Source organism: Treponema vincentii F0403 (genome assembly GCF_000412995.1).
In the GTDB taxonomy this organism is placed as follows: Bacteria; Spirochaetota; Spirochaetia; order Treponematales; family Treponemataceae; genus Treponema; species Treponema vincentii.
On record NZ_KE332512.1, the window covers coordinates 608,040 to 665,710 of the forward strand.

At 45.9% G+C, this 57,671-nt stretch carries 57 protein-coding genes and 1 tRNA gene (2 of these 58 cut by a window edge); 34 read left to right on the plus strand and 24 right to left on the minus strand.

Translation table 11 applies throughout. From position 1 onward, the window contains the following. Positions 1-360, minus strand: the 5' portion of a protein-coding gene (locus tag HMPREF1222_RS02770; RefSeq protein ID WP_016518120.1) for a YkgJ family cysteine cluster protein. It extends 117 nt beyond the left edge of the window; only the first 360 of its 477 coding nucleotides appear in the window; the start codon lies at positions 358-360; its stop codon lies off the left edge, out of view. Positions 361-715: 355 nt separating this feature from the next. Here HMPREF1222_RS02770 and HMPREF1222_RS02775 point away from each other — a divergent pair, with 355 nt between their 5' ends. From HMPREF1222_RS02775 to HMPREF1222_RS02795, 5 genes are read left to right on the plus strand one after another with little or no spacing between them, the layout of a single operon-like run. Next, positions 716-1,666, plus strand: a complete 951-nt coding sequence (locus HMPREF1222_RS02775; RefSeq protein ID WP_006189282.1) for a metal ABC transporter substrate-binding protein — start codon at positions 716-718, stop codon at positions 1,664-1,666. Beyond that, positions 1,663-1,848, plus strand: a complete 186-nt coding sequence (locus tag HMPREF1222_RS13030) for a hypothetical protein (RefSeq protein WP_215904682.1) — start codon at positions 1,663-1,665, stop codon at positions 1,846-1,848. The genes HMPREF1222_RS02775 and HMPREF1222_RS13030 overlap by 4 nt, the downstream gene beginning before the upstream one ends. A 22-nt stretch (positions 1,849-1,870) precedes the next feature. Then, complete coding sequence (locus HMPREF1222_RS02785) at positions 1,871-2,830, plus strand: manganese/iron ABC transporter ATP-binding protein (protein ID WP_016518122.1); 960 nt, start codon at positions 1,871-1,873, stop codon at positions 2,828-2,830. 3 nt (positions 2,831-2,833) lie between these two features. Beyond that, positions 2,834-3,712, plus strand: a complete 879-nt coding sequence (locus HMPREF1222_RS02790) for a metal ABC transporter permease (RefSeq protein WP_006189279.1) — start codon at positions 2,834-2,836, stop codon at positions 3,710-3,712. 4 nt (positions 3,713-3,716) lie between these two features. Beyond that, positions 3,717-4,586, plus strand: coding sequence for a metal ABC transporter permease (locus HMPREF1222_RS02795; RefSeq protein ID WP_016518123.1), 870 nt, complete (start codon positions 3,717-3,719; stop codon positions 4,584-4,586). Positions 4,587-4,604: 18 nt separating this feature from the next. Here HMPREF1222_RS02795 and HMPREF1222_RS02800 read toward each other — a convergent pair whose 3' ends face one another. The 4 genes from HMPREF1222_RS02800 to HMPREF1222_RS02815 form a co-directional block, all read right to left on the minus strand. Continuing rightward, on the minus strand, positions 4,605-5,015 hold the full coding sequence (locus HMPREF1222_RS02800) for a 2-thiouracil desulfurase family protein (RefSeq protein WP_016518124.1): 411 nt from the start codon (positions 5,013-5,015) through the stop codon (positions 4,605-4,607). Between the two features lie 80 nt (positions 5,016-5,095). Beyond that, a complete protein-coding gene (locus HMPREF1222_RS02805) occupies positions 5,096-7,582 on the minus strand; it encodes an ATP-dependent Clp protease ATP-binding subunit (protein ID WP_016518125.1) in 2,487 nt (828 codons plus the stop codon). A 14-nt stretch (positions 7,583-7,596) separates the two neighbouring features. After that, positions 7,597-8,691: a hypothetical protein gene (locus tag HMPREF1222_RS02810; protein ID WP_016518126.1), complete on the minus strand. Its 1,095-nt coding sequence runs from the start codon at positions 8,689-8,691 to the stop codon at positions 7,597-7,599. Between the two features lies 1 nt (position 8,692). Further along, positions 8,693-9,223 (minus strand): UvrB/UvrC motif-containing protein, encoded by a 531-nt coding sequence (locus tag HMPREF1222_RS02815; RefSeq protein ID WP_155997547.1) that lies wholly within the window; start codon positions 9,221-9,223, stop codon positions 8,693-8,695. A gap of 192 nt (positions 9,224-9,415) precedes the next feature. Between HMPREF1222_RS02815 and HMPREF1222_RS02820 the strand changes: the two genes are divergently transcribed. Together HMPREF1222_RS02820 and HMPREF1222_RS02825 are read left to right on the plus strand one after the other, a co-directional pair. After that, entirely contained in the window at positions 9,416-10,474 is a 1,059-nt protein-coding gene (locus tag HMPREF1222_RS02820; RefSeq protein WP_196799947.1) for a phospho-N-acetylmuramoyl-pentapeptide-transferase, read from the plus strand. Positions 10,475-10,501: 27 nt separating this feature from the next. Next, positions 10,502-11,233, plus strand: coding sequence for a tRNA threonylcarbamoyladenosine dehydratase (locus HMPREF1222_RS02825; RefSeq protein WP_016518129.1), 732 nt, complete (start codon positions 10,502-10,504; stop codon positions 11,231-11,233). Positions 11,234-11,261: 28 nt separating this feature from the next. On the opposite strand, the gene HMPREF1222_RS02830 is transcribed toward HMPREF1222_RS02825, so the two are convergent. Further along, positions 11,262-12,566 carry an OmpA family protein gene (locus HMPREF1222_RS02830; protein ID WP_016518130.1) on the minus strand — a complete coding sequence of 435 codons (1,305 nt, stop codon included), beginning with the start codon at positions 12,564-12,566 and terminating at the stop codon, positions 11,262-11,264. A 450-nt stretch (positions 12,567-13,016) separates the two neighbouring features. Between HMPREF1222_RS02830 and tpiA the strand changes: the two genes are divergently transcribed. The 7 genes from tpiA to HMPREF1222_RS02865 all read left to right on the plus strand — a co-directional run bounded on the left by tpiA (position 13,017) and on the right by HMPREF1222_RS02865 (position 18,249). Continuing rightward, a complete protein-coding gene (tpiA, locus tag HMPREF1222_RS02835) occupies positions 13,017-13,766 on the plus strand; it encodes a triose-phosphate isomerase (RefSeq protein ID WP_016518131.1) in 750 nt (249 codons plus the stop codon). A 318-nt stretch (positions 13,767-14,084) separates the two neighbouring features. After that, positions 14,085-14,444 carry a hypothetical protein gene (locus tag HMPREF1222_RS02840; RefSeq protein WP_006189267.1) on the plus strand — a complete coding sequence of 120 codons (360 nt, stop codon included), beginning with the start codon at positions 14,085-14,087 and terminating at the stop codon, positions 14,442-14,444. A gap of 133 nt (positions 14,445-14,577) precedes the next feature. Next, positions 14,578-15,495 (plus strand): nucleotidyltransferase family protein, encoded by a 918-nt coding sequence (locus tag HMPREF1222_RS02845; RefSeq protein WP_006189266.1) that lies wholly within the window; start codon positions 14,578-14,580, stop codon positions 15,493-15,495. Between the two features lie 298 nt (positions 15,496-15,793). Then, the gene (locus tag HMPREF1222_RS13035) at positions 15,794-15,937 is read left to right on the plus strand and encodes a methionine ABC transporter ATP-binding protein (RefSeq protein WP_244870103.1); all 144 of its coding nucleotides are present in this window, start codon (positions 15,794-15,796) and stop codon (positions 15,935-15,937) included. An 18-nt stretch (positions 15,938-15,955) separates the two neighbouring features. Further along, positions 15,956-16,135 (plus strand): MetQ/NlpA family ABC transporter substrate-binding protein, encoded by a 180-nt coding sequence (locus HMPREF1222_RS02855; protein ID WP_016518132.1) that lies wholly within the window; start codon positions 15,956-15,958, stop codon positions 16,133-16,135. Further along, entirely contained in the window at positions 16,132-17,016 is an 885-nt protein-coding gene (locus tag HMPREF1222_RS02860; protein WP_016518133.1) for a M20 metallopeptidase family protein, read from the plus strand. Before HMPREF1222_RS02855 ends, HMPREF1222_RS02860 begins: the two co-directional genes overlap by 4 nt. 78 nt (positions 17,017-17,094) lie before the next feature. Further along, on the plus strand, positions 17,095-18,249 hold the full coding sequence (locus HMPREF1222_RS02865; protein WP_016518134.1) for a lipid II:glycine glycyltransferase FemX: 1,155 nt from the start codon (positions 17,095-17,097) through the stop codon (positions 18,247-18,249). Positions 18,250-18,293: 44 nt separating this feature from the next. On the opposite strand, the gene HMPREF1222_RS02870 is transcribed toward HMPREF1222_RS02865, so the two are convergent. Further along, positions 18,294-19,184, minus strand: coding sequence for a metallophosphoesterase family protein (locus HMPREF1222_RS02870; RefSeq protein WP_016518135.1), 891 nt, complete (start codon positions 19,182-19,184; stop codon positions 18,294-18,296). Next, a complete protein-coding gene (locus tag HMPREF1222_RS02875; RefSeq protein WP_155997549.1) occupies positions 19,184-19,831 on the minus strand; it encodes a hypothetical protein in 648 nt (215 codons plus the stop codon). Before HMPREF1222_RS02875 ends, HMPREF1222_RS02870 begins: the two co-directional genes overlap by 1 nt. A gap of 296 nt (positions 19,832-20,127) precedes the next feature. Between HMPREF1222_RS02875 and HMPREF1222_RS02880 the strand changes: the two genes are divergently transcribed. The 4 genes from HMPREF1222_RS02880 (at position 20,128) to uraA (ending at position 23,093) form a co-directional block, all read left to right on the plus strand. Continuing rightward, positions 20,128-20,991: a hypothetical protein gene (locus HMPREF1222_RS02880; RefSeq protein ID WP_155997668.1), complete on the plus strand. Its 864-nt coding sequence runs from the start codon at positions 20,128-20,130 to the stop codon at positions 20,989-20,991. Positions 20,992-21,049: 58 nt separating this feature from the next. After that, on the plus strand, positions 21,050-21,361 hold the full coding sequence (locus HMPREF1222_RS02885) for an FmdB family zinc ribbon protein (RefSeq protein WP_016518138.1): 312 nt from the start codon (positions 21,050-21,052) through the stop codon (positions 21,359-21,361). Between the two features lie 4 nt (positions 21,362-21,365). After that, complete coding sequence (locus HMPREF1222_RS02890) at positions 21,366-21,722, plus strand: double zinc ribbon domain-containing protein (RefSeq protein ID WP_006189257.1); 357 nt, start codon at positions 21,366-21,368, stop codon at positions 21,720-21,722. 114 nt (positions 21,723-21,836) lie between these two features. After that, positions 21,837-23,093, plus strand: coding sequence for a uracil permease (gene uraA / locus HMPREF1222_RS02895; RefSeq protein ID WP_016518139.1), 1,257 nt, complete (start codon positions 21,837-21,839; stop codon positions 23,091-23,093). A 68-nt stretch (positions 23,094-23,161) separates the two neighbouring features. Here the strand turns inward: uraA and rpsD are convergent, their stop codons facing one another. After that, entirely contained in the window at positions 23,162-23,776 is a 615-nt protein-coding gene (gene rpsD / locus HMPREF1222_RS02900) for a 30S ribosomal protein S4 (RefSeq protein WP_006189255.1), read from the minus strand. Between the two features lie 367 nt (positions 23,777-24,143). On the opposite strand from rpsD, the gene HMPREF1222_RS02905 reads away from it, so the two are divergent. After that, positions 24,144-24,225: transfer RNA gene (locus HMPREF1222_RS02905), tRNA-Leu, on the plus strand. A gap of 87 nt (positions 24,226-24,312) precedes the next feature. On the opposite strand, the gene HMPREF1222_RS02910 is transcribed toward HMPREF1222_RS02905, so the two are convergent. From HMPREF1222_RS02910 to queA, 5 genes are all read right to left on the minus strand, one after another. Next, on the minus strand, positions 24,313-25,035 hold the full coding sequence (locus tag HMPREF1222_RS02910; RefSeq protein ID WP_006189253.1) for a hypothetical protein: 723 nt from the start codon (positions 25,033-25,035) through the stop codon (positions 24,313-24,315). A 51-nt stretch (positions 25,036-25,086) separates the two neighbouring features. After that, complete coding sequence (locus HMPREF1222_RS02915) at positions 25,087-25,809, minus strand: YggS family pyridoxal phosphate-dependent enzyme (RefSeq protein ID WP_016518140.1); 723 nt, start codon at positions 25,807-25,809, stop codon at positions 25,087-25,089. 78 nt (positions 25,810-25,887) lie between these two features. Beyond that, positions 25,888-27,348: a hypothetical protein gene (locus HMPREF1222_RS02920; RefSeq protein ID WP_244870104.1), complete on the minus strand. Its 1,461-nt coding sequence runs from the start codon at positions 27,346-27,348 to the stop codon at positions 25,888-25,890. A gap of 158 nt (positions 27,349-27,506) precedes the next feature. Further along, positions 27,507-27,980, minus strand: a complete 474-nt coding sequence (locus HMPREF1222_RS02925; protein WP_006189250.1) for an arginine repressor — start codon at positions 27,978-27,980, stop codon at positions 27,507-27,509. Between the two features lie 295 nt (positions 27,981-28,275). Continuing rightward, complete coding sequence (gene queA, locus HMPREF1222_RS02930) at positions 28,276-29,316, minus strand: tRNA preQ1(34) S-adenosylmethionine ribosyltransferase-isomerase QueA (RefSeq protein WP_016518142.1); 1,041 nt, start codon at positions 29,314-29,316, stop codon at positions 28,276-28,278. Positions 29,317-29,563: 247 nt separating this feature from the next. Here queA and HMPREF1222_RS02935 point away from each other — a divergent pair, with 247 nt between their 5' ends. Together HMPREF1222_RS02935 and HMPREF1222_RS02940 are read left to right on the plus strand one after the other, a co-directional pair. Then, positions 29,564-29,980 (plus strand): hypothetical protein, encoded by a 417-nt coding sequence (locus HMPREF1222_RS02935; protein ID WP_006189247.1) that lies wholly within the window; start codon positions 29,564-29,566, stop codon positions 29,978-29,980. Between the two features lie 180 nt (positions 29,981-30,160). After that, positions 30,161-31,159 (plus strand): DHH family phosphoesterase, encoded by a 999-nt coding sequence (locus HMPREF1222_RS02940; RefSeq protein ID WP_016518143.1) that lies wholly within the window; start codon positions 30,161-30,163, stop codon positions 31,157-31,159. Between the two features lie 220 nt (positions 31,160-31,379). On the opposite strand, the gene HMPREF1222_RS02950 is transcribed toward HMPREF1222_RS02940, so the two are convergent. After that, positions 31,380-34,994 (minus strand): hypothetical protein, encoded by a 3,615-nt coding sequence (locus HMPREF1222_RS02950; protein WP_016518144.1) that lies wholly within the window; start codon positions 34,992-34,994, stop codon positions 31,380-31,382. A gap of 331 nt (positions 34,995-35,325) precedes the next feature. Here HMPREF1222_RS02950 and aspS point away from each other — a divergent pair, with 331 nt between their 5' ends. The 6 genes from aspS to vapC all read left to right on the plus strand — a co-directional run bounded on the left by aspS (position 35,326) and on the right by vapC (position 39,724). Further along, on the plus strand, positions 35,326-37,086 hold the full coding sequence (gene aspS, locus HMPREF1222_RS02955) for an aspartate--tRNA ligase (protein ID WP_196799913.1): 1,761 nt from the start codon (positions 35,326-35,328) through the stop codon (positions 37,084-37,086). Positions 37,087-37,089: 3 nt separating this feature from the next. Then, complete coding sequence (locus HMPREF1222_RS02960; protein WP_016518146.1) at positions 37,090-38,118, plus strand: EF-P lysine aminoacylase GenX; 1,029 nt, start codon at positions 37,090-37,092, stop codon at positions 38,116-38,118. 58 nt (positions 38,119-38,176) lie between these two features. Beyond that, entirely contained in the window at positions 38,177-38,416 is a 240-nt protein-coding gene (locus HMPREF1222_RS02965) for a DUF6364 family protein (RefSeq protein WP_006189242.1), read from the plus strand. Beyond that, the gene (locus HMPREF1222_RS02970; protein ID WP_016518147.1) at positions 38,409-38,837 is read left to right on the plus strand and encodes a type II toxin-antitoxin system VapC family toxin; all 429 of its coding nucleotides are present in this window, start codon (positions 38,409-38,411) and stop codon (positions 38,835-38,837) included. The genes HMPREF1222_RS02965 and HMPREF1222_RS02970 overlap by 8 nt, the downstream gene beginning before the upstream one ends. Positions 38,838-39,077: 240 nt before the next feature. After that, entirely contained in the window at positions 39,078-39,299 is a 222-nt protein-coding gene (locus tag HMPREF1222_RS02975) for a hypothetical protein (protein ID WP_006189240.1), read from the plus strand. Further along, a complete protein-coding gene (gene vapC / locus HMPREF1222_RS02980) occupies positions 39,299-39,724 on the plus strand; it encodes a type II toxin-antitoxin system tRNA(fMet)-specific endonuclease VapC (RefSeq protein WP_006189239.1) in 426 nt (141 codons plus the stop codon). Before HMPREF1222_RS02975 ends, vapC begins: the two co-directional genes overlap by 1 nt. Before the next feature lie 74 nt (positions 39,725-39,798). Here vapC and rny read toward each other — a convergent pair whose 3' ends face one another. The 4 genes from rny to HMPREF1222_RS03000 form a co-directional block, all read right to left on the minus strand. After that, positions 39,799-41,340: a ribonuclease Y gene (rny, locus tag HMPREF1222_RS02985; protein ID WP_016518149.1), complete on the minus strand. Its 1,542-nt coding sequence runs from the start codon at positions 41,338-41,340 to the stop codon at positions 39,799-39,801. Between the two features lie 88 nt (positions 41,341-41,428). Then, a complete protein-coding gene (locus tag HMPREF1222_RS02990; RefSeq protein WP_016518150.1) occupies positions 41,429-42,541 on the minus strand; it encodes an Mbeg1-like protein in 1,113 nt (370 codons plus the stop codon). Between the two features lie 23 nt (positions 42,542-42,564). Further along, positions 42,565-43,425 carry a ParB/RepB/Spo0J family partition protein gene (locus HMPREF1222_RS02995; RefSeq protein ID WP_244870158.1) on the minus strand — a complete coding sequence of 287 codons (861 nt, stop codon included), beginning with the start codon at positions 43,423-43,425 and terminating at the stop codon, positions 42,565-42,567. Positions 43,426-43,648: 223 nt separating this feature from the next. Beyond that, a complete protein-coding gene (locus HMPREF1222_RS03000; protein ID WP_006190229.1) occupies positions 43,649-44,404 on the minus strand; it encodes a ParA family protein in 756 nt (251 codons plus the stop codon). 433 nt (positions 44,405-44,837) lie between these two features. Here HMPREF1222_RS03000 and lon point away from each other — a divergent pair, with 433 nt between their 5' ends. Beyond that, positions 44,838-47,273 carry an endopeptidase La gene (lon, locus tag HMPREF1222_RS03010; RefSeq protein ID WP_016518152.1) on the plus strand — a complete coding sequence of 812 codons (2,436 nt, stop codon included), beginning with the start codon at positions 44,838-44,840 and terminating at the stop codon, positions 47,271-47,273. A gap of 487 nt (positions 47,274-47,760) precedes the next feature. Here the strand turns inward: lon and recR are convergent, their stop codons facing one another. The 5 genes from recR to HMPREF1222_RS03035 form a co-directional block, all read right to left on the minus strand. Further along, positions 47,761-48,351, minus strand: a complete 591-nt coding sequence (recR, locus tag HMPREF1222_RS03015) for a recombination mediator RecR (protein ID WP_016518153.1) — start codon at positions 48,349-48,351, stop codon at positions 47,761-47,763. Then, complete coding sequence (locus tag HMPREF1222_RS03020) at positions 48,351-48,662, minus strand: YbaB/EbfC family nucleoid-associated protein (protein ID WP_006190237.1); 312 nt, start codon at positions 48,660-48,662, stop codon at positions 48,351-48,353. The genes recR and HMPREF1222_RS03020 overlap by 1 nt, the downstream gene beginning before the upstream one ends. Next, positions 48,659-49,090, minus strand: coding sequence for a DNA polymerase III subunit gamma/tau (locus tag HMPREF1222_RS03025; protein ID WP_244870106.1), 432 nt, complete (start codon positions 49,088-49,090; stop codon positions 48,659-48,661). The genes HMPREF1222_RS03020 and HMPREF1222_RS03025 overlap by 4 nt, the downstream gene beginning before the upstream one ends. Before the next feature lie 140 nt (positions 49,091-49,230). Next, positions 49,231-50,481 (minus strand): DNA polymerase III subunit gamma/tau, encoded by a 1,251-nt coding sequence (gene dnaX / locus HMPREF1222_RS03030; protein WP_016518155.1) that lies wholly within the window; start codon positions 50,479-50,481, stop codon positions 49,231-49,233. 176 nt (positions 50,482-50,657) lie between these two features. After that, a complete protein-coding gene (locus HMPREF1222_RS03035) occupies positions 50,658-50,981 on the minus strand; it encodes a helix-turn-helix domain-containing protein (protein WP_016518156.1) in 324 nt (107 codons plus the stop codon). Between the two features lie 152 nt (positions 50,982-51,133). Between HMPREF1222_RS03035 and HMPREF1222_RS12365 the strand changes: the two genes are divergently transcribed. The 6 genes from HMPREF1222_RS12365 to HMPREF1222_RS03065 form a co-directional block, all read left to right on the plus strand. Next, positions 51,134-53,173, plus strand: coding sequence for a site-specific DNA-methyltransferase (locus HMPREF1222_RS12365; RefSeq protein WP_016518157.1), 2,040 nt, complete (start codon positions 51,134-51,136; stop codon positions 53,171-53,173). Continuing rightward, the gene (locus HMPREF1222_RS03045) at positions 53,173-55,179 is read left to right on the plus strand and encodes a DEAD/DEAH box helicase family protein (protein WP_016518158.1); all 2,007 of its coding nucleotides are present in this window, start codon (positions 53,173-53,175) and stop codon (positions 55,177-55,179) included. The genes HMPREF1222_RS12365 and HMPREF1222_RS03045 overlap by 1 nt, the downstream gene beginning before the upstream one ends. A 43-nt stretch (positions 55,180-55,222) precedes the next feature. Next, complete coding sequence (locus HMPREF1222_RS03050; RefSeq protein WP_016517724.1) at positions 55,223-55,495, plus strand: transposase; 273 nt, start codon at positions 55,223-55,225, stop codon at positions 55,493-55,495. Positions 55,496-55,518: 23 nt separating this feature from the next. After that, positions 55,519-56,391 carry an IS3 family transposase gene (locus HMPREF1222_RS03055; RefSeq protein WP_280452028.1) on the plus strand — a complete coding sequence of 291 codons (873 nt, stop codon included), beginning with the start codon at positions 55,519-55,521 and terminating at the stop codon, positions 56,389-56,391. A gap of 86 nt (positions 56,392-56,477) precedes the next feature. Next, positions 56,478-57,242: a hypothetical protein gene (locus tag HMPREF1222_RS03060; RefSeq protein WP_016518159.1), complete on the plus strand. Its 765-nt coding sequence runs from the start codon at positions 56,478-56,480 to the stop codon at positions 57,240-57,242. Positions 57,243-57,353: 111 nt separating this feature from the next. Beyond that, positions 57,354-57,671 carry the beginning of an AAA family ATPase gene (locus HMPREF1222_RS03065; protein WP_006190243.1) on the plus strand. The gene runs 684 nt beyond the window's last position, so the window shows 318 of its 1,002 coding nt (coding positions 1-318); the start codon lies at positions 57,354-57,356; the stop codon falls past the right edge of the window.

Sequence of the window (57,671 nt, forward strand, 5' to 3'; positions counted from 1 at the left end):
TATTCCGGAACAGCTGCGGGCATTTGCATTCCAACGCTGCTCATTTTCGAGTAAATAATCCCAAAACGGATATGAAGAGCATTGAAAAGGCCGATAATTATATGCAATACAGCCATTATTCCATAAGATACAATCATAATTCGGAAGTTCTTTTAAGCAAAGATACTCGTATCCGTCCCCTTTGGGTACCCACCGGCAATATTTTTGAATAAAAACCGGCCGTTCCAACGACGCCCATGTTTGCAAATTTTGAAGATCCCGGGGAGACAAATACACAAATCCCGGATCATAACGGCAACACGCCGAACACTGGCCGCATGAAAAGCATAAACCGCCTTTCCAAAATAAGCTTTGCTGCAAAAACTTCTCCGTTGTAATTATCTTAATTATATATGAAAAATCTTGCCGTTTCAAGCATTTTTATCGGAGTTTTAAGCCATAATTCTTAACAAGAAATTACCTTGTAAGAAATATTTTTCCTCGTAAGAAATATTACAAAATGTCTAATACCATTGACATTACAATATGCATAATCACTCTTGACAAAACAAGGTAGTATGCACTACATTTATAGCATGAAATATGTAGGCTTTACTACATAAAGACAGCTGTTATATGTAGTATATACTATGAAATATCGTTTAAAGCTGGAACAGAAGAGAAGCTGCGACCTAAAACGTGAGCGGCTGATGCAGTTTTTTACACGGGAGTTTATATGAACAAGAAAATACGATGGACGGCGGTGTTTACCGCAATGGCGGTGTGTATTATCGGAGCAGCCGGTATTACAGGATGTTCAAAAAAAGATAATGCGGCGGTAGGCGGCACGGATGCAATGCACCCTAAGCGCGTGGTAACAACGTTTACCATTTTGCAGGATATGGCGCAGAATATCGCAGGAGATAAGATACTCGTCGAATCGATTACCAAGCCGGGCGCGGAAATTCACGAGTATGAACCGACACCGCTCGATATTGTCAAGGCTCAGTCTGCGGACTTGGTGCTGCGCAACGGGTTGGGACTTGAGCGCTGGTTTGAAAAGTTTATGGGCAACGTAAAAGATGTACCGAGCGTTACCTTGAGCGACGGGATTGAGCCGATAGGTATCGGAGAAGGGCCGTACAACGGTATGCCGAACCCGCATTCGTGGATGTCCCCGAAAAACGCGCTTATCTATGTAGAAAATATCCGGAAAGCCTTTGTGAGTTTAGACCCTGCCAATGCGGATACCTACAATGCAAATGCGGCGGCTTACAGCGAAAGTATTAAAAAGATCGATACCTTCTTAACCGAAAAGCTTTCGGAAATTCCCGAATCGCAGCGGTGGCTGGTAACCTGCGAAGGCGCTTTTTCGTACCTTATCCGCGACTGCAATATGAAAGAATTGTACCTGTGGCCGGTCAATGCCGATGAGGAAGGCAGCCCGCAGCAAATTCAAAAGGTAGTCGATACCATCCGGCAAAATAATATTCCCGTCGCTTTTTCCGAAAGCACCATCAGCAATAAGCCGCAGCTGCAAGTTTGTAAGGAAACAGGCGCCTATTACGGCGGTATCTTATATGTCGACTCTTTGACGTATGAAGATGGCGATGCGCCGACCTATCTGAAAATGCTTGAATACAATGCAAATGCAATCGTAAAGGGCTTTGAGGATAGCCGCCGTTGAACATGTACATCCATGTACATGTTCAACATGGAACCACCGCCATCCATGGCGCTGTTGAGCAGTTGCACGTCCGTGTACAACCGCTCAACGATGAGTTTTTGCAAAGCAAAAACTCACTCCTGTATGGAACCACCGCCATCCGTGGCGGTACTGAATGCGCGTTCCGTGCACGAATTGAATAACTGAGCCGAGAAGGAGAGACGTATGGTGATACATTCGCTGCGGCATGCGGCTTATAGTAATAATGGAAGTAGAAATATGGACGGTAAGATAGAGCAGTCCGTTGAGTTGGCGGTACAGGATGTCAGCGTTGCCTATAATAACGGTCATGTTGCCCTCTACGATGCGTCGTTTACCTTGCAGAAGGGGACGATTACCGCATTGGTCGGCGTAAACGGCAGCGGAAAGTCTACGCTTTTTAAGACCATCATGGGTTTTATTAAACCGATGAGCGGCTCCGTAACCATCTGCGGAAAGCCGATCCGTACAGCACAGAAGCAGCACCTGCTTGCCTACGTGCCGCAGTCGGAAGAGGTGGACTGGTCGTTTCCGGTGAGTGTGTGGGATGTGGTGATGATGGGACGCTACGGCTATATGAATTTTCTCCGCATTCCGAGCAAGGGAGATAAGGAAATGGTCGAACGCAGCCTTGAGCGGGTGCAAATGCTCGATTTTAAAGACCGGCAGATCGGCGAACTTTCCGGCGGGCAAAAAAAGCGAGTGTTCCTTGCACGGGCATTAGCGCAGCAGGGAAAAATCATCTTACTGGACGAACCGTTTACCGGCGTAGATGTTAAAACCGAAACCGCCATCATCGAGCTGCTGCGCGAGCTGAAAAACGACGGGCATTTGATCTTTGTTTCTACCCACGACCTCGGCTCCATCCCGGAATTTTGCGACCATGTAGTGATCATCAACCGAACGGTGATTGCCTCCGGAGCCACGGAAACAACCTTCACTGCCGAGAATCTGATCAAAGCCTTCGGCGGCGCACTGCGGAGTATTAAGATCGATCATACCGATAATCCCGAAGACAGCTCACACGAAATTCGCGTATTTACCGACGACGAAGGCGCTCTGATTACCAAGCAGGAAGGTAAACCCTACCTCAAGGGCATCAGAAACACTGAAGTGTCGGTACATTCGCACAGTGAAAAGGAGTGAGAGATGGTTTCGACTTTATTGATTCCTTTTCAGTATGAATACATGATCAAGGCGATTTTGGTGAGCGGATTTATCGGCGGGGTGTGCGCCCTGCTGTCCTGCTTTGTGGTGCTGAAAGGCTGGTCGCTGTTAGGAGATGCGCTTTCCCATGCGGTGGTACCGGGCGTTGCCGCCGCCTACATTATCGGTATTCCCTTTTCGGTCGGCGCCTTTATCAGCGGGATGCTCGCGGCACTTACGATGGGCTTTGTCAAAAATAAGACGAGAATCCGCGAGGATGCAGTCATCGGGATTGTGTATACCACGTTTTTTGCGCTCGGGGTACTGCTGATCTCGCTGTACCCCAGCAACATCAGCCTTACCACAATCATTATGGGCAATATCCTCGGTATTGCCGACCGGGACATTGTCCAAACCCTGATTATTGCAGGCGGCAGCCTTATCATCATCCTTTTAAAATGGAAAGATTTGCGGCTCTTTTCTTTTGACCCGTCGCACGCCCGCGCGATAGGGCTGAACACCAATGCTCTGCACGTGCTGCTGCTGACTCTGCTTGCGGTTACGGCGATTGCGGCGCTGCAAACGGTGGGCAGCGTGCTGGTTGTTGCAATGCTGGTAACCCCGGGAGCTGCCGCCTATCTGTTGACAGACCGCTTCTTAAAGATGATGGGGCTTGCCGCACTGATCGGAACGCTCACCGCTTCGGCAGGAGCATATATCAGCTACTTTCTGAACGGCTCGGCGGGCGGGTGCATTGTTACGCTGCAGTTTTGTTTGTTTTTGGCAATTTTATTCTTTGCACCGCATCACGGCATACTCGCAGCACGGCTCAGTGCAAAACGCTCGATACAAGCGTTTTTTGCACACGCGACAAAAAGGTAAGACTATGACTTGGATGAATTTTTTGGAACCGTTTACATACGGATTTATGGTAAAGGCGCTGGTGATAGCGGCGCTGGTGGGCGGAGTGTGCGCCCTGATTTCGTGTTATCTGATCTTAAAGGGATGGTCGCTGATGGGGGATGCGATTTCTCATGCGGTGCTGCCGGGGATTGTGGGGGCGTATTTGTTGCATATTCCGCTTGGAATTGGGGCATTCGCGGCGGGCTTACTGAATGCGGCGGCTACGGGGTGGATAAAAGAGCGCAGCCGTATCCATGAAGATTCGGTGATGGGGGTGGTTTTTACCGGGCTGATGGCGGTGGGGCTGATTTTGGTGACAAAGGTGAGTTCCAATATCCATTTTATGCACATCCTGTTCGGCAGTCTCTTAGGGATTGAAACCGGCGATATGATCCAAGCGGTTGTGTGTTCTGTGGTAACGCTGGTGTTGGTGATTGTCAAACGGAAGGATATTCTGCTGTATTTATTTGATAAAAACCATGCGCAGGCGGTGGGGTTGAATGTAACGTTTATCCACTACCTGTTTCTTTCGCTGACTGCGCTGACCATTGTAGCGTCGCTGCAGGCGGCGGGTATTTTGCTGACGGTCGCCATGCTGATTATTCCGGGCTGCATTGCCTACCTGCTGACGGATAGGCTGAACCGGATGCTCGTTATTTCCGTCTGCTCTGCGGTGGTCAGTTCTCTGATCGGAACCTACGTGAGCTATTATCTGAACGGCGCAACCGGCGCGTGCATTATTTTAACGGAGTCGTTCTTTTTTGCTTGCGCGATGGTGTTTGCGCCTAAGTACGGTATGCTGGCTCACCGCCGGGCGGCAGTGAAAGCCCGTTTAAAGCTGCAAAAAGCGTAAACGAAAATCGGTGTTGCCCTACTCTTCTTCAGTTGTTACGGTTATCCCGTTCCTCATGAGTAGATCCGCCGTTTTCCCGTTTCCTTCAATTAGTATTCCGGAAAAAGACCCGTCGTAAATCCGCCCTTTTCCGCACGAAGGGGAGCGGGCTTTAAGCAGCGCATCTGTACAACCATACTGCTTTGCTATTTCTAACACTACGGCGGCGCCTTTTTCAAATGCTTCGGTTACGTCGTTGCCGTCGCTGTTGATGACCTTTCCTGCTTTCATTTCTGCCGGCAAGCGCGGTGTCGGTAAACCTCCAAGCTGCTCCGGACAGACAGGTATTGCTTTTCCTTCTTTTACAAGCTGCTGCACGGCAGTATTGATTGCTTTTTTCCCGTCATACCTACAGGGGAATCCTGCAAGGCAGGCGCTTACAATGAGCATAAACGGAACTCTCCTCTTTTCAGGTGTACCATAATTCCTGCATGTCCGGCGCTTCCGATAACGCCGGCACCCCTGATACCCTATCCTTCCTGCGGTTCCGTAGACACGGCCGGCAGCAAGGTGATGGTCGTCAATAGCGGCTGTTTATCGTTTTGAAGGGCAATCGTGAGTACGTTTCCGTCCGTACCGATAACGGCGGTAGTTTCGGGGGTAAACTCACCCGCGATAATTTTAACGGCAAGCACGTCTTCTATTTCGGTTTGCAAAAGCCTGCGCATTGGCCGGGCGCCGAGCAAGGGATCATAGCCGTGTTTTATGCAATAGGCGCGAGCCTCGTCGGTAATCCGAATCTGCAGCTGTTTCGCAGCGAGGCGTCCGGTCAATTTAGCAAGCTCCAGTTCAAAAATCGCCTCTATCTCTTTTTCGGAAAGCGGGGTAAAGACAATCAGCGAATCGAGCCGGTTTAAAAATTCCGGACTGAATACCTTTTTAGCTTCCAGCTCGGCGGACTTTTTCATACTCTGATAATCGATAGTGCGGTTTTCTACCCGTGCAAAACCGAGCGGCTCTTCCATCAAGTTTCTGGTGCCGACATTGCCGGTAAGGATGATCACCGTATTCCGGAAACTGACCGTATGGCCGAGGCTATCCCTCAGCTCACCCTCCTCCAAGACCTGCAGCAAAAGGTTAAAAACATCGGGATGCGCCTTTTCTATTTCATCGAAGAGAACAACGGAATACGGATTCCGCCTGATTTTTTCCGTCAGCATTCCGCCGTTTTCAAAACCGATGTACCCCGGAGGTGCTCCGACTAACCGTGCAACCGTATGTTTTTCCATATAATCGCTCATATCGATCCTGATAAGAGCTTCGGCAGAACCGAAGAGGAATTCGGCGAGCGCCTTTGCCAGCAGCGTCTTCCCTACCCCGGTAGGCCCTAAAAACAGGAATGAACCGATAGGGCGGTCAGCGGACGCAATTCCCGCACGGGAACGGCGCAGCGCATTAGCGATAATACCGATTGCTTCGTCCTGCCCGATGATGGTTTTATGCAGTTCTTTTTCGGTTTCGGCAAGGCGCTTTGCCTCATCGGAACCGACACTTTTGAGCGGAATATCCGTCATCAAAGAAACAGTTTCGGCAATATCGGAGGGGGCAACCTCAAGCATGGTTTCATTTTCCTGATTCAGCCAGCGCATCTTAACCTTTTCCAGCTGTACTTTTAAAAGCTTTACTTCGTCGCGCACAACGGCCGCCCGCTCATAATCCTGCATTGCTACCAAATCTTTCTTTTCACCGGCAAGCTCCGTAATCCGCTGTTCGATAGCGGTTATATTCTGAGGCAGTTCGGTATTATCCATTTTCTTTAAAGCACCGGCCTCGTCCATCACGTCGATCGCCTTATCGGGGAAAAACCGATCCGGAATATAGCGGGAAGAAAGTTCCACAATCTTTTGAATCGTTTCGTCCGAATAATGCACATGATGGTGCTGCTCGTATTTTGCTTTAAGACCTCCGAGAATTGCGCACGTTTCTTCCTTCGTCGGCTCCTTAATCAGCACCGATTGGAAGCGCCGCTCTAGGGCGGAATCTTTTTCAAAATACTTACGGTACTCATCCAGCGTCGTTGCGCCGATGCACTGTATTTCCCCGCGTGCAAGCGCCGGCTTTAAGATATTTGCCGCATCAAGCGCCCCCTGCGATCCGCCGGTACCAATCAGGGTATGCAGTTCGTCGATAAACAAAATGATATTTTTACTTTCGCTGACTTCTTTAATAATGCGCTTGATGCGTTCCTCAAACTGCCCGCGGTACTTGGTACCGGCAATAACGGAGGCAAGGTCGAGCGCAATAACCCGCTTTCCAAACAACGATCGGGGCACCTGTTCATTCACAATAGCCGCAGCGAGTCCTTCAACAATCGACGTCTTTCCGACGCCGGGTTCTCCGATCAGCACGGGATTATTCTTGCTGCGGCGGGATAGAATCTGCATAACACGGCGCATTTCCCGCTCCCTGCCGATAACGGGGTCAAGGAGACCTTCGCGGGTTATCTGCGTTAAATCCCTGCTGAATTCGGATAATACGCTGTGTTTCTTTTTTTCCTGCTGTTGTTTTTCACGCTGCGTATTCGTACCGTACAAGTGCTGTATGGCCTGCTGTACGTCATCCAGAAAAATACCCTGCTGCAAAAAGAAACGCGCAAGAATACTTTCCTGTATCTGGGCAAAAGCAAGAATAAGGTGCTCCGTACCGGCAGCTTCCCGCTGCATTATCCGGGCTTGGGCGGCAGCCGTATCTACAAGCATCTTTACCCTATCCGATGAGGGAATTTCTCCCCTCACCGGTTCGCCTTCCCGTATCGGCGTATTTTGCTCCAACCGCAGCTGCAAGGTTAAAAAATTGACATGGAGATTCTCCAATAACCGATATCCGCGCCCCAGTTTTTTTGTAATGAGCGCAAGCAGTATGTGTTCGGGTTCTACCGTATCGGCATTTACCCGCCGAGCTTCTTGTTGGCTAAACACCGTTAATAATTCATAAAGATTCTGTGAAAGAGTATGCATAATGTACCTCCTCGTCACATTTTAGCGGAACTCTGAATCCGCAGTTCAGCCCGTTTTAAGATTTCCTGTACCAAAATCGCACGGATACGCTCAATGCGAAGTTCATCCATCTGGAAAGGTTCTTCAAGATGGAATGTACCGTTCAGCATCAAAAAGGCAATATGAGCGGTCTGAGTTTGATACAGCAGCGCAAGACAGGCTTCAGTGCTTAACCCTTCAATCATGCCGAGATTGATGCCGAGTTTTATTTTGAATACGAAATCTATCGTATCTTTTACATCAAGTAAATAGGCATTTTTCGCAAGCGTAAAGGCTTTTATAACATCATCTTGGATTCTCCACAACTGGGTCTTTACCAGCGAATCCCGCAATTCCCGTTCTTCATTAACGAGCGCTCTTATTGCCGTCATCATCGTACCGACCTGCACCTCATCGGTATACCCCGCCGCGCTCTTAGAAGATATGAGGTATAAGTAACCGAGCATCCGCTTGGTGTTTTGCGCATAATAAGCATGTACTTCAAAATTTTGCTTTGTAAGCGCCTCTATTTTTTCCTGTATTTTATTGGTCAGCGAATACCCTGGCAGCGAACACAGTACCGAACACTTAATACCGCTGCCGATATTCATCACATCCGAGGATAGATAGCCGAAATCCTGCACTGCGCTGAATTCCAGCGTTTCCGCCAGTTTATCGATAATGTTTTTTCCCAGCATAAAGCATTTTTGAAGTTCAAAACCTGCATAGAATGCCGAAAGCCTAAGGTGATCTTTAACGTTTACGGTTGCCGAAAGGATGCCGTCATCACGGACAATAACCCCCATACCGAAATTCCGATCAAGATTGGGGGGGATGATATTCCGCTCTTCAAAAATCTTTCGTGCGATTGCGTCTAAGGTATCAAGCCGAATGGGATGAAAGCCGTCGATCGGAGGTAAGTTTTGAAAGGCGGAAACTACTGTCCCGTATATTGTTTCCGCCTCGTCTTTATCGAGAGTCGGAGGAAAGCGGTAATTCTTTAGATTGCGGACAATTCGTACCCGCGAAGAAAGTACCGTATCGTTGTCGTTTCCGGAATAGGTGTACCATGCGTTTGAAGCGGCAAACATGCTAGGTTGAAACCTCCTGTTCTTTTATCTTATCACGGAGATATGCCGCTAATTCGTATTCTTCATTCTCCACCGCTTTTTGAAGTTCTTCTTCAAGGCGGTGCAGCGAAAACGCCGTTTCCGAAAATGTTTCCAGCTGCGCGGGCAGACGTCCCGCATAGAAAACTTCGCCGGAACTTTCTTGCATGAGCTTTACTACGGTATCACGGAAATAAAAAAAACAGCGGGGACAGCCGAGCATTTTTTTTTCTTTGACGCGGCTGAGCGGAGTTCCGCAGTCGGGACATACTACCGGACGAACGCTTTCGGCAGCTTCTCCCGAACCGCCTTTTTGAGGCAAAAGGCCGTCAAAAATTGCTTTGAGTGAAAGATGCATTTTCCGGTCATCGGAATAAAGGTGATGCTTTTTAGCGCACGCCCTGCAAAGATACAGTTCTTTAGCCTTTCCGTCTATAATCTGCCGCACAAGCATAGAAGCGCCGTGCTTTCCGCATATCTGACATATCATGCTGCGTTCCTCGTATTTACCCAAGGTTTTCTCCTTTCCGTATACATTGCCCGAATCATACAGACAATGATTGATAAAATCAAGGACACAGCAATAGGGAACCTCTAAAAACTTCAGTTTTTAGAGGTTTTCCTTAGATGTAATTTGCGATGTTTGCTTGTAGGAGCTGCAATGCGCGGGGTTGTCTTTTTCATAGTCCCTGTATATACTGTTTCAATGCTTTTTTATTTATCGGGGCTTCTTTCTTCATTTTATGGCCCTATGCGGCTTTTACAGTCATATCTTGTCCTTATTTCAATTGCATTTTACGTTGGATTTTTTTTAACGGTATTTATCTTACCGCGCTTTTATGCCCGTTTGCCGAAAGACAGAGGAAAGGAATTCGGTATCTCTCCTGAGGCGGCAAAGGGAAAGCCGACCGGCGGCGGCGTTGTCTTTATTACGATATTTGTCGTGATGATTTTCCTGCTGATTATTCCTTCCGGTACGCAAATCGCCGTGCTAATGTTAACATGGCTCGTAATGCTCACAGGGTACCTTGACGATCGCTCGGTTATCCCTTGGGGGGAATACCGGAAAGGGGCATTGGATTTAGTGCTGTCGCTGATTACCACAGCAGTGCTTTTTCATTGGTATTTTGACGATTCCATCTCTTATTGGATTCCGTTTATGAGCCAAAGCATTTCAGTACATCCTGCGGTATTTTTTACCGTATCGGTTTTGATTTTATGGTTTTCCATCAATACGACGAATTGTACCGATGGGGTGGACGGACTTTCCGGCACGCTCATTTTAATGGCGCTTATTTCACTCGGTATGGTGTTTTACTTTATTATCGGAAACGTAAAAGTTTCGGAATACCTGCTTATTCCTCATCGTGTGGACGGTGCGCAATGGGCGCTGATATGTTTCAGCCTTTCAGGCGTGCTGATGGGATACCTCTGGCACAATGCCTATCCGAGCAAGGTGATGATGGGGGATGCGGGGTCCCGCGCGCTCGGCTTTTTTATCGGCGTATTGGTTATTATCTCCGGTAATCCCTTCCTGCTGCTGATGACCAGCGGGATGATTTTGCTGAACGGCGGCGCAGGCTTGGTAAAAGTCGCACTGCTGCGTTTTTTCCATATCCGTATTTTTCGGAACATCCGCTTTCCGCTCCATGATCACATGCGGAAAAACCTTCAATGGTCGTCAACGCAGGTATTGATCAAATTTCTGATTTTACAGCTGCTTATCACGCTTGCCGTATTTGCCGTCCTGTTCAAAATCCGTTAACTGTTTTTTTCGATAGTCTGATAGCCCATGTGCGATACATACAATGCGGAACCGGCCGCAGGAGATGATGAGCCGCTGTTTATACGCAGCCGAGCGCTTATCGGCACGGAAGGTATCGAGCGGCTCCGCAAGCTGCGGGTGGCGGTATTCGGAATAGGCGGAGTGGGAGGGTATACGGTTGAAGCCCTTGCCCGCGCAGGTGTCGGAACGCTGTACTTAATCGACGGCGACAGGGTCAGCCCTTCAAATCTTAACCGGCAGCTCTACGCGCTCCATTCCACTGTGGGGCAATATAAAACTGCTGCCGCGGCTGCGCGTATCGCCGACATAAACCCTGCCTGTACGGTTCATCAGATTATACGCCATATACTGCCCGATGCGGACGGCTCTCTTTCTTTTTTACCTTTTTTATCGGACATCGATTTTATCGTCGATGCGGTGGACACTATTGCGCTCAAGGCGGCACTGGCAGCTGAGGCGGAAGCGCGCGGCATCCCAATCATAGCGGCGATGGGCTGCGGGAATAAGCTCCGCGCGGATTTGTTTCAATTTGCAGACATTTACGGCACTTCCGTTTGTCCCTTGTGTAAAACCATGCGAGGGCTGCTTAAAAAACGGGGTATAAAAAAACTGCGGGTGCTGTATTCGCAGGAAGTGCCTACAGCCCGCAGCCGTCCGCCAAGCTCGGTTTCGTGGGTGCCTGCCGCCGCCGGTATTTTGCTTGCAGGCGACTTACTCAGTCAAGTGCTGCAATATTAAGCGTTGCAGTATTGAGCCCCCATCATCCTCATTTTTCCAACACGGTAATTTCAACGCGGCGGTTCCTCGCCTTATTAGCTTCCGTAGTATTAGGCGCAATCGGTTTTTCCGCACCGAAACCGCGCGTAAAAATATGGTGTTTTTCCCTGACGCCGAGTTCTATCAGGTAATTTGCAACAGCCGATGCCCGCTGTTCGGAAAGCACTTGCCGGTCTTCGGCTCTGCCTGCCAGTGCGGTATGTCCCGAAATCAAGAGCTCATAATCGGGGTATGAGGCCAGTATGTTCCCTATTTTTTTCAGTTTTTCTTTTTCTGCCGGAAGGAGACGCGCCGAATCCGGTTCAAATTGAATATTTTCAAGACTGATAGTAATACCTTCATCGGTTCTTTCTACGGTAGTATTCGGAATACCCATATCGCGGATATTTTTATCCAGTATTTCTACTATTTTTTCCTTATCCATACGCTGAAGGAGCGTTAGTTCCGCCTTTGCGGTACCCCGATATTCTATTACCGCTCCGGTGTTCAATTCCATCAATATGGTAAACACTTCGTCGTAGTAAGGCAGTATGCCTGCTTGATTATCCCAATAGAGGCGCTGTTTTGAATACCCCATCGTGCGGACGGGATACAGCATCGGCAGCGTTGCGCTTCCGTTTCTTCCGTTCCGGATATTGTTCAACGGAATATCGTAATAGAGGTCATAATTTACTTCTATTAACTGATATGTTTTTCCTTCCCGTTCGGCAGGCCCTTGGTAGGTATAGGTAACGTCAATAGGAACGACAAAGGGCTTTTGAATATTAAAGTTATCCCGCAGGTCATGTGCTTCGCTTGCAGAATGCCGCCAACTTTCTCCTTTTTGTACATCATGTTGAGGAAAAACCGGAACATTCCGTACTACCGGCATAAAATACTGTTCGTCGATAGTATAAATACCCAATTCATCTCTGCGGAATACGCTGGGGTATTCGCGCCCCCATGAGAACGTCCGGTTGCTGTTTTGCTCGCTTGTCATAAAAGTACAGGTATGGAGAGCAGAGGCTGGTTTTCCACTTTCCGCCGGTTGGACGTCCGACACTTCGACGGTAACGCGGTTAGTAATATAAGCCTGATGTGCAAACCGTCCGTTCAAGTACACGTCTTCGGTAACCGTAGAATTAATGCGGTAAGTATCGCCGTCTTTAAAATTGAAACGGAAGATTTCGGCATACAGAGGGAAAAAACCGCCTATTACGAAAAAAAGGCCTAAAAAAAGCACGCATACAACATGCTTGCGAGGGAATTTTTTAAACCTATTCATACTATGGGAAAAAGAAAAAAATAATCGCATACCGGTACCGTAATATTTTCATAATTTTTTGTAAATATGTAACCTTTCTTTTTTCGTCTGTTTAAGTGGTGTATATTGCGATACGTGCTATCAAAAGTGTATTCAATGTACCTCCTTTACAGTTGCCCTGTAGGATTTTTTCCTCCTTTTGCCTACAGGGTTTTTTCTTTTAAAAATCACAACCGATCCGGTGCTCTATGAAGGGCATTTAATCTCTCCTCATAAATAAACTACAGGACATCTCTAAAAACCGATTTATAAGGGCGTTATTAAAAAGTCGATTCCTTTAAATAAGGTACATTTTGCATCGAAATAGTACGTTTAAAAGTTGTACGGTCTTTAAAAAGCGGCAAAAGTACGATATAATAGAAATATGCTTATTAATTGGGGGAATTGACCGGCATTTCTCAATTGTTGAAACATCCTTCAAAAGTTTTTATAGGAGATAGTATGCGTAAATATTTTATTGCAGGTAACTGGAAAATGCACAAAACCAAGGGGGAAGCTGTCGCTCTGGCAAAAGGCGTTGTGGAAGCTGTCAAAGGCGGAAAACACAAATACATGATTGCACCGTCGTTTACAGCCCTCGATGCCGTTTCACCGATAGTCAAGGGAACTAACGTTTTGCTCGGAGCGCAGAATATGAGCACCGATGAACAAGGCGCACATACGGGTGAGGTATCTGTATTGCAGCTTAAAGACCTCGGTGTACAGGTTGTTATTCTCGGCCATTCGGAGCGGCGCCATATTTACGGAGAAACCGATGCAATGATCAATAAAAAAGTGCGGCTTGCATTGCAGCACGGGCTGGAAGTCATTCTATGCGTCGGCGAACTGCTGGAAGAACGTGAAGCCGGTCATGCAGAGGCTGTCTGTGCTTCGCAAACCGAAAAAGGTTTAGAAGGCGTAAGTGCACAGGAACTTGCACGGGTTACCATTGCGTATGAGCCGGTATGGGCAATCGGTACCGGAAAAACGGCAACCCCGGAAGATGCCGATGCAATCCATGCGCATATCCGGTCGGTTATTGCGGACTTATATGGAAAGGCCGCTGCCGATGCAATCGTTATTCAATACGGTGGTTCGATGAAGGCGGAAAATGCTAAAGCCTTACTTGCCAAAGAGAATATCGATGGAGGTTTAATCGGCGGCGCCGCCCTTAAAGCCGAAACCTTCGCCCCGATCGCTCTTTGTGAATAACGCGGAACAAGGCAACCGTACCGCTACTATTTTCAAACGGGTGTTTTCTTTTTCATTCGAAATTTTGTTAAAAATTTCGAATGGTTTATTTTAGAAGAAGGGCAACCGCATCAGGTAGGATAGATAAAAATCGCGGAAAAATTGAGACTATGAGACCATTTGAACCGCGAAGAGGTTCAACTCTGGTCGAATAGTCTCAATTTTTCCGCGGGCTTGTTAAAAAAATGCCTGATGCGGTTGCCCTGAACAGTTGATATTGCAAAGAACAACTTTTCCATATATACTGAATTTCGTTATTACTTTATAGGAGGATCTATAATGAACAAGAAAATCCTTGCGCTGTGCGCATTTATGCTGCTTGCTGTTGTCCTGTCCGCACAGACTGTGCAGCCTAAAAAGCAAAAAATTAAGGTTGAAGGGCGCGCAAATGCCTCCCTTTATATGACCGAAATTTACAAGACCGATAACTGGGCTGAATACTATTGTGTATACGAAGAAGATAAGAATACGTTTGACGAAAATGAAGCGGAAAAAGTCATGTACGAATTCTTTTCAAATTACAAACGGGATAATGCCTTTTCTTCCGTCGAAGTTGAAGATTTAAAGGGTGCTACCACCGGACAAAAAACAACAACGATGGAAAAACGCGTCATTTTCCGTCATGTAAACAAACGGTAGACACCTATCCGTTTTAATGTATTTATAGCGTGGTTAATGATTTTTCGAGACGCTGATTAATCCTGAAGCGGGTTAATCGGCGTTTCCTTTAAGGCGCTCATGTATAAATTGTATAAATTATGGAGGTACAGAAATGAAGCCTACACTGTTGGTTTTAGCAGGGGGAATGGGAAGCCGTTACGGCGGCGTTAAACAAATAGATGCGGTTGGAATGCACAATGAAACCCTACTCGATTATGCAGTATATGACGCAGTGCATAACGGGTTCGGCAAAGTGGTGTTCGTCATTAGAAAAGATATTGAAACCGATTTTCGTGCTCGTTTATTTGACCGCATTGCCCGTAATTGCGATGCGGAGTATCTCTTCCAATCCATTGATTCTCTTATTGATCCCAAGATACTGCCGCAGGCGGTAAACCGTAAAAAGCCGTGGGGCACCATCCATGCCGTATTATGTGCCGAAGATTCCGTTAAGGCTCCCTTTGCTATCATTAATGCGGATGACTATTACGGGCGCAAGGCATACAAAACGATGGCCGGACACTTATCGGCGTTGGATACCTATTCCCCAAATCATGCAATGGTCGGCTATATTCTGAAAAACACCATGAGCGAATCCGGTTCCGTATCGCGGGGCGTATGCAAGGTTGACAACGGAATGCTGGTTTCCATGAAAGAGCATACCAAGATTTCCTACGGTGAAGAAAACGGTAAACGAGTCATTCTTTCTCAGCTTGAAGACGGCACGGTGCATCTGACCGGTGAAGAAACCGTTTCTATGAATCTGTTCGGGTTTAGTCTTAAAGCGTTTGAGGGTTTTCACACATTTTTTGAAGAATTTATCAAAAAGAACATTGCGAGCGAAAAAGCCGAATGTCTGCTGCCGGAAGGCGCCAGTATGCTGGTTACGAAGGGGCTCGGTTCAATTAAATGTTATACCACCGATGAACGATGGTTCGGCATGACTTATCCCGAAGACCGCGAAATCGTAAAAAAAGAGATAGCGCAAAAAATTAAAGAAAACTATTATCCCGAATTTCTTTGGAAATAACATATCGTAAGCAGACAGCTGCCGTTTAAGCAACGCTTATCATTAATTCTTGTAAGTTATTACAGTGTAATAACTTACAAGAATACGAAACGGGTAATCGAAATTAAAAACTAACCGTGTATCCTTAAAAATACTGCTGCGCAAGAAACTTTTTGCAGCAAATAGTATGAATACTTCTCTATTCCTAAAAACAGTGCCGTTCATACTATAATTTTGTTTTTGCAGGCGGTATTTTGCATAAATATACCACCGAATTGTAATTTGCTGTTAACAGTATTGAGCAAACGCGTTATCGTGAATGCCTTACGGGACGGTGTGTATGGTAGAGCTGAAAAATCTTAGTAAAACATATCATCTCACAAATCATGTAATTGAAGCGATTAAAGACGTATCGCTTACGGTGAATGACGGTGAGATTTTTGGAGTTATCGGATATTCCTGAGCAGGGGAGTCTTCTCTTGTGCGGTGCGTTAATTTACTCGAAGTGCCCGATAGCGGGACTATTACGGTCAAACGCAAAGCACTGCAGTTTGCCATTCCGAATGACGGTACGAATATGAGCCGCGGTATAAAGCTTTTGGAATCGGCCGGTCTTATCGAAGTAAAGGTTCCCTTAGATTTAATTTGCTATGTATTATGAACAAGACTGAACGAGAGCGCATAACCGCACATATCCGCGAGGATCCTCCGTATATTGTTGCATTACGACGCCACTTTCATAGGCATCCGGAAATTGCAAAAGAGGAGTTTCATACTGCCGAACGGATTGAAGCGGAACTCGATAAGATCGGTCTTGTTCATCGGCGTGTCGGAGAAACCGAGGTATATGCGGAAATCCAAGGGAAAAAACCCGGGAAGACGCTGGTAACCCCGTGCCGATATCGATGCCCTGCCTATTCAAGAGACGCATACCTGCGAATATATGTCAAGTATTCCGGGACGAATGCATGCCTGCGGGCACGATGCTCATACGGCGTCTCTTATTGGTGCGGCACGGATTCTTGCTGCGTGCCGGTCGGCTCCGTGGTAGTAATGCCCGGTCCGAATAACGCGAGTGTCGATTGGTTTAAGATAACGGTACATGGTGCGCCTGCGCACGTGTCGACGCCTCAGCTCGGTGTGGATGCCGTCTATATAGCAAGCCAGATTGTGGTTGCACTTCAAGCCCTTGTTACCCGTTGTACATCCCCAATGGATAATGTGCTTATCGGAGTAGGCAAGGTAACCGCAGGCGACGCTTACAATATTATCGCGCAAAAGGCCGAACCTACGGCTATTGAGGCCTTTGGACAAGAGCACGTAATAACGCAACGTAAACCCTCGCTCGGCGGCGATGATTTTGCCGAGTATATTCTTAAAGTACCCGGCGTATATGCCTATATCGGCAGCGGTAATGCTGCCAGAAAAGAAACTACCGTAGCTCATCATGATTCGATGTTCGATATCGACGAAGACTGCCTAACAACAGCAGTAACGTTGTACGTGCTTTATACATTGGATTATTTAACAGGAGCCGTATAAAACGAAAATCAGCAAACAAATACAAGCGAACCGATGCTTTGACAAAAGCTTCTTTTTCCGCTATCGTTCCTGCCAACTATGAACACATTGACGATAAAAGAATGCACTGATATTGCAGCAAAACCGCCTGCTCAACATTTTTTGCAGAGCCGTTTTTGGGCGGAGTTTAAAAAACAGCAGGGGTGGACATACCGGCAATACGAGGTACATGCAGCCGGCACCCGTTCTTTTTTGCTCACCGTGCTGTTGCGGCAATTAAAACCGTTCGGCTACTTGGCTTATATTCCGATGGGGCCGGATATTCTCATCACCAGTGATTCAAGCCTCCCTGAAACGGCAGAAAAACGGGGCACGTCCCTTGCAAACCTTGCGGAAAAACTGGTGCCGTTATTGCCTCCGTATGTTTTTTTAATCCGGTTTGACCCACCGTGGGAATGTGCAATAAAAAGCGGAAAAGCGAGAAAAGTGCAGGAAGCGTATTCTCAAAACTTTCCGCTTATTCCCTGTACCGATGGTAAGACACCGTGCCGTTTGCGTAAAGCGGTTTCAGATATTCAGCCCCCCGATACGGTGCAACTCGATTTACAGCAGCCTCTTGATGCGCTGCTCAATGCATGCAAACCGAAGTGGCGTTATAATATCCGGCTTGCCGAAAAAAAAGGCGTACAAGTACGCTGTTTTTCCGGCAGCCAAGCGGAAGAAGTTATTCCGGTTTTTTATCAGCTCTACCGAGAAACCGCAGTAAGAGACGGTATTGCCATTCATACCGAAAATTATTACCGATCGCTTTGCCGGCTTGCTGCCGCCCGTGCTTCTGATTCCGAGCACATCCTTATTTCAGTTTATATCGCTTACTTTGAAGAAAAACCGCTTGCAGCAATCATTACGCTTTTTTCTCCTGCCGAAGCGGTATATCTGTACGGCGCTTCCTCGAATGAACACCGAAATCTTATGCCCGCATACCTCTTGCAGTGGCAGGCAATTCAGGATGCTCAAAAATACGGCAGCCGCTCTTATGATTTCTACGGAATTCCCCCTACCGATGACCCCGCCCATCCCATGCACGGCCTTTACCGCTTTAAAACGGGATTTGGGGGAGCTATTATCCATCGGGTTGGAACGCTAGACATTCCCGTACGAGGCTGCCGTTATTGCCTATACTCCTTTGCCGAACGGCTTCGGGCATTTTGGTTTAAAACGCTCAAAAAAAAGCTTCGCGTTCGAAAAACATAATTCCGCGGGTTAAAAAAGACAATCGGGCGGCAACATCCGATACATTATAATAGGGAAATAGTTTCTATACTGAAAGCAGGTTCTTCCCCTGACTCATCAACATGCAAAATATGATATTTGCCGAATGAACCAAAGGATTTTACGGTATACTCTTGGAATCCTGCATAGTCGTAGTATGCTCCGGGATGATAGTGCCCGCTGCAATATAACTTTACGTGTGTCTGTGCAAAAAGCGAAATAAGTTCGGCACGCTCACGGGGATTGGAAAGGCTGAAATACACAATACCGTTACTGTACAGCGGGTAATGGGTAAAAATAAATTTCGTTTTTGAAGAGTCCCGGAATTTTTCTTTTAAGTTATAAAACTGAGGTCTACCTAATGTACCGCTTGCAGTGTCTAAAAAATACCATTCCAGTTTTTTTGTTTCAAAATAATAGGAACTTTTATGCGGATAGCATGTTTGCTGCCACAATTTCCAACCGGAATTATAGAGATCATGATTCCCGACGACATTATACACCGGCATCGGAATATCCCCGTAAGCCGGCAGTCTATTTTCCTCGGCAATGCGCTGTTCAAACGCCTTAACAGTCTCGTATTCAGCCGCAAAACCGTGATGAGCCACATCGCCGAGAATGATACAAAACAGCATCGGTGTTGAATGCGTCTCTCGGTATTGTTTTAAAGAGGCAAAAAACAGTTTTTGCCATGCAGGATGCCTTTTATTCCCAAAATGAATGTCCGCAAGGATCAAGCAATCATATTTTAACGACATTGGACTGCCGATAAACGGAAACTCAACAGCGTTCAGTTTTGCCACTTCCGTTGACCGCGCATCAACGGGATGCGGCCGCCAAAAAGCTTGCTGAACGCCTAATGAGCAACTCATCGAGCTAAAAAACAGAATACAGAAAAGAAAATATCTTATGCGCATTATAATTCCATCCCGATAACGGATTTAATCACAACATTTTCAGGATAGCCCGAAAATGTAAAGAGATCAGAATACCGTAGAATACCTTCTAAACCGAAATACAGACCTTGAGGAAGCTGATCGCCGCGGGACCGGTAATAGAGGTCAATGCTAAAGGAAGGATTTGCAAAAACCGGATAAAGGAACCGTTCGTACGAGCTGATACCGCCGCCCAGATACCATTCCTTTTTGATAATACCGGTAAAGTGCACGGCAAATGTTATCGACGGCTGACTAATAACAATGGTACGGCTATGCGGCACAGAAGCGCGTATCCACTGATACATATACCCTGTCTGCGCAAAGAAAATAAAGGCGTCGGGCAACGTCAGTGTATACTCAAAAGAAGCTAAAAGATCATGGATAGAGCCGATGGTATAGAGATAACTAAAATGATACGTTGTGCCTACTCCGATTTTATGCCGGAGATTATGAAGAGGGGTATACAAGGCTTTAAGGAGAACATCGGTATTTGCAGACGTAATCTGAATCCCTACTGCAGCTTCGGCAAAGCGGCAGGAATACTGCCCCAATATGTCAAAATAAAAAATATTCGGTTCCAACCCTTTTTTAATATTGAAAGAAGCTGCAGTGCTGACGTCAAACATCCCCCTGTCCGCTTTTTCATTCCCCAAGAGGGGTTGAGCGAAGCAATATTGTACTAGCAGTAAGATACTAAACGATGTAATCTGAGAAAGGCCTTTGATAATCTGTACTTTTAAAAATTTTTTTTGACACCACGGTAATTTTGATATTATGCAGAGCATAGGCCGCATTATATTGATAAAAGAAGAAACAGACAAGAGCCCGCATAGTCCCCTCAATGAAGCCTCTATGGAATATTTGACAGCAGATAGCGCTCCGTATATAGTAGGAACATGAGATGCGGATAGAGAGGATTTACGTGCAAAAGTTTTATTTTTCTAAAGTATTAGGAGCCGGTTTTATCATCGCAGTTATTATGCTGACAAACAGCTGTGTATCGCATCCCCCTAAGCATGATACCCAAGCCTTCGGCGCCATCGGAACGGAAGCGGACATGTATGTATTTGCTCCTGTGTACGGGAATGAACCTTTACTGCAGACCGTACTTACCGCTTTCGTACCGGAGAAAACAGCGGCGCAATACCTTGATAGGACGTCGGCGTTGTATATCGGGGCGGAGTACGGAGCCGTTCCGTCTGTAACCGTTATATCTACCGGGTCTTATCCTACCAGTTTGGGTGATTTACTGTTTTCAAAAAAAGACGGCTGGGAAAAACATAAGGCAACTGCACTCAGCAATACCAGCTATTATTCTTCTGCGGTTGCGGATATACTGATGCGGGAAAGGACAGCCTTTATGCTATTAGGTACCGAACAGCGGAATACGGCGGCGTTTTTGCAACACATAGCCGATCCTCGCCCGCCTATCTTCCCTCCTCGGTTCCAAGCGCTACCCGAATCCGGCAGCATCAGTGAAATCGGTCTATATACCCGGTCGGGAAGCCGCCTGATAACCGCCATGCTTGGCTTAGATGGGGTCGATCTTCCGATACGATCGATAGAACTCTATCTGAAAAAAAATATCGACTCTGTCTATAAGTGTTCTGCAGCATTTGAGGCGGTTGATGCCCGTTCGGCACTCGTCATCAGATTGCTTCTTAGCCGTAGTATGGCCGGAGAATTTTCCGTGCAAGGCTCTTCTGTTTTCGTAGAAAATGCCGATATTACAGAAAAAGAATTGATTAAATTATTGCAGGGCGTCTTTGCAGCATATCATTTTTAACAGCATAAGCGTTGTTTAGCACTGCCCTGACTTATTTCTATTAACCGATGAGGTACGTATGCCTACTTATGACTATATGTGCGATTCTTGCAAGATAACATTTGAAGTTCAGCACAAAATGACCGATAATCCCGTCATTGTTTGTCCGCAATGCGGAGCACCCGCCCACCAAATATTGTCTGCAGGATTTGGGTTAAACTTTACCGGCAAAGGCTTTTACCAAACCGATACACGGAACACGGCATCATCGGTACCTTCTTCCGCAGGAAAAACCGATAGAAATCCTGCTGCGGCCGAAAAAAACGTTACGACGCCGCATAGCTGCACCGGCGGCTGCGGTTGCTCAAACAGCTGTGCTTGTTCAAGCTAATCATATGAATAAACAACCTAAATTTTTTTGTGAAAATTGTAATGCAGAAGTTCGCCGTGATGCAGTAATCTGCCCGAATTGCGGTCGTTTTTTTGCCTCGGTACGTTGTCCTGCCTGTGGATTTACGGGAACTCACAAAGAATTTAAAGACGGATGCCCTTCATGCGGTTACGCGTTTAGTCCTGATGTGCAAGAGAATAAAAAACATAATGTAAAAAAAAGAAAAAAGAAATTTCGTATTGTTCAGTTTACCGGACATAAAGATACTACCAGTACCGATACCGATCCTTTACCTTTGTGGGTATACGGGCTGGTTCTTTTACTGTGCGCAATCCTCACCCTCATTTTCATCTTATATTAAAAATGGCAATCTTCCCCTTGCACTGAAAGCAGTAAAAATGCTATAGTGTGGAAATTTTGGGCAAGTGCCGGCGGCATAGCTCGGTACTGCTTGTATATTTCGGTGGAGGTTTTGATGAAAAAAATCTATCAGGTAGATGAAAAAGTACCGGCAAGTCTTTTTCTTCCGCTCAGTCTGCAGCACACATTTGCAATGTTCGGTGCATCGGTTCTGGTTCCCATTATTTTCCAAATCGATCCGGGTATAGTACTGCTGATGAACGGAGTAGGCACGCTGCTTTTTATCCTTATCGGTAAGGGAAAAGCACCGGCTTATTTAGGTTCAAGTTTTGCGTTTTTAGGGCCTGCCGGACTGATTATTTCAAGCATGGGATTTCAATATGCGCTCGGTGCCTTTGTGGTAACGGGACTGCTTGGATGTCTTATCGCTTTGATTATCTATAAATTCGGTTCATCATGGATTGATATTATCCTACCCCCTGCAGCAATGGGTTCGGTCGTTGCGCTTATTGGGTTTGAATTGGTAGGACTTACCATCCGTGGCGGCAATATCGGCGCCAATATTATGACCGATAGCGTTGCTACCGCAGATATCGTCGTCTTTTTTATAACCCTCGGCGTTGCAGTATTCGGGTCGGTGCTTTTTAGAGGCTTCTTTTCCACTATTCCAATTCTTATCGCAATTATTGCCGGATACGCAGCTTCCGTCTTTTTTGGATTAGTCGACTTTACACCGATTAAAGAAGCGGGACTTTTTACCCTTCCCCATTTTCAGCTGCCTAAATTCGACATCAAAGCAATTTTAACAATGCTTCCGGTACTGCTTGTCATCACCAGTGAGCATATCAGCCATCAGGTAGTTACCTCAAACATTATTAAACGCGACCTTCTTAAAGATCCGGGATTACACCGCACTATCTTTGCAGACAACTTCTCCACAGCGCTTTCGGGTATGGTCGGCGGCGTTCCCACGACAACATACGGGGAGAACATCGGTGTTATGGCTGTTACCGGTGTATACAGCGTGTACGTTATCGGGGGAGCAGCCGTCATTTCCATCCTGATGGCCTTTATCAGCCCGCTTGCAGCAATTATTCAAACCATACCGGGCGATGTTATCGGCGGCGTAACGTTCTTATTATACGGTATGATCGGTGCATCCGGTATCCGGCTCTTGGTTGACTCAAAAATAGATTATTCCAAACCGAAAAACTTGATGCTGACATCCGTTGTCTTTACAACCGGATTAAGCGGCATATCCATTAGGCTGGGACAAATCGAGTTTAAAGGCATGGTACTTGCCTCCGCCGTTGCGGTATTGATGAGTTTAATCTTTTATATCTTTGAAAAAATAAACGCCTTAGAATCTTAAAAAAGCGTCAGACAGTGCAGTTTCCTGTGCAGGAAATACACTGCACAGGATGCTCAAATTTTTAAAAATTATCGAGAATAGAATTCAACAACATACTGAATATTTCCAACAGGCTGTATATCGGCAGGAGTCGGCAGCGTTGTTACCGTTGCAGAGAGATTTTCATCGTTAACGGAAAGCCACGAACCTTTTCCTCCTTGCACGGTGCTCAAGTTGTGCCGGATAAGGTTTTGAAAACCTTTCTTATCTTTGGTTGTGATAACATCGCCGACTTTAACCCGCATGGACGGGATATTTGCTGGTTTACCGTTCAGTAAGAAATACGCATGGGAAACCATCTGGCGCGCTTGCGCACGGCTTACTGCAAAGCCCATTCGATAAATGGTATTGTCTAACCGCTGCTCCATTAAAGAAAGCATATTATCGCCGGTAACGCCGGACATCTTCAATGCCTTTTGGAACAGATTGCTGAACTGACGTTCGGACATCCCATAAGCAAAGCGGAATTTCTGTTTTTCTTTTAACTGTTCACCGTAAACGGAGAGCTTTCCGCGTTGTTTAGCGCCGCGTTCCTTTCCGGGCGCATTCGGTTTTCTATCCAATAACTTACTGTACTTAGGATTTCCAAAAATATTTGATCCGAACCGGCGGACCAATTTACCTTTCGGCTGTCTCGTTGCCATTTTTCACCTCGTAAATCTAATAAGGACACCGCAGCGGTGTCATAATAGTCTCTTTTATTAGGGAACGATAAAAAAGAGCATGGAAAACACAGGAACCCGCAATAGGAATGCCCGATGTTTTCCGGATCATGCCCGCCGCACTTCATAGAGATGAGAGCCGCGTACGGCGAAACATAACAATACAACTTATCGCAAAACAACAAGTTTTGTCAAGCTAGCCGAAAATCTAATATAGAGCTAGCCGAAAATCTAAGAAAAACCTCTAAAAACTGAAGTTTTTAGAGGTTCCCACTTGCTTTGAAATTGTCTTTTCAGAAGGTCTTGACTTTATTTAAAATCTTCGATATAGTACGTCATCGTTACGAATGCGGCGGTGGTGGAATTGGTAGACACGTCAGCTTGAGGTGCTGATGCCGCGAGGTGTGCTGGTTCAAGTCCAGTTCGCCGCATAAAGGCTTCTTTTGAAATTCAAAAGAAGCCTTTTTTATTTTACCCAAATTTACGCAAGCGCACACTTATATATTGGTGCAGCCTCTTTAATTTTCCGAATTTTGCTGCGGAGCTGCCGTTTTCGTATCTTTTTGTGTAAAATGTATCGAAGCCCGGGCTGCCCCTCCCGAAAAGATAATACGGCGTTTTGCTTTCGCGCTGCCGTATTCGCCCGGACTCCCGGTAAGCGTATTACCTGCAATAGCGAGTGAACCTCCGTTCTGGACGTAATCGATATGATATTCGGTTTCTTCCGCAGGAAAGATAATATCGGCCGCTGCATCGGTTACGGTAAATGCGCAGGATCTGACAATCTGCGTTTTATTAAACGACAAAGTACCCCGTGCGAGGTTGATAACGGCATTTTTAAATACACAATCGCTGCCCGTTATTGCCCCCATATTCAACATGGCGAGAATATGCACTGCCTGTACTCCGTCGAGACGGATATCCGCACGGTTAACCCGTATACTGCAGTTTTCCAGCAGCATTTGTTTCGGTATAAAGACGTAAAGGGTACCTTGAGAAGGAGTCATTTGACGTATCCGCAATGTTTTTTGGGTTTCTATACAAGAAAGTTTTTTTCCTTCTGCAAGTTCAAACCGATATGCAATACGTTCTTCCTCAAAAGCTTCCGCAACCAGATGTACCTGAGACAGTTCAATATCAAGGCCGTCCGTCGCCGGGCGTGCATAGGTAAGATCTTGGCCGAACGCGGCAACTGCACATAATAACAATACAACTGCAAACGGGATATTTTTTTTCATCATAACGGTGCTGTATCATTCCTTAACAAGGCTACCGGCATTTTGTCTATCTTACTAAGCTGGCCAATAGTGAGTATCGGGATAATGGCGTTCGCCGAATACGGCCGTTCCGATGCGAAGCATTGTCGAACCTTCTTCAATTGCAATTTCCAAATCTCCCGACATTCCCATCGAAAGAACATCGGTAGAAATATTCGGAAGCTTCATTTCGGCAACCTGCTTTTGCACGTGTTTAAGGCAGCGGAAGCATGCGCGTACCTTATCTTCTTCTCCGGAAAACAACCCGATGGTCATAAATCCTCGAATATTAAGGTGAGGCAAGGCAGCTATTGCTTTTACCAAGTTTTCTGCATCCCCGGGCTTACAGCCGAATTTACTTTCTTCCGCCGAAGTATTCACCTGTACTAAAATTTCGATGCTGCGCCCTTCCTGCGCAAGCCGCTGTTCCAATTTCTGTGCCGTATCGAGATTATCAATTGATTGTATGCATTGCACATACCGGATAACCTCCTTAATCTTATTCGATTGTAAATGCCCGATAAAATGTGCCGTATGGGGAACTGCAGAAAGCGCTTCATATTTATCGTGCAGCTCCTGCACCTTGTTTTCGCCTATTAAGGTGCATCCGCAAGAAAAAGCCTGCAGAATCCGCTCCGGCTCAACGGTTTTTGTTGCAAGCAGCAGCTGAAGTTCTTTTGGGTCGCGCCCCGCCTTCTTACAAGCTGTATTAATCCGTTCCATAATATGCCGGATGTTTTCTTGAATAGTGTTTTCCATAAGAGTTTACCTAAAGCCCCTGATATTTTAAATTATATAACCCCTTCGGTATTTATGCAAGAATCGTATATGCTGCCGTTACGGATTAAAAAGCCCTTCCTCCGGAGTACGTACCCGTACGAGCGCCGTATAGGAATCTTTATTTTTTTCGACAAACTCTTCTGCCGGCACCTGTGTACCGTCTTCATATATATCAAGATGAAAGTCACCCAAACTGTCAAAATAAGGAAAAAATACGGCTATACGGTCATACAATCTCAGCTCGGTAGCGGAGGACACCGTGCTGATACATGCAAGATAAAAATGATCGGGTTCGGTAACAGCGAAATAATATAAAAGCGGCAAAAGGTATGCCGTTTGATACCCTGCATATTGCTGGTATCCCAAAAAAGCAGGCTGCTTTACTGCTCCGGTTTCCGCACCTGCAGAAACCGCCGGATCGGTAAGCGCAAAAGGGCAGCTGTTTACATCCAAACCGGAGGTATCGGGATACACCGTACGGTTCAGATTTAAACTTAAAGCGGCTGCACCGAGATTCCGTATCCAATCCAGCCCGAAAAAAACATTTTTTGTATCCAGATAAGGTCTGGTAAAATGAGTCTTAGGTACTTCGGTTGTCCGTTTTAAAGATTCAATAACAGTCCCCTGCCCCGCAACGGGACGGACAAGCCCATCGATAATCCACTTTGCAAACCCCGCCGAATCGACACCGCCGATTACTTCCGAACGGAGTTGGTCGATATTCATCGCAGATGTTATTTCCAGTTCGGTTTGCGGCTGCGAATTGCTGATATGCACCGGTTTCCCATTATGATCAAAGCAGCCGTCTTTCAGCGGCACCAACCGATACCTAAGGTTTTCTACTCTTTGAGCCATCACTTTAACGGTACTGTCATAACGAGGCGGATTAAATAAATCCCATGGGATGATTGCCTGAGTCAATTCTTTCAACCGTGAAAGCGAAATGGTGTAGAGCGTCTCAAACGGAACCCCTATTGCGATATCCTTGCGCACATACACATTAAAAAGACATATATCGATAAACGATTTACCGCTATAAGCCTTTTGAGGCGCAGGACGAAGCGAAACCGAAAGAGCGGGATTTTCACGGGGATATATTTTAATAAGCGAAGGAGCCCCCGTTTCAAGATTTCGGTATAGCATCCACGTACCTTGGGGAACAAGTTTATGTTCCGGCAGACTGTAATCGGTAAGTTCGGGAACTATAGAAATGATATACCCGTCTTTACGGTTTTCCGCATACGTTCCCGATACCGTAAAGGTATTTCCCTTTGAATCCGTATGCAGCTCCGATGCTTTTTTGATAACTTGTTCAATCGGAGCGGCAAACCATGAAGAAATAATAGTTCCTCGGACTTCGGAAGAATCGGGTATCTGATCAAAAGGATAGAGATGCACCGTTTGCGGATTTTCGCCTGCTACCGTTTCTACCGTAACAACGGCTTCCTTACCGCCGGGTTCCCTTTGCACAGTCTTTGAATTCGGCACGGACGAATCCGCCCCGAAAGCGGCTGCCATACTTATGCATACGAGAATACCGCCTATTAAGCAAGAAGGTATTCTAAAATAAACGCTTTTCATACCTTTATGGTATCGGCATTTTCTCATCATATCTTAAAACAACAGTATCCTATCGCTAAAAGTCCAATCAGGATGATAGATTGCATCAGTGCCCGTCAGTCTTCTAATTCGGGGATGCGGTCTTTCAGCTCGCGTAAAAACTGTTCGCCGCTTACGCCTTCTCTCAAACAAATAAATACGCAATTATCTCTGCCCGCAATAATACCGAGGACGGATTCAAACCCCATATTTTCGAGCGCCATCGAAATAAGTTCGGTATGTCCCGAATAGGTTTTGATAACCGCCATATTTCCCGAATAATCTATAGAAATATACCCGCGTAAAAAATCCTGAATGCCGGCCTGCTCGGTTTCATGAGGATGGTCTTCACTCGGAACCGTGTAAACATAATCACCTTTTCCGTTGGAGACCTTGCTGACCTTCAGCATCTTTAAATCGCGCGATAAGGTCGCCTGTGTCACGGAAAATCCTTCGCGATCCAAATAACCGAGCAGCATTTCCTGAGATTCAATCGGATATGATTTTATCAGTTTTCTGATTGTTTTTAATCTTGTCAGCCGCTGTTTCACTTATGCCACCTACGGAGTAATAGTGCATAAATATTCAAAAAAGTCAATAAAAATAAAAAAATATTCCAAAAATATGCATGATTTTGCATAAACCAAGAATGACAAACGCATCAGGCTCTTTTGAGAATATGCCCGCAGTGTAAGTGAGGCTGCTCAACCAGAATTGAACCTCTTCGCGGTTCAAATGGTCTCACAGCCTCACTTACACTGCGATTTTATCTATCCCGCCTGATGCACTTGCCTCTACCAGAAAAAATGTGCGAAATTTTTTTAAATTTCGCACAGAAGGCAGTCCTTACAGGATAAGCATGGCGTCGCCGTAAGAGAAGAAGCGGTATTTTTTTTCTATTGCATGGCGGTAGGCTGCAAAGATATTGTCGCGGCCTGCAAAGGCGGATACCAGCATAACCAAGCTCGATTGCGGGGTATGAAAGTTGGTAAGAAGCGCACCGGTAAGGCCGAACCGGAATCCCGGATAAATAAAAATATCGGTTGCATGCATCCCACGGCTCAGCTGCTGCGTATCGGATTTCCACGCGGATTCAAGCGTTCTGACGGAAGTGGTTCCCACTGCAAGGATGGTTTTTCCTGCTCTGTGCGCCTCTTCCACCGCCGCCGCCGTTTCATCCGAAATAAAGAATTTTTCTGAGTGCATCGTGTGCTCTTCGACAACCTCAGTCCGAACCGGCAAAAACGTACCGAGCCCGACATGCAGCGTTACGGCGGTACGCGCAATATGCCGTTTATCCAATTCCTGCAGAATAGGTTCCGTAAAATGAAGACCGGCGGTGGGTGCTGCGACCGAACCGGTGTTTTTTGCGTATACGGTTTGATACCGCTCGGCATCTTCATCCGTATCGCCGCGCTTGATATACGGCGGCAGCGGGATATGACCGTTGGCTTCCAGCCAACGGTCATCAATGCAGCGGTCGAATCGTATATATTTGCAATCGGTTTCCGCTGCATTGGGGGAAGGGGGTGGAATCAGCACGGCACGGGTGCCGTCGTCAAAGATGTACTCCTTCCCCTCCCGCTGCCGTTTGGCGCGCTTGACTATGGTTTTCCAGACAAAGCCTTCATCGAGCGGCTCAATCAGCAAAAACTCGGCTTCACCGCTTCCGGTACGGGCATACAAACGGGCATGGCGTACCTTTGTATTGTTAAACACCATTAAACAATCAGGCGGCAAAAAATCGGGTAAATCGGAGAACACGGCATCGGTTAAAGCCCCTGTCCGTCTATTTAATACAAGCAGCCGGTCATTTCCGCGTTCTGCTGAAGGATATTGTGCAATTAATTCTTTCGGTAGGTCAAAATCAAAATCTTTTGTAAACATAAGGCCTCAAAAACGAGAAGCACTATACCCGAAAAGGTTTCCCAGTGGCAAGACGAGGCAATAGGGAACTTCTAAAAACTGCAAGCCTATCGGCTTGTTCTGTAAAGAAATTCATTAAGTTATCCGCTTCGCGGACTGCGAATCAGTTTTTAGAAGTTCCCCTTAGATTTAACGTGATGCCATGCGTGCGCTTGCAATTTTTTATATCCATTGTTATAATTCCTTCACCATATTCTGGAGGAGCCTTATGAAAAAGATATGCCGTTTTTTTATTCTCTGTGTTGTACTGTTTGGAGCAGTGAGTGTGTTTCCCCTTGCTGCCGAATCAAAAGAAGCTGACGTATATTATGTTCACACTCAGCTTTTAAAAATATTCCCTCATCCTAAGGGATACTATGTAATCTATCGGCGGGCAGGTTTGGGTACCGGCGAGGCATTCATCCCGATGGAATGGTTCAGCCCGAAAGAAAATAAAGCGGATATTTCATTTATTAATAGCCGTGTTAATCCGTATCTGTCGTTCTTTATCCGCGACGGAAAATGCGAATATATTAGAATTTCAACTCCGAGTGATAGAGGCACTCAAGTATGGGGTATGCTGCCTTATCCTCAGCAATACAATGAAAAATTTGAAGGTGTAGAATCGCTCGCACTTGAGTTTTAATCCGTCTCAAAAGCAGGCAAAAGGGAGTCTCTAAGGGCGTTTTGTTTTTAGAGATTTCCATATTCTTAAAAGATAGGCCTGTGCTTTTCAGCTGCTTAAAATTACAAATGTCTGCTCCGAAATTTTATAAGTTCTGAAGTATCTTAAACACAATTACGCCGTACCGGGGTGAGGGTATTTATGGCTGATATTATTACACCTGCCGTTCCGCAGGAATTAATCGATTTTTTACATTCCTATCCGATGTTCCTCATTGCCGGTCATAAAGAACCGGACGGCGATTGTATCGGGAGCAGTATCGCGATGTCGCTTTTTTTACAACGGCTGGGGAAAAAGACCAAGATGCTTTCTGCAGGCCCCTTCCAACGCCCGGAAATAAAGACTTACGAACTGCTATTTTCCGCACAGGTTCCGAAAGAGCTTATGCAAAGTCCTGAAAAAACAGGCGTTATCATTGTTGACTGTTCGGGGATAGAGAGAACCGGCGATATTGCCGAACAGCTTACGAGTTTTTCTTCAATCTGCATCGATCATCACGCTACCAACACGACAAAAGAAGCAGGTTCGCTGGTATATGCGGATGCACCTTCAACAACATTTATTATTCAAACGATTATCGAAACGATGACCGGTTCCGTAACGCGGGAAGAAGCGGAGATGCTGTTCTTCGGGCTTTGCACCGACACCGGCTTTTTCCGCCATTTGGATGAGCGGAGCGGTGAAGTTTTTGCCCATACGGCGCGGCTGGTACAAGCAGGCGCTAATCCTAAATACACATTTGCAGCGATTAACGGCGGTAAATCTTTCGGTTCGCGGACGCTCATTTCCCGCGTATTAGCCCGGATGAAGCCGTATTATGGCGGAAAACTCATCGTTTCGTATGAAACATATCAGGACAAACGGGAAATCGGTATCGAAAACAGAGATTCCGATATGGCATATCAGCTGATTCAAAGTATTGCAGGCGTAAAGGCGATTTGTATTGTCCGACAGGATACGGAAACACACTGCAGCGTAGGCTTCCGCTCCCTCGATACCGTCGATGTCAGCATTATCGCATCTTCGTTCGGCGGCGGCGGACATAAGCAGGCTGCAGGTCTTTATATAGAAGGAATTGCCGAACAGCTGATCCCCAAGTTTGTCGCGGCGTTTGCTCCGCAGATGGAAAAAGAAGTATAGGCGTATATCGGAAAACAGGAGCTTTCATTCATAATTCATAATTATGAATTGATCCTCCCCATCATTCATCCAGCAGAGCCCGTGCTTCTGCCTGTAATGAGGGAAAAACCGCCCAATCAGCCCCTCCGTCCCGTACACCGGAACACAGAGGCTGACAAGCGGTTTTTGTTGCCCAGCACGCCGAAAGGGTGCTAGGCCGATAGAGCCCATCGATATGGGGTTATTTCCAGTCAAAGCCGGAGGCGGATGTGTCTCTTATCAATTCCTTAGAGAATTTTCCACCGGCGGCATCCGCTTTTTCTTCCAGCAACGTTTTTTCTAAGTCATATTCAAAGACTTTGTTATTGTTAGCTTCAACATGATTCGATGAAGAAATTCCGTCTGTGCCCCATGCACCGTCGGAAGCAATCACCAGTTTTTTCGGCTTAACGGCAATAAAGCGGTAAAAACCGTAGCCGATTTTGTTCGTATCATCAGCAGGTTTTGCTTTTGACTCTAAAGGCGGGTAGGGCATTGCCTGATCCGTACGACCGATTTTGTACAGCTCACCACTGTTTTTTAAGCTATCAAGCTGATACCCATTATCATCCTTCAACCCGTGTTCTTCCTTTGCTGTAATGGCATACAGGACATCGTCAACTATCTGCAAACCGTTAATTGACTTCTCAATCTTCTCATACGGAGAAGAGTCAGTCGGTTCCGCAGGTATGTCTTCCTGCCCCATCGACGTTCCGCCGGCAGAATTTCCATCCGTTTTCTTGTATTTTTCTACCGATAGAAAATATTTTGTCGGATTGAGGGAGGCATTATTCAGCCGTACGCCGGCGAATACCCCATCTTTGTTTGCGGCAAGCGCGGTAACAGTTTTGGTCTCATCCCCTACGCTGATGCTATAGCCTGCATCACGGTAAGCACTGTCAAAAGAAGATATCCACGAATAGCGGTGTATCTTGTGTGTACCATTGTCAGCGCAATACAAATAATTAGTTCCGTCGGAAACATCTACGGCAATGGCGCTGACAGTCTCTCCTGCCTGTAAATTTAAATTCGCATCTTGAATTATTGCCTTATCGTAATAATCTTCTTTTCCTTCTGCTGTTGCCGGCGGTTGCAAGTCAAACCGTCTGACTTTGTAATTATTCGAATTGTCTTTCCACAAGATATACAGATTGCCGTCTTGGTCATAGCAGAAAACATCGGTAGGATTTTCTGATGACGACGTTGAAGCCCAAAGTGCATCGGCATTATCAGGAGATGCGGTTGAACCGTCATCGCTTAGCCAATATTTCATGCCAACGACAGGGGATTTACCATTTTCCCACAGCAGCACCTTTGTATTGGGCTTTCTGTACTCATTGTAGATTTCGGACCATGACGCTTCGTCCGCACTTATGAAAGAAACAGTTTTATCTTTGCGGTTAAACGCCATAATGCGGTCTTTGTTACCGTTGATGCGGTAGTTTTCGTTTTTGTATTCGATATTTACGCCGTCGTCGGCAAAGTAGAGAGTGTCTCCGTCATAGCCGATAAAGCCTGCCGGATTAGACAAATATGCCGGATTATACACGAGAGCCCCGGTACCTGATGCGGCGGGATTCAGACCTCCGCTGTTCGGTACTGATGTATCTTCCGTCAGCGTCGAACCGTCATAGCTAAACCGTACCACCTGTCCAAGGGCATAAGGGGAGATGCCGGAATATGGATCTTGCTGGGTCAGCAGGGCGTATACCCCTTGCCCGTCTGCAAAAAGACCGGTACATGTTCTTTTATCCAAAGTGGCCAAAGCGGCTACGGGGCGGAGTGCGCGAAGCTCTGCGTCTGCAGAAGCCCCAGTGAATGCGAAAGAGTCTTTTGAAGCCGTCTCCATCTTATAGGCATAGAGCTTCTTTTGATTAGTTAAGTCTTGCACATCCATCGCGACAAAGAGCGTACCGTCAAACGCAGCAACGGAATCAATACTGCGGTTACCGGGAGAGCCGGGAGTAGTAACCGTTTGGGCAGCACTGAAAGCGGTATATCCCCCATCCGTCTTCTTTGCCATATATGCGGTAATCTTAGTATTCGCCCCGTCTTGCGTACGTTTCAGCAAAAAGACATCTCCCGTTTTAAAATCGACGGCAATATCGGTAACCGAGGTGTCAGGGAAGGTAAATTCCGATTTTGCAGTCCCGAATGTTGTATCTTTTGTGCCGTCAGCAGCAAAGCGTTCAAGATGCAGTTCACCGCCATAACCGCCTTTATACAGTAGATAGACAGCGCCGGTACTATCCCGCGCAGTCTTTTGATTGCGGATGTTTGATACAAGTTTTTTTACAGTACCGCCTGCTATTTTCAGGTTGAGTGTAACCGCATGGGTACCCTTGTTTGTTGACCACAATAAAGTCGGTATTTTTTCTGCATACTGAGCGGTATATTCTGCAAACCATGTTACATCGGCGGTAGAATCGTCAAAGGACAACGCTGTGGTATCGCGCTTGACCGCTGCAATACGGTTTTTGTTTCCGGCAGTATAAAAGCCCCCCATATAGGCATTTTCGTTTATTTCAGCGCCGTCGTCCGCAATGTAGAGATAGTCCTCATCATAGCCGATAAAGCAGACAGGATTAACAAAAGCATTTGCATCAAAGGCAAGAGACGGATCGCTTCCTCCTGCCTTGGAATGCAGCCCTATAGCTTGTTTTTTTGTAAGAGCGCCGTCACTATACGTATACTGAATAAGCGCCCCTACCATATACAGCTGACTGGCATCCGACTTCTGTTCCCGCAGCAGGCAGTATACGCCGCTTTCATCGGCAAACAGTCCGGTACACTCGGTATCCGCACTACCACCGGTAACCCCTGAAGCGGGACGGAGTTTATCCAACGGTTTGCTTGACACCTGCGAGTCAAATTTTAACAACTTAATATCGGCATGACCGGGAGCATCTTCAAATTCAAACTTACAAGCATATAAGTTCCCCCTATACACGGCAAACAATACACCGTTATATGCTGCAGCAGCGGTAACGCGCAATGTTGCAGCTACGTTCGGGTATGCAGTACCTCTAAAATACTCAAAAGAATGGTCTTTTTTCTCTTTAAAACAATAAACGTAGTTGTCTTTAAACAAAAAGATATAATTATCGTCTGCATCGATCGCTATAGTATCGATAGTACTTATAGTAACACCGGGCGGTAGCATAGGCATAATCTCACCAAATTTTGTTGCAAATTCGGTATCTTCATTTCCCTCTACATCGAAGCGGGTAAGATTCCTTGAACCGCCTTTGTCATAGAGCATATATATCCGTCCGATACCGTCACGGGCAATAACCGGCCGGTCTAAATAGTTGCCGCCGATTCCACTATTTTCAACAAGTAATTTCTCGTCTGGCAGCTTGCCTACCAGCTTGAGCGTAATTTTAGAATCATACAGATCATTTTTTACAACATAGGAAAGGATATTCCCAACGCTCTTAGGCACTTTGGAAAGCTTTACGGCAACGGTATTGGTTCCTGCCGTAACGGTGTGCTCTTTTGTACCGCGCCACTCGCCTGCCTCGGTTGTTACAACAACCTTTATGCTTATTTTCTTTCCGATATCAAGCGTCAGCGTAACCGATGTTGTTCCTTCCGCCAGTTGATTACCATCCTCGCCGGTAACGGTAATCTTAGTATTGGATTCATCAAATTGAGGCATTCCCTCGGCATTAACGGCACGGGTTGCCCCATTGTCGATGACAATCCTCACCTCGCCGGTACCTTTTCCGGCTGTCAAACCTTGGTTACAGGCCGTAAAGATAATGCATAGCGCTGCAAACAAAATACTTACGGAAATTAAACGCAGTTTTTTCATATTCTTTCCTCCTTCATAACTATAGGGCATCTCTAAAAACTTGGTTAGCCTTTAGAGGTTCCCTACAAACAAGAATTTCCAATCAATCCGCTATCTTTTTAGACAATCACACTTTACCCTTTTACTCCGATTTTTATTATACACTGTCTTTTACAAAAATACAAATAGGAACCTCGTAAAAACCGAAATTTCTATCAATTGCAAGAGCTTTTCCTTAACTTTATATGCCTATTTGTATCTGCTATTAGAGGAACCGTACCGGATAGATGATGCAATACGTTTTGTTGCATAAATGCCCCGTTTCAACTATACTTATACTATTATGATAGAAATGAAACGGACAGTTACCTGCGGTCAGCTGCAAAAAAGCGACGCCGGTAAAACAGTAGTATTAAACGGATGGGTACACCGCAAGCGCGACCACGGCGGTATCTCTTTTATAAACTTACGCGACCGCTACGGGCTTACGCAGGTGGTTGTCGATGACGATGCGAGCCCCGAACTGAAAGAAACCGCAGCCGGCTTAAAGATGGAATATTGTATTGCCGTTGAAGGTACGGTGCGGCTGCGCCCCGATTCGATGGTCAATACGGAAATGAGCACCGGTTATATCGAAGTAAAGGCGCAGCGCATCATGGTACTGTCAAAGAGCGCGGTGCTGCCCTTCCAGATTGACGAAAAAACCAACGCCAACGAAGACCTCCGGCTCAAGTACCGCTACCTCGACCTGCGCTCTCAAACCATGCAGGATCACCTGATACTGCGCTCGAAGGTTACGTTCGCCGTGCGGGAATACTTGACCGGTAAGAATTTCCTTGAAATTGAAACGCCCACTTTTATTAAATCCACGCCGGAGGGTGCGCGCGACTATCTCGTGCCGTCCCGCCTGTATCCCGGTAAGTTCTATGCGCTTCCGCAGTCCCCGCAGCTGTACAAGCAGATACTGATGGTCTCCGGTTTTGACCGCTACTTTCAGATTGCCCGCTGCTACCGCGATGAAGATGCGCGCGGCGACCGCCAGCCTGAGTTCACCCAGATCGATATCGAAATGAGCTTTGTTTCCCGCGATGATGTCCTCAACGTTACCGAAGATATGTTCCGCACGGTGTTCAAAAAGACCATCGGCGCGGATTTGGCGCAAAGCTTTCCGCGCATCAGCTATGACGACGCGATCGACCTCTACGGTACCGACAAGCCCGATATCCGCTTTGAAATGAAGCTGCAGGACGCCGCATGGATGGCGGAATGCACGGACTTTGCCGTGTTTAAAGATGCGCTCGCTGCCGGCGGTGCCGTTAAGGCGCTCACCGTAAAGGGACAGGCAGGCAGCTACAGCCGCAAAAAGATAGAAGAACTGGAAGCAACGGCAAAGATATACAAGGCGAAGGGGCTTGCATGGACAAAAGTTGCAGGCGGCGCCTTTGAAGGCGGTATTGCCAAATACTGCGCCGGAGCGGAAGCGGAAATATGCAAAAAATTGAACGCGCAAGACGGAGACCTACTCCTCTTTGTTGCCGATGCAAAGTATAAAACCGCCTGTACCGCACTCGGCGCCGTTAGAAGCAAGCTCGGTAAGGATTTAAACCTGCTCGATCCCAAGGTATTCGCCTTTTTGTGGGTTATCGACTTCCCGCTCTTTGAATGGAACGAGGATGAGCAAAAATGGGATCCCGCACACCACATGTTCTCCGCGCCGCAGGAACGCTACCTTGACACCTTGGAGCAAAACCCCGGCGAGGTAAAAGGCGACCTCTACGACCTCGTACTGAACGGATACGAAGTTGCATCCGGCTCAATCAGAATCCACAATCCGGAGCTGCAAAAACGGATATTCAGTATCGTCGGCTTTAACCCCGCCGATGCGGAAAAGAAGTTCGGCTTTTTAACGGAGGCCTTCAAATACGGTGCACCGCCCCACGGAGGCATCGCTCCCGGTCTTGACCGCATCGTGATGCTGATGGCAGGCGAAACCTCGATTAAAGAAGTCATCGCCTTCCCCAAAAACACCTTCGCTGTCAGCCCTATGGACGAAAGCCCCAGCGAAGTCGACGAAAAGCAGCTCGCCGAACTGCACTTGAGCATCCGGGAATAACCGGTGGATATAGAAGCCCTTGAATTCCGTGCGGCTTGTTTGCAGGCGGTGCGGAATTTTTTTATCGGCCGCGGCTATTTGGAGCTGGACACTCCGGCACTTGCTCCGGCGCTCATCCCCGAAAGCTGCCTTGAAGTGTTCCGCACGGAATACCTCAAACCCTTTAAAACCGGCGAAGAGGCGGCAGTTCCGCTCTTTCTCGTGCCCTCTCCGGAAGTATTCATCAAGCCGCTTATCGCCGCGCATGGGCGCTCGGTATTTCAGCTTTCCAAATGTTACCGCAACTGCGAATCCGTCGGGCATATTCACAACCCCGAATTTACCATGCTGGAATACTACACCATGCAGGCCGATTACCGCAATTCCATACTGATTACCGAAGCGTTTTTGCAGACAATGGCGCAGGCGGTTGCGGGACTGCCGCTTGCCGACCCCGAATTGGGAGCCGTTCTTTCCAAACCGTTTCTACAGCTGACGATGGACGAAGCCTTTAAACGCTACGCCGGTTTCTCCCTTGCCGAAGCGGAAACGCCGGAGCTTGCACTACATGCGGAACGGCTGGGGCTCGGCGGCAGGGTGCAGTACGAAGGCTGGGCGTGGGATGATTTATACGAACTGCTTTTGGTGCACTGTATAGAGCCGCAGCTCCCGCCCGATGTACCGGTTGCCCTTTTGGATTACCCCGCGCGGGTCCCCTGCCTTGCGCAGGAACGGACGGAAACCCGTACCGCCGCAGACGGCCGCCGTTATATATGGAAGACAAAAGAGCGGTGGGAAGTATATGTACGCGGGGTTGAACTCGCAAATTGTTATACCGAAGAGCGGGACGCCGAAGAAATTAATCACTCTTTTGCTGACGAAGCTGCAAACAAAAACACGACGGCACGGGTACCCCATCCCGTACCGGACAACTTCGGCGGAATATGCGCCCGTATGCCCCCCTGTTCCGGCGTCGCGATGGGCTTTGACCGCCTCATCATGCTGCTCGGCGGCAAAAAAACGCTCAGCTCCTTTCTATACGGCGGGATATAAATGAACTTGACGATACGTACTGTTTATTATATATTTGTACGTACAAGGAGCGATACGTATGCAAGCAAAATTAACGTTAAAAATGGATAAAAATATTATCGATTCGATGAAATGCTATGCGGCAAACAATAATAAAAGTCTTTCCCGGCTAGTTGAAGACTTTTTCAAAGCCTCTATCAAAGAAACAAAAGATATGATTAGTATTTCTCCTCTTGTAAAAGAATTAACAGGAATTATCAACGAAAAAGATTTAGAAAGTAACGGTTATATCGACTATTTGGAAAAAAAATATGACTAAAAAAATTTTTGTCGACTCGGATATCGTTTTAGATGTTCTGTGTAAAAGAGACCCTTACTATGAATATGCGGCAAAAGTTTTTTCATTAGCCGATATGAAAAAGCTGACCGTATATACTACTTCTTTGGTAGTTGCAAATGTCTATTATATTTTGCGCAAGGCAATAGGGATAGAAAAATCGAAAGAAGCATTACGGAAACTACGGCTTTTAGTAAAAATTATTTCGGTAGAGGAACGAGAAGTTGATTTAGCGCTCAATTCATCCTTTTCTGATTTTGAAGATGCACTACAATATTATACTGCAGTCAAGCATGGTATGGAGACCTTACTGACACGGAATATAAAAGACTATAAAGAAAGAGATTTGATCATACAAACCCCTGAACAATTTATAAAAGGTATAACTTCGGCTGCTACATAAATGAACAAGAATTAGAAAACATTGATATTGAATTGGACTAATCAATGTGGAAAATAGTTTATCATCCGAAGGCAATAATGGAAATCATTGTGATTTCTGTACGACAGGATAATGAGGTATATGAAATTGCAGCAAAAATTACATCCGTATATTTATTCTGATTACTTATATAAATATACTTGTAAATATACTTGATTTTTGTAATAAAGCGTTTTATAGTGGTATATAAGAGGTGTGAATATGCCGCAATTATCACTGTATGTTACACAAGACCAGCTGCTTAAAATTGAAAATGAAGCTCATGGAGAAAAAATGTCGCTTTCAAAGTGGGTCGTAAGCAAAATTATGGAAAACATAGAACCTCATTATCCGGACGGCTGGGCTGATTTGTTCGGTTCCGTTTCCGATTCTTCATTTACCAGACCTGATCAACCAAAACTTGAAATACGAGAGGCTCTTTAATGTATTTTGTAGACTCAAACACATGCATTTACTTTATGAATGGAAAGTTTCCGTCTATTCGAGAAAAATTTTTATCAATTTCACCAAAAAATATAAAAATTTCTTCAGTAGTAAAAGGAGAGCTTTTACTGGGTGCATTTAAAAGCCGGACAAGAGAGGCCACTACGGAGAAAGTAGAAAAATTTTTAAAGCCGTTTGAAATTGTAGACTTTACAGATAAAATGTCTTACGATTACGCAGAAATCCGAAAAGATTTGGAGTTTGCAGGTACACCAATAGGCGCAAATGATTTGCTTATAGCTGCGACCGTGCTGCATGAAAACGCGATTCTTATTACTCACAATGTAGATGAATTCTCAAGAGTAAACGGTTTAAAAATTGAAGATTGGGTAGAAGATAACACCTACCCCCCGTTTCAACACTGACATTGCCGCTTATGATTGCTGCAAAAAAGCGGCACCGCATAAAAAAGCCGCCCTTACTAAGGACGGCTTTTTTGCTACCGTGCGTATTCGATAATACGTGTTTCGCGGATAAGCGTTACGCGGATACGGCCGGGATATTTCAGATCGTTTTCAATCTTTTTCGCAATATCCCTTCCCAAGGATTTTACTTCTTGATCGGGTATCTTTTCATTGTTTACTAATACCCGCAACTCGCGGCCTGCTTGGATTGCATAAGCTTTTTCAACGCCCGGGAAACCTTCCGCAATTGCCTCAAGGTTCTCAAGCCGGCGGACATAGTTATCCATCGTTTCGCGGCGTGCACCCGGCCGTGCGGCGGAAATTGCATCGGCAATCTGCACCAATATGGATTCCACGCAAGAAGGCTCTATATCGTTATGGTGCGAACCGACCGCATTTACGATACGCGGATCGAGACTCATCTTCCGTGTCATCTCCATACCAACCTCGGCATGGTTCTTATCGGAATCCGCTTCGGCTCCCTTACCGATATCGTGCAGTAAGCCGCCTCGTTTTGCTATTTCCACATTTGCACCGATTTCCGCAGCAAGCGTACCTGCTAAAATAGCAACCTCTTTGGAATGCTGCAGCACATTCTGCCCGTAACTCGTTCTAAAATGCAGACGGCCGAGCGCACGAACCATCTCCTGTCCCATATCGTGGATGCCGAGGTCAAAGAGCACCTTCTCCCCTTCCTCGTACACGGTCTGCGAAATTTCCCTCGTAACCTTCTGTACGATTTCTTCAATCCGTGCGGGATGTATCCGTCCGTCCAGAATAAGCCGTTCCAATGCAATACGGGCAATTTCCTTCCGTACCGGATCAAAACAGGAAATAACGACTGCTTCGGGCGTATCGTCGATAATAATATCCACGCCGGTTAAGGTTTCCAAAGCGCGTATATTGCGTCCTTCCCGCCCGATAATCCGTCCCTTCATTTCATCGCTCGGCAAACTGACCGTAGAAACGGTTATATCGCTGGTCGTTTCCGTAGTCAGCCGCTGAATGGTCGTAACCAAAATATCACGCGCTTTTTTTTCAGCGGTAAGGTTCGCTTCTTCTTCTATTCTATTGATAAGAACCTGCGCGTCCTTCTTCGCCTCATTTGCAAGGCTCTGGATAATCAAATCCTTGGCCTGAGCCTGTGTTAAACCGGAAATCCGCTCCAGCTCTTCCTTATACCGTTCTTCCTCCCCATCCAAGACTTTTTCACGTTCGTCAAGCGCATCCTTCCGCTCAACGAGTTGCTTTTCATTTTTTTCTGCCAATTCCAGCCGTTTATCCAGCTGTTCTTCTTTTTGGGTTAAGCGGCGTTCCATCCGTTGAAGGTCGCTTCTCCGTTCGCGGTTCTCTCGTTCTTGTTGATTTCTTTCCCGAATAAGTTGTTCTTTTGCCTCAAGAAGAATATCCTTCTTTTGAGCTTCAGCCTCTTTTATAGCCTCCTGTAAAACCCGCTCTGCACGCTGTTCAGAAGCAGATAGTTGAAATCTGGCATACAGCCAGCGAATCGTCCATCCAAGAATTAAACCGATAATTACGAGAGCAATACACACGATCACCATCATGATTCCTGACATGTTTGCTCCTTATAACAGCATATAACTGTCATTTTAAACTTTATACCGAATAACTCAAAATGTCAATGATTTTCTTATTTAGTAGGCACTACGGATAGGGAAAATGCGTGTAAACGGCTCCGAAGAAGGATTTAATGACGGCGAAGAGTTCTTTGCGCCGCTCGGAATCTACCGTGTGAAGCTCTTGCAAAATATGCAGCGAATGGGCAAGTCCGTTGGCGGTTAATTCGCTAAGCGTTTCCGCTCCGGTGCCGAACATCACTTCAAACAGCGTGGTAATAAATTCCTTCCGTTCCGTATCATCAAGACGGGAAAGCCATGTTTGTACGGCTTTTTCCGCAAAATAGCTTTCCTTGGTACGGCCTTCCTGATGTGTTACGAATTCATCCCGCTTAATTTGCCAAGAAAACGCATCATGCTGCCAAAGCGTATTTGCTTCGGAACTTTCGATAACCGTATAATAAGGAAAATACGAAAGCAAAACGCCGACAACGGAAGACTGCGGGATAAAAGAAGCGGTTTTGGGCAAAATTGCCTGAAATCCGTCCCACTGTTTGATATCAAAGGCGAAACCGGGGCCGTCAAAGCAGAATATCCGCTCAATCCGCTCCCGTATCGAAGCGGCGGCGCTTCCCGCTGCATAGAGCGCAAGGTTGCCGCCTTTGGAATGTCCCGCAATAGAGAGCTTTTCGGCGCCGCACGCAACGGCAGATGCCGCCGCCGAAAGGTATTGCACCGCTGCGGAATGCGACGGAACGGCATCCTGCAAACAGAGCAGGCAATCTTCTTTCCAGCCGATAAGCGAATCGTCCGTCCCCCGATACACGATACACACATCGCCTGTCGGAAGGACGGCAGTCAGGGCTGCAAATTGCTTATTTGTAGTTCGGTTCACCTCGTTTACAAACCCCTTTAAAAGGATGGAACCGAAGCGCTCCGTTTCCGCAGCGGCTTTAAGCAAATCGGCGGTGAGCGGGTTGATAAACACACCGAACTCTTCGGGGGTTCCACGTGTAGAATCGGCGGCATAGATACGGGCAGCTTCCCCCAGCGTAATGCCGCCGTTAAATTGTTCGGGTATAATGCCGGAAAAGTTAAGGTAAGAAAGCTGGCACAGAACCAGCGCATCTATTTTGTTGAACGGGCGTACCTCAAATGAAAGGTCGCCGCGCCACTGTACATAATCGGAAAGGTTTGCCATAGAATTTATTTAATTTCTTACTGTTATTTTGCGGCAATCTTGTTATAGAGCGCATCAAGGTCGGCCTGTGAAAAATACGAAATATACACAATGCCTTTTTCAAGATTGCCTTTAATTTCAACCTTTGTGCCGAGCGCATCGATAAACTGCTGCTCAATATCCTTGACCGCAAGCTGCGCGTCATCCGCGTCCGGCTGTTTTGCCTGCTGCGGCTCCGTTTTTTTCTGACCCGTACGACTGCCGCTTTTCAGCTGAGCCGCCTGCATTTCAGCCTCCCGCACGGAAAGCGCGTGCTCCGTAATGCGGGTAAACAGCAGGGTTTGATCCGCCGGATTGATAAGCGAAAGGATTGCCCGTGCATGGCCGGCGGTGATGGCGCCTTTTTCAAGCGCTGTCTGCATCCGGTCGGGCAGCTGTAAAAGCCGCATCGCATTGGCAACCGCCGACCTGCTCTTCCCTACCCTCTTGGCGGTTTCCTCTTGATTGAGGTTGGACAGCTGCATAATTTCCTGATACGCCTTGGCTTCTTCAATCGGGTTGAGATTTTCCCGCTGGATATTTTCGATAAGCGCAATTTCAAGTTTTTTGCTGTTTTCAAATTCGCGGAAGATAACCGGCACCCGCGTAAGCCCCGCTAAAAGCGCCGCCCTCGTTCTCCGCTCCCCGGCAATAATGTAATAGTTTTCGCCGTCTTTTTCCGCAATAATCGGCTGAATAATACCGTGCTCTTTAATTGAAGCGGCAAGCTCCTGCAAGCTTTCCTCGTTAAAAGTACGGCGGGGCTGATACGGATTAGGTTTGAGCAGCGCGGGGTCAAGTTCAACCGGCGCGGAACCGGCGGTAGGCGCTTGCGTACCGGCCGCTTGTGCAGCGGATGCCAGCATCGCAGTTCCCTGCATCGCAGCAGCTTGTGCCTCACCCTGTTGTGAACTTACCGGCCGACCACCGGCCGATTGTGAACCGGCCGCTTGTCCGCCGTTCGGGTACCCGCCGGCAGGCTGCGCGGTATTCGATTGTGCATCGGCAGATTGCGCAACGGCCTCATTCGAGTACAAATCCGTAATATCGGGGGGAATTAGGGAGTCGAGCCCCTTACCTAACGCAGACTTAGGCACGGTCAAGCACCTCCTGAGCGAGTTTTTCATAGCTGCGGGCGCCGATACAGGAGGCATCGTACTTACAGATGGGCAGCCCATGGGAGGGAGCTTCGGAAAGGCGGACGTTACGCGGAATAATCGTGCTGCATACGCGGTCTTTAAAATAGGCGGTAACCTGCTGCACAACTTCCTGCGCCAGCTTTGTCCGGGAATCGTACATCGTAAAAAAGATACCGCCGATTTTAAGATGGGGGTTAATCTTTTCCTGCACTTTTTTAACGGTTTGCAGAAGAAGCGAGAGCCCTTCAAGGGCAAAATATTCGCACTGCAGCGGAATAAACACCTCATCCGCAGCGGCAAGTCCGTTCAGCGTTAAAATTCCCAACGACGGAGGGCAGTCAATTAAAATATATTCATATTCGTCTTTCAGAAGGGCAAGGTTGTCGCGGAGAAAAAATTCACGGGCTTGCTGATCGACCAATTCGATGGTAGCGCCCGATAGATTAATATCGGCGGGGATCGCATACAGGTCTTTAACCGCCGTCGGTTGGACGGTTTTTTGGATAGGAATTTTTCCAGCAATCGCATCATAAATACTCGGCTGCTTTTTTGCAATTCCCACGCCGGACGACATATTTCCCTGCGGATCAAAATCGACAAGCAGCGTTTTCTTTCCTGCCTGTGCAAAATATGCGCCGATATTAACGGCAGACGTGGTCTTTCCTACCCCGCCTTTTTGATTAACAAAAACGATGCTTTTCCCCATACGGGTGAGTATACCGCATTTTCTAAAGAGATAAAAGGGGCATCTTCAGGGTAAAACGCATCAGGCCGTTTTTTTTACAGCCCCGCGGAAAAATTGAGACTATTCGACCGGAACTGCCAAGGATGGCAGTAGTTCCATACAGCAGCGATGTTTTGTGCACACACAAAACTCGCCTTCAACTGTTGTACACGGATGTACAACAGTTGAAGATGGTTCAAATGGTCTCACAGTCTCAATTTTTCCGCGATTTTTATCTATTTTGCCTGATGCGTTTTCCCCTTTGCTGGAAAAATGTGCGAAATTTTAAGCAAAATTTCGCACAGAAGGAAGGCGCCCGCTGAAAATATTTTATAATGCGGTTGCCATGGAGACTCTCTAAAAACTCAGGTATAGTTTTTAGAAGATGCCCAATTTATTGACTTTTCGCTGAATAATGACGATATTTGAAGCTATGAATTCAGATACTTCAAAGACTTTAGATACGCCGAACGAGGCGGATACATCAACTCCGAAAGGAGAAAAAGCGGTTATTCCGATTGAAGAACTTTTACCTAAAAAAATCAATCTTATTCCGCTGAATGGCCGGCCTATTTATCCGGGAATTTTTACCCCGTTGTTGCTCAACGATGCCGACGATATCCGTTCCGTCGAAGAAGCGTACGGCAGCACCGGTTTTATCGGCCTCTCGCTTTTAAAAAACGAGACGGAAGAGCCGGGTGCATCCGATGTGTATCAAATCGGAGCAGCTGCCCGGATTATCAAAAAAATCAATCTGCCTGACGGCGGTATCAATATTCTTATTTCAACCTTAAAGCGGTTTAAAATCCGCAAGATCGTCAACGAGAAGAAACCGATTGTCGTAGCGGTTCAATACCTTGAGGATGAGGAAGAAGATACGGTTGAAGTTAAGGCGCTGCTCCGCGGACTTATCGGAGAGATGAAAGAGCTTTCCGAAAACAATCCGCTTTTTACGGAAGAGATGCGGCTCAACATCGTCAACATCGATCATCCGGGTAAAATTGCAGACTTTACCGCCAGCATTTTAAATATTCCGAAAGAGGATCAGCAGAAGATATTGGAGACCGTTAACGTCCGCGAGCGGATGGAAAAAGTCTTTGTGCATATCAAAAAAGAAAAGGAACTGCTGGATGTCCAACGGAAGATTCAGGCGGATCTGAATACGCGAATTGAAAAAAATCAGCGCGAATACTTCCTGCATGAAGAACTCAAAAGCATCAAAAAAGAGCTGGGCTTGAGTTTCGAGCCTAAGGATGCCGACGAGGAGAAATTCCGCAAGCTGATCGATTCGTTTCATTTTGAAGGTGAAGTAAAAGAGACGATAGAAGCGGAGTTTGAAAAATTCAAGTTCCTTGAACCCAATTCGCCCGAATACATTGTCGGCCGGAATTACCTTGAAACGGCGCTGACTCTCCCGTGGAATCCCCCCGAACCGGAAGCGTATAATATAGATGAAGCAAAAAAGGTTTTGGACGCGGATCACTACGGGTTGGAGGATGTAAAAAAGCGGATTATCGAATACCTTGCGGTACGGAAACTGAAAAACGATACGAAGGGGTCGATTATTTTGCTGGTAGGACCGCCCGGCGTCGGGAAAACGAGCGTCGGCAAATCGATCGCCCGCGCGATGAATAAACCGTTTTTCCGGTTTTCGGTAGGCGGTATGCGGGATGAGGCTGAAATTAAAGGACACCGCAGAACGTATATCGGTGCAATGCCCGGCAAAATTCTGCAAGGGCTAAAAATCGTTAAAACGAAGGCGCCGGTCTTTATGATCGACGAGATCGATAAAATGGGGCAAAGCTATCAGGGCGACCCCTCCAGCGCCTTGCTGGAGGTGCTTGACCCGGAACAGAACGTGTCGTTCCGCGACCACTACCTCGATCTGCCGTTCGACCTGTCTCATATCGTGTTTGTGCTGACGGCGAACACGCTCGACAGCATTCCGCGGCCGCTGCTCGACCGTGCAGAAGTTATCCAACTTGCCGGATACATCGATGCGGGAAAGGTTGAAATTGCAAAGAACTACCTGTTGCCGAAAAGCCTTGAGAAAAACGGCTTAAAGAAAACGCAGGTAAAATATTCCAAGCAGATATTGCTGCATATTGCGAACGGGTACGCACGGGAGGCGGGGGTACGCAACTTTGAAAAGAACCTCGATAAGCTCCACCGGAAAATTGCCGTCGAGCTGGTTACCGGCGAGCGCAGCGAAAAAGACGTGTTTGCACCCGACACCGCCGAAATCGAAAAGATGCTCGGCAAGCCCATCTTCCGCGACGACGATATCAAATATGCGAAAGTTCCCGGTACGGCGATCGGGCTTGCATGGACGAGCATGGGCGGCGATACCCTGTTGATAGAAGCACTGTCGAATAAGGGCAAGGGGCAATTCCGTCTGACCGGTCAGATGGGTAATGTGATGAAGGAATCAGCCTCGATTGCATGGACATGGGTGCGGCACTTTGCCGACGCTCACGGCATCACAAGCGTCAAATGGTTTGAGACTCACGTTATCCACCTGCATATCCCGGAAGGCGCAACCCCAAAAGACGGCCCCTCCGCCGGTATCACGATGACGGTTGCGCTGCTTTCGCTGCTGTCCGGTAAGGTGATTAAGCCTAAGCTTGCGATGACGGGAGAGCTTTCGCTGACCGGTCAGGGGCTCCCGATCGGCGGCTTAAAAGAAAAAACCATCGCCGCCCGCCGCAACGGCATCAAGGAGATTATCATTCCCGCCGCGAATATCCGCGACCTCGAAAAAATACCCGAGCACGTAAAAAAAGGCATTCAGTTCCATCCCGTTACGACGATGGAAGAGGTGATACAACGCTCATTTGCCCACCCCTTTTGAAATATACAGCACATCTACGGCGTTGCTACGCAAATTCCAATCCTCAACGTATCATAGATACGCCTGCGGTTGGGATTTGCTAAGCGCCTTGTATCTGTACTGTCTATTTCAAAAGGCTTACGGAAAGGCTATATACCCCGCTACAGACAATCCTCAACGTATCAGAACCGGCACGGATGTACAGCAGTTAAAGATTGATTCAAATGGTCTCACTGCCTCAATTATTTTGCGATTTTTATATACTCTGCCTGATGCGTTTGCCGCTATTGGTGATAATGTGTACCGCACTGGACAATATACAATTTATTATCTTCCATATTAAAGATAATAAAGAATTCTAATGGTAAATATACATTTGATAGTATAGCCGATATTTTAGCAGCAAGAGATGCAAAACAATTAGAGAAATTAACACAGAAAAGAAACACATAAGGACACTTATCCATAAATCTCGCAAACGGGATGATGGTTTTCAAACTCTTGGAAATTAAATCTTAATCCTGCCTTTAAAGCTGCGCATCAGCGTCAGTTTATCGGTGTATTCCAAATCGCCGCCGACCGGTAGCCCGGACGCGAGGCGGGTAACTTCGACGGGAAAATCACGCAGTACTTTTTGGATATAGAGAGCTGTGGTATCCCCTTCAATAGTCGGATTGGTTGCAAGAATTACTTCTTTTACCGCCGTGCCGCTGCCGATGCGCTTGACGAGGCTTGCGATACGGAGCTGTTCCGGCCCGATGCCTTCGAGCGGTGCGATAACGCCGCCAAGCACGTGAAAAAGCCCGCGGTACTCCCCCATGCTCATTAACGTATAGACATCTTGCGGCTGCTCAACTACGCAGATACAGGAGCCGTCCCGTCCGGGGTCGCTGCAGATAGTGCACACGTCCTGATCGGTAAAAGCCCCGCATATCGGGCACGGCTTGATACTATCGTGCAAATTATACAAACTATCCGCCAACCGATGCGCATAGAGCGGCTCTTGTTTAAGAATATGATATGCGAGCCGGGCGGCGCTTTTTTTTCCGATACCCGGCAGCCGGCATAAATTATCGATAAGATCTTCGAGCGCATTCATTACGACGGCATTCCTCCCGCAAGCGCGGCGAGCGGCCCCACCTTTTCTTTCAGCGTTTCCTTAATTTTCTCCACCGCATCGGTGTGGGCGGAGCGGATAAGGTCTTGCAGCATCTGTATATCGCGGTTATCGACAGCGATGGGATCCAATTCGATTTTTATCATATCGAAGGTTCCGCTCAGCGTTACCTTAACCAAGCCGCCGCCTGAAACGCCCTGTACGCGAAGCGCCGCTATTTCTTCTTGCATTTTACCGAAATGAGCCTGTAAGTCTTTTGCATTTTTCATTAATTCAAACGGATTTATGTTCATTCTTCTTCCTCCGGTTCTTCTTCAACCGCTTTTTTTTGTATGTCGACAATACTGCCCTTGATATTACGCAGCACCATCTCCACTCGTGCGGGTATCGGTGCTTTTTGTACCTTCTCTTCTTGGGCAAGCGTTATTTGTATTTTCAACTCCTTGCCGTAGAGTGCCGATGTCTTTACAGTCAGGATGTTTTTTTCCCGCTGCAGCTGCTGCACTTCAAAAGGCGTATGCACGGACATATACAGCACACCGTCCCGTTCGTTCCAGTTCAGCGTCTTACCGAGCGCCGTCGCAAGCATCGTGTGTTCTATCTGCAGCTGCTGCATAAGAGCCTCTTTGAGCTCATCGATGTTTTGTATGCGGGGCGGCGGCGGGGTTCGGTTCTCCGCCGGAGACTGATTTTCAGCTATAGGACGTCGTATCTGCTGCACCTCCGGCTGCCGTACTGCTGAAGGCTGATGTCCTGCTGCCGAAGGCTGAATCTGCCGTACCGCCGAATGCTGTACATCCTGTTGTTGAGGCGTACCGGCTATTCCGGCTGATGCGGTGTTTCCGTAAGTACCGGCAGCCTTCAGCGAAGAGAAGCCGCCGGTCTTAAAAAAGGGGAGTCAGCCCCGCCTTTTTGCGGCATACCGCTGCCGGGCAGAGCTCTGTTTGCCGTTTGAGCTGCCGGCGGTACGCCCGCAAGCAGCGCTTGAGCCGCATCAAAGGCTTCTTTCAGTTCCTTGGGCGAAACATAGTCGGAAAGCCATGCGAGGCGGGAAACCGTCAATTCCAGCTCATAGCGCGGATTAAGCGAAAAGCGGAGATCTCTGAAAAGCTGCAAAAAAAGATACAGTGCACGCTCAAGCTGCTGCGAATCCCAACCGGTGAGTATTTCCTGAGGAAACCGCTCGACACGCTGCCCGATCAAAGCTTCTTTTGTAATGCCCTGCCGTATCAGCAACAGACTGCGGATATAGTTGGTACAGTCTACGGTGAATTGTTCGGTAGAAACGCCGTTTTGCAGAATAGTGTCAAGGGTAAGCAGCGCAGCGGCGGCATCTTTTTTAACGCAGGCAGTCAGCAGCGCGCCGATCGAATCGGTACCGGTTAAACCGAGTGTATGCTGTATTTTTTCAAAGGTAATATGCCCGTCAGAAAAGGCCGCGACCTGATCGAACAGCGTGTAACAGTCGCGTACGCTTCCGGTAGCTTCCCGCGCAATCCAATACAGCGCTTCGTCGTCAGCCTCGATATGCAGCTCCGCCGCAGCCTCCGCTAAGGCCTGTTTAAGAACTTCGACATCGACCAATTTAAAGTTGAAGTGCTGGCAGCGGCTTTTGATGGTTGCCGGCACCTTATGCAATTCGGTTGTCGCAAAAATAAAGATAACGTAAGGAGGCGGCTCTTCAATCGTTTTAAGCAAGGCATTAAAAGCGCTTGTAGAAAGCATGTGCACTTCGTCGATAATGTAAATCTTATACCGGCTGGTATTGGGCGGAAAGAGAATTTCGTCCTTGATTTGCCGCACATCGTTGACGCTCGTATTCGATGCGCCGTCTATTTCGATAACATCGATACTAGAACCGGCCGTAATTTCGCGGCAAGAGGTACAAACCCCGCAGGGAGTAGCGACGGTTCCCGTTTCACAGTTGAGCGCTTTTGCTAAGATACGAGCCGAACTGGTTTTACCGCATCCGCGCGGCCCCGAAAAAAGATACGCATGGGCTATTTTTCCCGCTTCAATGGATTTTTGCAGCGTTGCCGCAACAAAATCCTGCCCTAATAAATCTTCAAACCGCTGAGGCCTGCGCCGTGTCGCAGTTACTTGGTACTCCATCCGAATATCATATCATAAATTGAACTTTGGATAAAGGGTATACCTTTTGAAATCAAACATTAGTGTTTCTTCTTAAACACGACTCTTTCTATTCGTACGGGGTTTAATACCCTCAGTTCCTCTACCGCCATAGAGTCGTTTTAGACATATTGGCGACTTACATAACCTGTTAGCTGCTACTCCGCTAAAAATTCCTCTATCGTATCTACCAGATCGTTGAAATTATTACGAAGGCGATTCATCAATATTCGAGTACGCTTACTGTTATAGGACGGCATAGCACCTGATGGCAAAAATAATTCATACGGTTCGACTTCAAGCGCCGCGGCAATAGAAGCAATCGTCTCAAATTTTCCGATTTTCTTTTGATTTTCAATTTCGCTTATATATGAGCTTGTAATACCGACTCGTTCAGCCAACCGCTCCTGCGTCAGTTTTTTAGATAAGCGTAACCGCTTTATGTTTTCCGAATACAATTTTATCAATTCAAGTTCAGTCATAATGGTATTATAAAATTACGATTTGATGGAAAGAATATACAAATCGCTATAATATTACATCAATGTGCCGATAATATTAGCGATTAGTTACTTTAATGCTAATATTATCATCTTTTTGCTAAAAATTATCACAAATAGTGAGCGGAGCCGTTATGCCGTATACTGAAACCCCTGAAACAAATGCGCTTAAAAACCGTATTGAAAAGGTACTTGCAGCAGTGCCTGATTTTGTAGAACCGGCTGCCGATGAAAAACAAAAACCGAGATTAAAAATTAACGTGATAAAGGATTGTGCAGAACGCGGCGACATAAAACTGCTCGCACCCTTGCTCAAAAACAGCTCCATAAAAAAAGCCTTTTTTACTCCGGTTTTAGATAGTTTTGTTTTTAATACGGCGAGATTTAAAGAATTTCTGGAATATTCCTCCGCCTGTAATTCATACTCGAAATACCTCGGGCAAAAAATCGGCTTGTATATGGGAGACATTCCATTGATCGACCGGAGCGAAGTTGTCTTGAATTTTCCGTTCAAAGACTGCGTATTGGAAGGCGGTCAGCGTAAAGAAGACGGTTTGGATGCTTATTTTGAATACAATGACAAAGAGCAGAGATACGAGGAAAAAACGAGTAAACGCCGAGAGATCTTTTATAATGAGGTTCTTGCTCGCGATGAAATAGACAGTTTGTTTTCCCCGAAAGCATTTTGCAATGCAAAGCGCTATGAAGCTGGAAAATCTTCTCTCTGTAAAAAATTAAACCGCGATGCCGAGTTGAACAAAAAACGTGGGCTTCCGGAAGATACCATCACCGATAATTTGATAATTAAAGGAAATAATTTACTTGCGCTTCATTCGCTTAAAGAAGAATTTACAGGCAAGGTAAAGCTTATTTACATAGACCCGCCGTACAATACGGGAAATGACAGTTTTGCATACAATGATAATTTTAATCATTCCAGCTGGCTCACCTTTATGAAAAATCGGCTTGAAATTGCACGGGAACTATTAAAAGAAGACGGGGCAATTTTTGTACAATGCGATGACAACGAACAAGCTTATTTAAAATTGTTGATGGATGATGTATTCGGAAGAGAAAATTTTGTAGTGGATTTAATTTGGCGAAAAAAAACCGGAGGCGGACAAGATACGGCTTTTTTTGCAATTGAGCATGAGAATATATTAGTTTTTAAGAAAAAAGAATGGAAAATTTTCGAAGAAACAAAGGAAGTAAATGAAACAGATTTTATAAAAACAATAAATGGAAAATCTGCGAATCTGATAAAACTTGAAAAATGGGGAACGGCGCCATATAAAGAAGACCGTCCATCCCTATATTATGCTATCAAAGATCCCGATAACAATGATTTTTTTCCTACTGCGCCTGATGGACGAGATGGACGATGGCGAAAAAAACCCGAATCTCTCGATAAGAACCATATCTATTGGGATAAACGAAACGGTAAGTGGAAACCGTATGAAGTTTTTTATTTTGAAGAAGCAAAAGATAAAATTCAAAAAGAACGCAGTATTTGGTTGGAATATGGAAATACCACAGAAGCTGCGAATGAAATAAAACAACTATTTGATATAAAAGTTTTCCAAACTCCAAAGCCGGAAAAGTTATTAGAAAAAATATTGGCAATCTCAACTTCCGAATCCGATATTGTTCTCGACCACCATCTTGGTTCAGGTACGACTGCTGCTGTTGCACATAAAATGAATCGTCAGTATATCGGTGTTGAACAAATGGATTATATCGATACGGTTACGGTAGAACGGCTTAAAAAAGTCATTGAGGGTGAACAGGGCGGAATCTCAAAACTTGAGAACTGGCACGGCGGCGGGTCGTTTGTTTACATGGAACTTGCTGAAAAGAACGAACAAGCAGTACGGCTGATTGGAGCGTGCAAAAATGTTGAAGAGCTTATTTTCCTATTCGACGAACTGTGCCGTAAATATTTTTTGCACTACAGCGTCCGTATAAAGGAATTTCATGAAGAAGTCAAAACAGATCGCTTTCAATCGCTCTCATTGAAAGAGCAAAAAGAAATGTTTTGCCGTATGCTTGATTTAAATCAGCTCTACATTAATGCGGATGACCGGCACGACGATAACACAGGGCTCAGCACGGATGATATTGCGATTACGGAAGATTTTTATCGGCTACGTGGCAATGATAAGGAAAATAGGTAATGCTTATCGATAAAATTCAAAATCAAAAAGAAATTCTTGACGAAAGCGATTATGCAATTCCTTTATATATAACGGATAATTTAAAATATCCGTTATATGACTGGCAGTGTACAGCATTGGAAAATTTTCTTATCAATGAGAAACTTCGTTCAAAACTGCTTAAAAAAGGTGAAATACTTTCACCGAATCACCTTATGTTCAATATGGCTACGGGAAGCGGTAAAACACTCGTTATGGCTGCACTCATTTTGTATTATTACAAACAGGGATACAGGAATTTTATCTTTTTTGTCAATCAAAATGCCATTCTTGGAAAGACACAGGCAAATTTTATCGACACAAAGCATACTAAATATCTATTCAAAGAAAATGTCGTCATTGACGGCAGACGAGTTGCATTTCGGGAAGTCGATATGTTTTCCGATTTTTGCGATGACGTACAGATAAAATTTACAACAATTCAGAAACTGCATAATGATATTTATAAAGAAAGCGAAAACTCCGTATTGCTTTCGGACTTACAAAAACGTGATGTTATTTTATTCGGTGATGAAGCGCACCACTTAAATGCAAGTACGACAAAGAAAAAACAAAAAACTCTTTCAGATGAAGTTTCTTTTATCGGAGAATTAAAAAATTCTGCAAAAGAAGACGATATTGAACGTTCGTGGGAACATACGGTGTGTCATTGTATTTTAAACAAAGACGGTAAAAATCAAAACGGAAACAAGAATGCGCTTTTGGAATTTACTGCAACGGTTCCGAACACATCTGAAGTGTTACAAAAGTATGAAGATAAAATAATTATCAAATTTGAACTAAAAGACTTCGTTGAAGCGGGCTGTACAAAACATATCCGCCTTGTTCGATCGAATCTTGAATTAAACGAAAGAATTTTGCAGGCTTTACTTTTAAACTGGTACCGCTATCGCATTGCGCTTAAACTAGGAATTCCGAATTTTAAACCGGTGATTCTTTTTAGAAGCAAAACAATTGAATCTTCAAAAGCCGATTGTGAAAAGTTTATTGCATTATGCAAATCCGTAACAGCATCCGACTTTAACTTTGTTCATAATCTTTCAAAAATAAACATGCCTGCTGATGATCCAATTCCATCATCATATACCGTGAGTGGCAATATCTTTGCGCGGATTCTGTTATATCTAAAAGAGAATGAATATTCTTTTGAAAATGTTGCTGCTTATATCCGTGAAAATTTTCAAGAGCGTACTACCATCATCACAAACAGTAAGACAAATACAACCAAAAAAGAAAAAACGGATTCTGAGATAGACCGGCTTTTAAACAGTTTGGAAGATTACAGTAATCATGTTAGAGCAATTTTTACTGTGCAACGTCTTACCGAGGGCTGGGATGTGCTGAACTTATACGACATTGTCCGACTGTATACGGGACGTGATACGGATACTAAAACGCACAAGGCCGGTACAAGCACAACAAGTGAAGTTCAGCTGATAGGACGCGGGGTACGTTATTTTCCATTTATTTATAACGATATGCCGATTAATCGCCGTAAATTCGATGATGATATCGGTAATGAGCTGCGTATGTTGGAAGAGTTCTATTTTCATTCCGATGAAGATCATCGTTATATCAATGAATTATCGAATGAACTCAAAAACAGGGGCTTGATGGCAGAAAAACGGACGCAAAAAATTTTCCCTGTAAAACCGAAGCAGCAAGAGATACTGAACGGAATGTATTTATTTGTGAATGACAGAATTGAAAACCCTGCACGTAGACTAAAAAAGCTCCCTGATAATTTTCAAAATCTTTCTCCGTTTGAGTACAGAATTACTACAAGTCAGTATTCTGAAATACGGAAAGTTGATTTTCAAAAAGAAGATACGTATATTGCGGCTGAAAGCGGTCAATTAAAAACAGAAGAACTAAAATTTTCCGATATTCCGACTCATATAAAATATAAAGCTATTCATCGCCTTAATACAAATGCCGCTTCCTACTATAGTGGAGTGATACAATAAAAGTGCAGCGCCAAAATTGCCGAAAAAGAGAGGAGGAAGGGCAATGAAACGGTACGATGAGAACTTTAAAATCGAGGCATTGAAGCTGTCGGACGAGATCGGAGTGAAGAAGGCGTGTGAACAGCTTAATGTGAACTACGGAACATTAGCAGGCTGGAGAAAGCAGCGGGTAAAGAAAAACAAAGAAGGAAAAAGTACAGATGCTGATATTCAAAGAGAGAACAGCCGCCTCAAGAAAGAAATAGCCGAGCTTAAAAGTGCGAATGAGATACTCAAGGATGCACTCGGTTTTTTCGTTCAAGACCGGAAGAAATAGAAAAGGATGGTCTTTTTGCTTACATCCACCACCGTACTGCTGACAAGCAATTTTCAGCACGGATGCTGTGCGCTGTTCTTCCGGTCAGCGAAAGCGGTTTTTATAAATGGAAGAGAAACAGGAAAAAAGTGAAAGCATGGCAGAAACTGCTCGCTCAAATGCATAAAATTCTCGATGAGGATGAAGAAAACAAGAACTATGGGGTGAGGCGTATGCAGATAGCACTTGAACAACGGGGCATTAAGCGTTCATTGTCGACGGTAAGACGCGCGATGGCACGAGGAAATCTGCTGCATGAAGACAGAAAAAGCCCTGACGGTCTTACAAAAGCCGACAAAAAGGCGATGAGACCGCAGAATATCATCAAACAAGACTTTAGTGCACAAGAGCCTTTGAGAAAATTGCTGACGGATATAACTCAGATACCATGCAAAGATGGAAAGCTGTACGTATCACCTCTTTTTGACTGCTATAATGGGGAGATCATTTCTCTTGCAATGGACACAAACATGAAAAAGGAACTATGTATAAAAACGATAACGGAGGCATACAAGAATTTTGATATACCAAGTGGAGCGATAATTCACAGCGATTGCGGAAGCCAGTATACAAGCGATGAGTACAAAAAGACGCTCGGACAGCTGCATGCGGTGCAGAGTATGAGTGGAGTTGGGAAATGCTGGGATAATGCCCGGATGGAAAGCTGGTTTGCAACGCTGAAAAAGGAAAAGATCTATCAGCTTGATACAACAAAACTGACCGTGGAGGAGGTCAAGACAATCGTCTGGAGATACACGTTTGCTTATTACAACACGAAACGTATCACGACAGTAAATCCCGATGGCTTACCTCCACTGGTATACAGGAAAACAGCAGCTAAAAAAAGTGCTGCTTAAATACATTTGGGGTATTTAGGCACTGCACTAATATTGACTATTCCAATAGTTTTGAGAATATATTATGCCGATTTAATGTTCGGAGTATGAAAGAATTTTTTGATTTCATAAAAGATATAAAAATTAGGCTCACGCATGATACAGACAAATATGAAAATCTCCCGAATAAAAAAATGCTGGAAATGTGTGAAATTTTTTTTGCTTACCTGCAAAAGGAATTGGAACAATTCGATAAGCCGTATAAAGGAACGGATTTTCGGTTGATAAAATTTTCGGATATGTTTTCGTTCGATCAACAAAAAGGCAAAATATGTTTTACTAAAGAAAGACTTATTTCCATCGATGAACAGGCACCGGAAACACAGGAAAACAAGACATTGGAAAAAGAATTACAAGCTGCAAATTGGTATGCGCTCGATGCATTTTGGGGCACAAGCGAAGAACGGAATTTAATTCAATTCATAAAAGACCGAAAATCAAATTTGCTTACCAATTACGATTCTTTTCAGTTGCTCCGAAATGAAGAAGTCTATAAGATTTTTGATTTTGATACCGGTCGCGGATTTCAACCTGATTTTTTATTATTTCTGCACGGAAAAGCCGGCAACCCTAATGCATATTATCAGGTCTTTATCGAACCGAAAGGCAAGCATCTTGCGGGAGACGACAACGACGGTTGGAAACAAGCTTTTCTGGAAGAAATCAGTCGACGCTACGGAAAAGAGCATATCGTTATGGAACATAACAGTTCGTACGTGTTAATAGGATTACCGTTTTTTAACACCGAAGATAAGGGGTTGAAATCAAAATTTACGGAAAATTTTGAAAAGACAATTCTACCTCGCCATTAGTCAATCAAACTTACCTCGGATAGCAGGGCAACCGCTTAAAATGCTCCTGATATGTTTGTCCTGCATTCCAGCCTTGCATAGAATGAAAAATATGCGTAAACTTCTTTTATTATGGAGAGTTTACAAACCGAAGTACTGCAGCGGGTTGCTGCGTTTAAAAAACAAATGGCCGTATCCGTCATCGGGCAGGAACAGCTGATCGACGATATTCTGGTCGCATATATTGCGGGCGGGCATGTGCTGCTGGAAGGAGCGCCCGGCCTTGCCAAAACCTTAACGGTACGAACATTCGCCGATCTTTCACAGTTAAGTTTTAAACGCATCCAGTTTACTCCCGACTTACTGCCTGCCGACCTTACCGGAACGCTCATTTTTGATTCTATCGCACACCGCTTTTCGGTACGCAAAGGGCCGCTATTTGCACATCTG

Excerpts from the sequence above, each read along its gene's own strand:
- HMPREF1222_RS02775 (WP_006189282.1), top strand. The coding sequence starts at position 716 with ATGAACAAGAAAATACGATGGACGGCGGTGTTTACCGCAATGGCGGTG.
- HMPREF1222_RS02785 (WP_016518122.1), top strand. The coding sequence starts at position 1,871 with ATGGTGATACATTCGCTGCGGCATGCGGCTTATAGTAATAATGGAAGT.
- HMPREF1222_RS02790 (WP_006189279.1), top strand. The coding sequence starts at position 2,834 with ATGGTTTCGACTTTATTGATTCCTTTTCAGTATGAATACATGATCAAG.
- HMPREF1222_RS02795 (WP_016518123.1), top strand. The coding sequence starts at position 3,717 with ATGACTTGGATGAATTTTTTGGAACCGTTTACATACGGATTTATGGTA.
- HMPREF1222_RS02800 (WP_016518124.1), bottom strand. The coding sequence starts at position 5,015 with ATGCTCATTGTAAGCGCCTGCCTTGCAGGATTCCCCTGTAGGTATGAC.
- HMPREF1222_RS02805 (WP_016518125.1), bottom strand. The coding sequence starts at position 7,582 with ATGCATACTCTTTCACAGAATCTTTATGAATTATTAACGGTGTTTAGC.
- HMPREF1222_RS02810 (WP_016518126.1), bottom strand. The coding sequence starts at position 8,691 with ATGTTTGCCGCTTCAAACGCATGGTACACCTATTCCGGAAACGACAAC.
- HMPREF1222_RS02820 (WP_196799947.1), top strand. The coding sequence starts at position 9,416 with ATGCTTTTTTATTTATCGGGGCTTCTTTCTTCATTTTATGGCCCTATG.
- HMPREF1222_RS02825 (WP_016518129.1), top strand. The coding sequence starts at position 10,502 with ATGTGCGATACATACAATGCGGAACCGGCCGCAGGAGATGATGAGCCG.
- HMPREF1222_RS02830 (WP_016518130.1), bottom strand. The coding sequence starts at position 12,566 with ATGCGATTATTTTTTTCTTTTTCCCATAGTATGAATAGGTTTAAAAAA.
- tpiA (WP_016518131.1), top strand. The coding sequence starts at position 13,017 with ATGCGTAAATATTTTATTGCAGGTAACTGGAAAATGCACAAAACCAAG.
- HMPREF1222_RS02840 (WP_006189267.1), top strand. The coding sequence starts at position 14,085 with ATGAACAAGAAAATCCTTGCGCTGTGCGCATTTATGCTGCTTGCTGTT.
- HMPREF1222_RS02845 (WP_006189266.1), top strand. The coding sequence starts at position 14,578 with ATGAAGCCTACACTGTTGGTTTTAGCAGGGGGAATGGGAAGCCGTTAC.
- HMPREF1222_RS13035 (WP_244870103.1), top strand. The coding sequence starts at position 15,794 with ATGCCTTACGGGACGGTGTGTATGGTAGAGCTGAAAAATCTTAGTAAA.
- HMPREF1222_RS02860 (WP_016518133.1), top strand. The coding sequence starts at position 16,132 with ATGAACAAGACTGAACGAGAGCGCATAACCGCACATATCCGCGAGGAT.
- HMPREF1222_RS02865 (WP_016518134.1), top strand. The coding sequence starts at position 17,095 with ATGAACACATTGACGATAAAAGAATGCACTGATATTGCAGCAAAACCG.
- HMPREF1222_RS02870 (WP_016518135.1), bottom strand. The coding sequence starts at position 19,184 with ATGCGCATAAGATATTTTCTTTTCTGTATTCTGTTTTTTAGCTCGATG.
- HMPREF1222_RS02875 (WP_155997549.1), bottom strand. The coding sequence starts at position 19,831 with ATGTTTGACGTCAGCACTGCAGCTTCTTTCAATATTAAAAAAGGGTTG.
- HMPREF1222_RS02885 (WP_016518138.1), top strand. The coding sequence starts at position 21,050 with ATGCCTACTTATGACTATATGTGCGATTCTTGCAAGATAACATTTGAA.
- HMPREF1222_RS02890 (WP_006189257.1), top strand. The coding sequence starts at position 21,366 with ATGAATAAACAACCTAAATTTTTTTGTGAAAATTGTAATGCAGAAGTT.
- uraA (WP_016518139.1), top strand. The coding sequence starts at position 21,837 with ATGAAAAAAATCTATCAGGTAGATGAAAAAGTACCGGCAAGTCTTTTT.
- rpsD (WP_006189255.1), bottom strand. The coding sequence starts at position 23,776 with ATGGCAACGAGACAGCCGAAAGGTAAATTGGTCCGCCGGTTCGGATCA.
- HMPREF1222_RS02910 (WP_006189253.1), bottom strand. The coding sequence starts at position 25,035 with ATGATGAAAAAAAATATCCCGTTTGCAGTTGTATTGTTATTATGTGCA.
- HMPREF1222_RS02915 (WP_016518140.1), bottom strand. The coding sequence starts at position 25,809 with ATGGAAAACACTATTCAAGAAAACATCCGGCATATTATGGAACGGATT.
- HMPREF1222_RS02920 (WP_244870104.1), bottom strand. The coding sequence starts at position 27,348 with ATGGCAGCCGCTTTCGGGGCGGATTCGTCCGTGCCGAATTCAAAGACT.
- queA (WP_016518142.1), bottom strand. The coding sequence starts at position 29,316 with ATGTTTACAAAAGATTTTGATTTTGACCTACCGAAAGAATTAATTGCA.
- HMPREF1222_RS02935 (WP_006189247.1), top strand. The coding sequence starts at position 29,564 with ATGAAAAAGATATGCCGTTTTTTTATTCTCTGTGTTGTACTGTTTGGA.
- HMPREF1222_RS02940 (WP_016518143.1), top strand. The coding sequence starts at position 30,161 with ATGGCTGATATTATTACACCTGCCGTTCCGCAGGAATTAATCGATTTT.
- HMPREF1222_RS02950 (WP_016518144.1), bottom strand. The coding sequence starts at position 34,994 with ATGAAAAAACTGCGTTTAATTTCCGTAAGTATTTTGTTTGCAGCGCTA.
- aspS (WP_196799913.1), top strand. The coding sequence starts at position 35,326 with ATGAAACGGACAGTTACCTGCGGTCAGCTGCAAAAAAGCGACGCCGGT.
- HMPREF1222_RS02965 (WP_006189242.1), top strand. The coding sequence starts at position 38,177 with ATGCAAGCAAAATTAACGTTAAAAATGGATAAAAATATTATCGATTCG.
- HMPREF1222_RS02970 (WP_016518147.1), top strand. The coding sequence starts at position 38,409 with ATGACTAAAAAAATTTTTGTCGACTCGGATATCGTTTTAGATGTTCTG.
- HMPREF1222_RS02975 (WP_006189240.1), top strand. The coding sequence starts at position 39,078 with ATGCCGCAATTATCACTGTATGTTACACAAGACCAGCTGCTTAAAATT.
- vapC (WP_006189239.1), top strand. The coding sequence starts at position 39,299 with ATGTATTTTGTAGACTCAAACACATGCATTTACTTTATGAATGGAAAG.
- rny (WP_016518149.1), bottom strand. The coding sequence starts at position 41,340 with ATGTCAGGAATCATGATGGTGATCGTGTGTATTGCTCTCGTAATTATC.
- HMPREF1222_RS02990 (WP_016518150.1), bottom strand. The coding sequence starts at position 42,541 with ATGGCAAACCTTTCCGATTATGTACAGTGGCGCGGCGACCTTTCATTT.
- HMPREF1222_RS02995 (WP_244870158.1), bottom strand. The coding sequence starts at position 43,425 with ATGCTGGCATCCGCTGCACAAGCGGCCGGTACGCAAGCGCCTACCGCC.
- HMPREF1222_RS03000 (WP_006190229.1), bottom strand. The coding sequence starts at position 44,404 with ATGGGGAAAAGCATCGTTTTTGTTAATCAAAAAGGCGGGGTAGGAAAG.
- lon (WP_016518152.1), top strand. The coding sequence starts at position 44,838 with ATGACGATATTTGAAGCTATGAATTCAGATACTTCAAAGACTTTAGAT.
- recR (WP_016518153.1), bottom strand. The coding sequence starts at position 48,351 with ATGAATGCGCTCGAAGATCTTATCGATAATTTATGCCGGCTGCCGGGT.
- HMPREF1222_RS03020 (WP_006190237.1), bottom strand. The coding sequence starts at position 48,662 with ATGAACATAAATCCGTTTGAATTAATGAAAAATGCAAAAGACTTACAG.
- dnaX (WP_016518155.1), bottom strand. The coding sequence starts at position 50,481 with ATGGAGTACCAAGTAACTGCGACACGGCGCAGGCCTCAGCGGTTTGAA.
- HMPREF1222_RS03035 (WP_016518156.1), bottom strand. The coding sequence starts at position 50,981 with ATGACTGAACTTGAATTGATAAAATTGTATTCGGAAAACATAAAGCGG.
- HMPREF1222_RS12365 (WP_016518157.1), top strand. The coding sequence starts at position 51,134 with ATGCCGTATACTGAAACCCCTGAAACAAATGCGCTTAAAAACCGTATT.
- HMPREF1222_RS03045 (WP_016518158.1), top strand. The coding sequence starts at position 53,173 with ATGCTTATCGATAAAATTCAAAATCAAAAAGAAATTCTTGACGAAAGC.
- HMPREF1222_RS03050 (WP_016517724.1), top strand. The coding sequence starts at position 55,223 with ATGAAACGGTACGATGAGAACTTTAAAATCGAGGCATTGAAGCTGTCG.
- HMPREF1222_RS03060 (WP_016518159.1), top strand. The coding sequence starts at position 56,478 with ATGAAAGAATTTTTTGATTTCATAAAAGATATAAAAATTAGGCTCACG.